Origin of the sequence: Acinetobacter sp. LUNF3 (assembly GCF_022699605.1) — a bacterium.
In the GTDB taxonomy this organism is placed as follows: Bacteria; Pseudomonadota; Gammaproteobacteria; order Pseudomonadales; family Moraxellaceae; genus Acinetobacter; species Acinetobacter johnsonii.
This window is the reverse complement of record NZ_CP093969.1, coordinates 57,672-101,829: the sequence shown is the minus strand read 5'-3', so window position 1 is coordinate 101,829 and position 44,158 is coordinate 57,672. Positions and strand designations below refer to the sequence as shown.

Annotated in this window: 41 protein-coding genes and 5 pseudogenes (1 of these 46 running past the window's edge); 16 read left to right on the top strand and 30 right to left on the bottom strand. The window is 37.6% G+C overall.

Going from position 1 to position 44,158, the window contains the following annotated elements:
- Positions 1-46: 46 nt before the first annotated feature.
- From brxC to MN200_RS16620, 5 genes and pseudogenes are all read right to left on the bottom strand, one after another.
- Positions 47-3,727, bottom strand: a complete 3,681-nt coding sequence (gene brxC, locus MN200_RS16640; RefSeq protein WP_152630429.1) for a BREX system P-loop protein BrxC — start codon at positions 3,725-3,727, stop codon at positions 47-49.
- Positions 3,728-3,768: 41 nt separating this feature from the next.
- The gene (locus MN200_RS16635; protein WP_005403808.1) at positions 3,769-4,344 is read right to left on the bottom strand and encodes a DUF1788 domain-containing protein; all 576 of its coding nucleotides are present in this window, start codon (positions 4,342-4,344) and stop codon (positions 3,769-3,771) included.
- A 16-nt stretch (positions 4,345-4,360) separates the two neighbouring features.
- Positions 4,361-4,972 (bottom strand): DUF1819 family protein, encoded by a 612-nt coding sequence (locus MN200_RS16630; RefSeq protein WP_004758931.1) that lies wholly within the window; start codon positions 4,970-4,972, stop codon positions 4,361-4,363.
- Positions 4,973-4,982: 10 nt separating this feature from the next.
- Entirely contained in the window at positions 4,983-5,849 is an 867-nt protein-coding gene (locus tag MN200_RS16625) for a WYL domain-containing protein (protein WP_039890893.1), read from the bottom strand.
- Between the two features lie 120 nt (positions 5,850-5,969).
- Positions 5,970-6,314, bottom strand: a pseudogene (locus tag MN200_RS16620) (HNH endonuclease signature motif containing protein); the annotation flags it as partial.
- On the opposite strand from MN200_RS16620, the pseudogene MN200_RS16615 reads away from it, so the two are divergent.
- Positions 6,309-6,494, top strand: a pseudogene (locus MN200_RS16615) (transposase); the annotation flags it as partial. The pseudogenes MN200_RS16620 and MN200_RS16615 sit on opposite strands and share 6 nt — an antisense overlap.
- A gap of 50 nt (positions 6,495-6,544) precedes the next feature.
- Here MN200_RS16615 and MN200_RS16610 read toward each other — a convergent pair.
- The 13 genes from MN200_RS16610 to MN200_RS16550 all read right to left on the bottom strand — a co-directional run bounded on the left by MN200_RS16610 (position 6,545) and on the right by MN200_RS16550 (position 20,547).
- Positions 6,545-9,727, bottom strand: coding sequence for a site-specific integrase (locus tag MN200_RS16610; protein WP_151732003.1), 3,183 nt, complete (start codon positions 9,725-9,727; stop codon positions 6,545-6,547).
- Positions 9,728-9,755: 28 nt separating this feature from the next.
- The gene (locus tag MN200_RS16605) at positions 9,756-12,014 is read right to left on the bottom strand and encodes a hypothetical protein (protein ID WP_034616934.1); all 2,259 of its coding nucleotides are present in this window, start codon (positions 12,012-12,014) and stop codon (positions 9,756-9,758) included.
- 54 nt (positions 12,015-12,068) lie between these two features.
- The gene (locus MN200_RS16600) at positions 12,069-12,482 is read right to left on the bottom strand and encodes a hypothetical protein (protein ID WP_034616937.1); all 414 of its coding nucleotides are present in this window, start codon (positions 12,480-12,482) and stop codon (positions 12,069-12,071) included.
- Positions 12,483-12,730: 248 nt separating this feature from the next.
- Positions 12,731-13,045 carry a type II toxin-antitoxin system prevent-host-death family antitoxin gene (locus tag MN200_RS16595; protein WP_005331193.1) on the bottom strand — a complete coding sequence of 105 codons (315 nt, stop codon included), beginning with the start codon at positions 13,043-13,045 and terminating at the stop codon, positions 12,731-12,733.
- A gap of 177 nt (positions 13,046-13,222) precedes the next feature.
- Positions 13,223-13,798 carry a DUF6088 family protein gene (locus MN200_RS16590; RefSeq protein ID WP_151732039.1) on the bottom strand — a complete coding sequence of 192 codons (576 nt, stop codon included), beginning with the start codon at positions 13,796-13,798 and terminating at the stop codon, positions 13,223-13,225.
- A gap of 26 nt (positions 13,799-13,824) precedes the next feature.
- Complete coding sequence (locus MN200_RS16585) at positions 13,825-14,106, bottom strand: hypothetical protein (RefSeq protein ID WP_151732040.1); 282 nt, start codon at positions 14,104-14,106, stop codon at positions 13,825-13,827.
- Positions 14,107-14,139: 33 nt separating this feature from the next.
- Complete coding sequence (locus MN200_RS16580; RefSeq protein ID WP_151732041.1) at positions 14,140-14,385, bottom strand: type II toxin-antitoxin system HicB family antitoxin; 246 nt, start codon at positions 14,383-14,385, stop codon at positions 14,140-14,142.
- A 96-nt stretch (positions 14,386-14,481) separates the two neighbouring features.
- Positions 14,482-14,865: a hypothetical protein gene (locus tag MN200_RS16575; protein WP_151732042.1), complete on the bottom strand. Its 384-nt coding sequence runs from the start codon at positions 14,863-14,865 to the stop codon at positions 14,482-14,484.
- Positions 14,866-14,898: 33 nt separating this feature from the next.
- On the bottom strand, positions 14,899-15,645 hold the full coding sequence (locus MN200_RS16570) for a hypothetical protein (protein WP_151732043.1): 747 nt from the start codon (positions 15,643-15,645) through the stop codon (positions 14,899-14,901).
- A complete protein-coding gene (locus tag MN200_RS16565; protein ID WP_151732044.1) occupies positions 15,635-17,008 on the bottom strand; it encodes a CAP domain-containing protein in 1,374 nt (457 codons plus the stop codon). Before MN200_RS16565 ends, MN200_RS16570 begins: the two co-directional genes overlap by 11 nt.
- Before the next feature lie 27 nt (positions 17,009-17,035).
- Complete coding sequence (locus tag MN200_RS16560) at positions 17,036-17,644, bottom strand: hypothetical protein (protein WP_151732045.1); 609 nt, start codon at positions 17,642-17,644, stop codon at positions 17,036-17,038.
- Positions 17,645-18,847: 1,203 nt separating this feature from the next.
- Positions 18,848-19,759, bottom strand: coding sequence for a ParB/RepB/Spo0J family partition protein (locus MN200_RS16555; RefSeq protein ID WP_005331533.1), 912 nt, complete (start codon positions 19,757-19,759; stop codon positions 18,848-18,850).
- Between the two features lie 11 nt (positions 19,760-19,770).
- Positions 19,771-20,547 carry an AAA family ATPase gene (locus MN200_RS16550; protein ID WP_005401940.1) on the bottom strand — a complete coding sequence of 259 codons (777 nt, stop codon included), beginning with the start codon at positions 20,545-20,547 and terminating at the stop codon, positions 19,771-19,773.
- Between the two features lie 946 nt (positions 20,548-21,493).
- Between MN200_RS16550 and MN200_RS16545 the strand changes: the two genes are divergently transcribed.
- From MN200_RS16545 to MN200_RS16510, 8 genes and pseudogenes are all read left to right on the top strand, one after another.
- Positions 21,494-22,672, top strand: a complete 1,179-nt coding sequence (locus MN200_RS16545) for a replication initiation protein (RefSeq protein ID WP_005324312.1) — start codon at positions 21,494-21,496, stop codon at positions 22,670-22,672.
- Between the two features lie 469 nt (positions 22,673-23,141).
- A pseudogene (locus MN200_RS16540) lies at positions 23,142-24,011 on the top strand (IS982 family transposase).
- 591 nt (positions 24,012-24,602) lie between these two features.
- The gene (locus MN200_RS16535) at positions 24,603-25,052 is read left to right on the top strand and encodes a hypothetical protein (RefSeq protein WP_151732020.1); all 450 of its coding nucleotides are present in this window, start codon (positions 24,603-24,605) and stop codon (positions 25,050-25,052) included.
- Positions 25,053-25,205: 153 nt separating this feature from the next.
- Positions 25,206-25,478: a hypothetical protein gene (locus MN200_RS16530; protein WP_005324303.1), complete on the top strand. Its 273-nt coding sequence runs from the start codon at positions 25,206-25,208 to the stop codon at positions 25,476-25,478.
- Between the two features lie 17 nt (positions 25,479-25,495).
- Positions 25,496-25,621, top strand: a pseudogene (locus tag MN200_RS16525) (hypothetical protein).
- A 293-nt stretch (positions 25,622-25,914) separates the two neighbouring features.
- Positions 25,915-26,112 (top strand): hypothetical protein, encoded by a 198-nt coding sequence (locus tag MN200_RS16520; protein ID WP_005324302.1) that lies wholly within the window; start codon positions 25,915-25,917, stop codon positions 26,110-26,112.
- A gap of 130 nt (positions 26,113-26,242) precedes the next feature.
- Positions 26,243-27,175 carry an IS5 family transposase gene (locus tag MN200_RS16515; protein WP_152630446.1) on the top strand — a complete coding sequence of 311 codons (933 nt, stop codon included), beginning with the start codon at positions 26,243-26,245 and terminating at the stop codon, positions 27,173-27,175.
- A 54-nt stretch (positions 27,176-27,229) separates the two neighbouring features.
- Positions 27,230-27,382, top strand: a pseudogene (locus MN200_RS16510) (cysteine hydrolase); the annotation flags it as partial.
- A 103-nt stretch (positions 27,383-27,485) separates the two neighbouring features.
- On the opposite strand, the gene MN200_RS16505 reads toward MN200_RS16510, so the two are convergent.
- The 5 genes from MN200_RS16505 to MN200_RS16485 all read right to left on the bottom strand — a co-directional run bounded on the left by MN200_RS16505 (position 27,486) and on the right by MN200_RS16485 (position 30,688).
- Entirely contained in the window at positions 27,486-27,707 is a 222-nt protein-coding gene (locus tag MN200_RS16505) for a DUF6500 family protein (RefSeq protein WP_005324298.1), read from the bottom strand.
- A gap of 56 nt (positions 27,708-27,763) precedes the next feature.
- A complete protein-coding gene (locus tag MN200_RS16500; protein WP_005324296.1) occupies positions 27,764-27,982 on the bottom strand; it encodes a hypothetical protein in 219 nt (72 codons plus the stop codon).
- Positions 27,983-27,986: 4 nt separating this feature from the next.
- On the bottom strand, positions 27,987-29,282 hold the full coding sequence (locus MN200_RS16495; RefSeq protein WP_151732021.1) for a Y-family DNA polymerase: 1,296 nt from the start codon (positions 29,280-29,282) through the stop codon (positions 27,987-27,989).
- A gap of 12 nt (positions 29,283-29,294) precedes the next feature.
- Positions 29,295-29,930 (bottom strand): S24 family peptidase, encoded by a 636-nt coding sequence (locus MN200_RS16490; protein ID WP_005324292.1) that lies wholly within the window; start codon positions 29,928-29,930, stop codon positions 29,295-29,297.
- A gap of 107 nt (positions 29,931-30,037) precedes the next feature.
- Entirely contained in the window at positions 30,038-30,688 is a 651-nt protein-coding gene (locus tag MN200_RS16485) for an SOS response-associated peptidase family protein (RefSeq protein ID WP_005324289.1), read from the bottom strand.
- A gap of 321 nt (positions 30,689-31,009) precedes the next feature.
- Here MN200_RS16485 and MN200_RS16480 point away from each other — a divergent pair, with 321 nt between their 5' ends.
- The gene (locus MN200_RS16480) at positions 31,010-31,150 is read left to right on the top strand and encodes a hypothetical protein (protein ID WP_005324286.1); all 141 of its coding nucleotides are present in this window, start codon (positions 31,010-31,012) and stop codon (positions 31,148-31,150) included.
- A 67-nt stretch (positions 31,151-31,217) separates the two neighbouring features.
- Here MN200_RS16480 and MN200_RS16475 read toward each other — a convergent pair whose 3' ends face one another.
- From MN200_RS16475 to MN200_RS16460, 4 genes are all read right to left on the bottom strand, one after another.
- Positions 31,218-33,296 (bottom strand): catalase, encoded by a 2,079-nt coding sequence (locus MN200_RS16475; protein WP_152630445.1) that lies wholly within the window; start codon positions 33,294-33,296, stop codon positions 31,218-31,220.
- Positions 33,297-33,586: 290 nt separating this feature from the next.
- Positions 33,587-34,270, bottom strand: coding sequence for a DUF421 domain-containing protein (locus MN200_RS16470; protein WP_004986536.1), 684 nt, complete (start codon positions 34,268-34,270; stop codon positions 33,587-33,589).
- A 71-nt stretch (positions 34,271-34,341) separates the two neighbouring features.
- Entirely contained in the window at positions 34,342-34,638 is a 297-nt protein-coding gene (locus tag MN200_RS16465) for a hypothetical protein (protein WP_004981674.1), read from the bottom strand.
- A gap of 68 nt (positions 34,639-34,706) precedes the next feature.
- On the bottom strand, positions 34,707-34,868 hold the full coding sequence (locus tag MN200_RS16460; protein ID WP_171498546.1) for a hypothetical protein: 162 nt from the start codon (positions 34,866-34,868) through the stop codon (positions 34,707-34,709).
- Positions 34,869-35,559: 691 nt separating this feature from the next.
- Between MN200_RS16460 and MN200_RS16455 the strand changes: the two genes are divergently transcribed.
- Positions 35,560-36,966 carry an iron-containing redox enzyme family protein gene (locus MN200_RS16455; RefSeq protein WP_242760563.1) on the top strand — a complete coding sequence of 469 codons (1,407 nt, stop codon included), beginning with the start codon at positions 35,560-35,562 and terminating at the stop codon, positions 36,964-36,966.
- A 200-nt stretch (positions 36,967-37,166) separates the two neighbouring features.
- Here the strand turns inward: MN200_RS16455 and MN200_RS16450 are convergent, their stop codons facing one another.
- Entirely contained in the window at positions 37,167-37,400 is a 234-nt protein-coding gene (locus tag MN200_RS16450; RefSeq protein WP_004772208.1) for a DUF2171 domain-containing protein, read from the bottom strand.
- Positions 37,401-37,664: 264 nt separating this feature from the next.
- Here MN200_RS16450 and MN200_RS16445 point away from each other — a divergent pair, with 264 nt between their 5' ends.
- The 5 genes from MN200_RS16445 (at position 37,665) to MN200_RS16425 (ending at position 42,251) form a co-directional block, all read left to right on the top strand.
- The gene (locus tag MN200_RS16445; RefSeq protein ID WP_151732052.1) at positions 37,665-38,678 is read left to right on the top strand and encodes an acyl-CoA/acyl-ACP dehydrogenase; all 1,014 of its coding nucleotides are present in this window, start codon (positions 37,665-37,667) and stop codon (positions 38,676-38,678) included.
- Positions 38,666-39,442, top strand: coding sequence for a PIG-L family deacetylase (locus MN200_RS16440; RefSeq protein WP_151732053.1), 777 nt, complete (start codon positions 38,666-38,668; stop codon positions 39,440-39,442). The genes MN200_RS16445 and MN200_RS16440 overlap by 13 nt, the downstream gene beginning before the upstream one ends.
- A complete protein-coding gene (locus MN200_RS16435) occupies positions 39,435-40,034 on the top strand; it encodes a class I SAM-dependent methyltransferase (protein ID WP_087014570.1) in 600 nt (199 codons plus the stop codon). The genes MN200_RS16440 and MN200_RS16435 overlap by 8 nt, the downstream gene beginning before the upstream one ends.
- Positions 40,031-40,675: a glycosyltransferase gene (locus tag MN200_RS16430; RefSeq protein WP_087014568.1), complete on the top strand. Its 645-nt coding sequence runs from the start codon at positions 40,031-40,033 to the stop codon at positions 40,673-40,675. The genes MN200_RS16435 and MN200_RS16430 overlap by 4 nt, the downstream gene beginning before the upstream one ends.
- 385 nt (positions 40,676-41,060) lie before the next feature.
- Positions 41,061-42,251: an MFS transporter gene (locus tag MN200_RS16425; protein ID WP_151732051.1), complete on the top strand. Its 1,191-nt coding sequence runs from the start codon at positions 41,061-41,063 to the stop codon at positions 42,249-42,251.
- 63 nt (positions 42,252-42,314) lie between these two features.
- Here the strand turns inward: MN200_RS16425 and MN200_RS16420 are convergent, their stop codons facing one another.
- Positions 42,315-43,751, bottom strand: a complete 1,437-nt coding sequence (locus tag MN200_RS16420) for a trehalose-6-phosphate synthase (RefSeq protein ID WP_151732050.1) — start codon at positions 43,749-43,751, stop codon at positions 42,315-42,317.
- Positions 43,739-44,158, bottom strand: partial view of a trehalose-phosphatase gene (gene otsB / locus MN200_RS16415; protein ID WP_151837440.1) — the 3' portion only. Its footprint extends 435 nt past the window's final position; 420 of the gene's 855 nt are visible here — the last part of the coding sequence; its start codon lies off the right edge, out of view; its stop codon occupies positions 43,739-43,741. Before otsB ends, MN200_RS16420 begins: the two co-directional genes overlap by 13 nt.

The window sequence follows — 44,158 nt, the reverse complement described above, 5'->3', positions numbered from 1 at the left end:
TTAAAAACCTTCAATTGATTGCTGATGCCGATATCCCTAACCCAAGTTAGCGAATACGCACACGCTTTTTGTCACCCACAATTTTTTTCAATTCAGCTTTGAGTGCGTCTACAAACTGATCCACTGATTCTTCTGTTTCCAGGTAAACACTACTTGAACTTTTGCTGTAAATGCTGGCGACATCGACTTCGACAACAGGTTTCGGTGGCACTACGGCTGTCGCAGGCTGTACCGGACTCGCAGCAGGTGTTGATGTAACTGGGCTGGAGGTGGTTGCAGTGTTGGTTACACTCTCTGCTTTGCTCTGAGCCAGTTGTGCCGCTTTGGCCTGACGCTGGATTTCCGTCTGAACTTCGCTTTCCAACTCATACAAGGCTTCATCAAAACGCTCCACGGCGGTTTGAGTTTGCAACATATAGATGGTGGACAGGCTAGTTTCCACTTCAATATCCGTTTTCAGCAGTTGTAGTGGGCGTAATAGCTTGTTACTCAGCTCAGCGGTAGCGATGCCACTGTTTTTAATCTCGGCTTCTAACTGTTTGATCTTGTCATCAATGTGTTCTATCGCCTGATTGCGCTTCTCACTCAACAGTCGCTCATTGACGCTTTCCACAGTGCGAACCAAATCAGCGATTTTATTGAGTAAACCATATGGTGATTCAAGGGTCGAAATGCGATGTAATTCAGAGAGGGCTTTTTTTGCCACCTCATCACTGCCCAGCGCCTGTTTGTTTTTCTCAAAATGACGTAAGGCCTGTTGCAGTTGCTGCCAGCTCGGCATCTGGTTAGTGAAGAACTCATGAATATCACGATAATCTTCTTCCAGATCCAGATAGTCGTCCTTGTTCTCAACCACGGCCTTAAAGAAATCGAAGCTGTCGCTATTCGCCAGCAAGCGCTCCAAAGTCAGAATCGACTTTTCAATCACTTTCTTGCCCGGGAACTGCCCAACATCAGTTTTACTCTTATACGATTTAAAGTTGGCTAACCAAGTCTTAAAATGCTGCAAATAGAATTCAAACAGCTCTTTCTCAGTCGCTGGTCCCATGGCCGAGAATAGGTCTTGGGTCAGTTGGCGTGCCTGTTTCAACACCTGATCATCAGTCTGGCGCTTTTTAATAATGGAAACATCACGGCGACGGCGGCTGTTTTGTAAAGGCTCAAAGGCATCTTTTAACTGTAAGCTGCCGCCATTTAACTGCAGAGAAATCCGCCCCATCGCAGCCAGCTGACCCACCAATAGTAAAATCTCGGCATCCGGCCAGCCATAAGGACGTTTGGCAAAACGATCTACCACATCTGAGACTAGAATACGCTCTGTACCGGTGGCCCGTAGTGCAATGTACTGCTCCACTTCCTGTAGGGCTTTGGGATTGCTCTGACCGCCATCCAGAGACAATCCGAGTTGCGCCATATCATCCACAGTCAAGACGGCGTTCAGTTCACGCCAAGCATCCTGCTGATAGACCTGCAGATAGCTCAGTTTGGTATAAGTGTTTTCCAGCAAATAACGACAAGCCTCATCCAGCTTGGTGGTTGGACTTGAAGATGAAAGTTGTAGATGTTGACCCAAGGCATAACTTTCCGCGTCCAGCAACATTTCTTCGACCCGGACACGCAGGCGTTTTTTACGTTCTTGGTTCTCACGGCCACGGTCTGCCAGAATACGGGAAATATCGGACTGAGTGCCATCATCATTTAAGCGGATGAATTTATTGGTTTTCAGCCAGGTGCGCAGTTCATTAAAGAACTGTTTATCGTCTGCCAGTTTAAACAGTATCTGCCCTTCGGCCTGAGTACTTTTACCAATACAGTAAGCTTCAGTGTAGAGGTTATATTCCGTATCTAGTGGAGAAATGATTTCAACTTTCAAATCGCTCTCATACTTGCCATCCAGGCTATGACCATCCAGAAAACGTCCAATCTGATAGTCCATCTTGTTGGCTTGATGGCGGTATTTGTTCTGATCGCGCAGTAAATCTTTAAAGATCAGATTGGCTAACTCTTTATTTTCTTCTGAAGCTGCTAAGTCAGTGGCTTTAATTTTGCGAGTGATATCACGTTCTTCATTGGTCAGGAACAGGAACTCATCGCCATTCCTCGTAATCAGGCTCTCTTTTTCCAGACGCTGCAGGCTCTCTTCAATCCGCTTGCGCAATGCCAGCTTATCTTCATCAATTTTCTCAATCGACAAAGTCACCAGGTTATCCAGCGTACCTTTGATGATATCGACATAGCGGATCATGAACAGGGTACGCAGCATCTGCACATCAAAACCATCCAGGGTCTTATTCTGCCCTGCCTGGTCGATGGTACGCTTCACTGCTGTATCCAGAAATCCTTCCACTGAAGTATAGAAGCGGTGGAAAGGAACCAGGGCACCGACTTCATCTGTGGCAATCGCATTCGCGGCCATCTGGAACGCATCCAACATGGACCGTTCACCATAGGCCAGGTGTGCACCGGTCGCACCGACCTTACGGATTTCTTCAAATACTTTTTGCACCAGCTGGAAATGGTACGGCGCAAAAGGATAGTTATTGATAAAGCTGTCTGGACCCTCATAGTTCTTGAGTGTTGGGCCTGAACGGTCAAAGGTGATCTGGTTTTTTAAGATATCGCCCTTTTGCTCAAACACCGATCTGAGCAATGCTTCTGCTTCTGGGGTTTTACGTAATAAACGTTTCTGGATGACTTCATCGGTATTGGAACTGGACAGTGATAACCGGGTTTTAAAACGACCAGCAATCTTGGAGAAGTCATTGGCTTTGGAAGAAGACATCTCACCTAAAACAGCATCGATGTCTGCCTGTGAGGTGACAATAATCCAAGCGCGGCCTTTACAGATCGTACCTAGGTTTTCAGTAATGGTTTGCAATGTCAGCATCAAGCGAGTATCGCTGCCAATAAACTGCCCCACTTCATCGACCAAGAACAACATGCGTTGCTGGGGTCCTTTGCTGTCCAGGTATTCTTTCACCCACTGACAGAAGTTTTCCACCGAAACACTAAAGGTCTGCTCAGAATCCTCAAACCATTTATGCGCTGCTTCTGCTGATAGATTCAGTGCCTGAGAAATCGCAGTTTCGACATCATCCTGATAGAACTGGTAGCCATCACGCTCCCCTAGCCAGGACATGCCGCTGGATTCCTCAAACGCCTGTTTAAAGCGCTCATAGACCCCTTTCTGGCTCAGATGACGTTCCATATGGGCAATATGTGGATGGTCAGCACTAAAACCCTGATACTCGTTAAACACGCGTAAAAACACATTCAGAATCGGATTGCCATCATCATTGGAGCTGGCTTTACTGTCGATGTTAAATAGGATGACATCGGCATGATGACTAACGGCCTTGCCAATATCAGCACGGATAAACGCATCACGGATTTTGCTTTCATCAAAGAATTCTGCAGCACTGCGTTCGTTACCTTCCGCGTCACGTGCCACTTTATTGGCCAGAATATACGACAAGGTTTTCAGGAAATGTGATTTACCTGAACCAAAGAAGCCAGAAATCCACACGCCGACACGATTGGCAATCGAAGGGTCGCTCAGGTCTGTACCATAGGACTGGAAAAAGTCACGAAAATGCTTTTCCAGCTCATTGGTGACCACGTACTCATCCAGCTCCTGGTAAACCGTGGCATTATCATCCTGGTCTGCTTTTACGACCCCGTTAATCGCACGATCTAATGGCTTGTAAAAAAGTTCTTTAATGTTCATCTCAATCCATTCCCCCGAATTCTTATTTCTATTTGCCCTGTTTAAGGCACTAATCTGAATGCTCTGTAGTAATTGTTGCTTGGAATTTTTCCAAATAAACTCATCGCTTGACCGTCGTAATAGCCTGGGTAAAACAGCACCACTGGCTTATGCCCCAGTAACGAATGCAAACTGTTCAATAAGTGATGGGCACGTAACAGTGGCCAAACCGACCCAACCCCAGTCATCAACACAATATCTTGCGCATTGGTGGCATATTTACTCACCAGATACGGCGCGAACTTATCCATATGCAGTGGGCCCTTTAAGGCTTTGAGCAGCGCTTCATCGCCTTTGGCTTTTTGCATTTGAATGGCTTTATCGATGAAGTTACGCTCAGCCAGATAATCCACCACGGCTTGCAGCAGGTTGATATTCACCACCTTCAGCTGACTGTGTTTTTTCTCCAGCATCCCTTCGAGAAAATGCAAATATTCGCGCACTTTCAACTCATCTTCAGGCGCATAATCAAAAATCCAGAAGCCAATTTCATTGCCCAATCCTTGTCCAGTGAGAAACTCAGTGGAAAGAATTCGCTCTGGAATCTGGTTCAGACGCTCATGTATTGTTTGACTCATTGCTGCCCCTCTACAACTACCGCGTCCATAGCGACACTTCCATAGATCTTTTAATGCGTTGTTTATAATGTTCTTCCAACAGGCTACGCAGCTCTGCTCTGACGATCACGCGCTGCAACTCCAGCTTACGGGTACTTTTTAAGTAACCGGCTTCTGCCAGCATGCGAAACACCACCTGCCCCATTTTTTTCTTGCTGGACTCTTTCCATTCGCAGATATCCGGATCGCGTTGTGAGCGCTCATCCAGAAAGTCTGACCAGATATAACTGTCCAAGTATTGCGCCTGGGAGATATAGGCATCCCTCATCACCGTTTCCATAAACTCAAGCAGCAACAGGTTGCGTTCCAGTGCCCCACAAAAAGCCACCTGGGTCGCCAGCTCATCATCCCCATCACGCAAAGCTTTCCAGAAATCAGGCTCTAAGCGCTCAAGACGCTTACGAATGGCAGTGGCGTTACGTTGGGCTGAAGCAGGCGTTCTTTTTTGCAGAATATTGTCAATCTGAATGGCCTGATGCCATTGTTCTGGAGTCGCTTCTCGTAATAACAGATCCGCGATCAGCCGGCTTTCACGCACCATCAGTGAACCACCAATCAGGTCACTGTCATAATGAAATTGTTCTAACATGGCCAATCTCCTATGAGGCCTGATCAAACAGGTAAGACGACAGCTTTTCGATATCTGAGCGTTGTAGTACCAAGGGATATTTCAAGGCATCATCCGCCTCAGCCAGCGTGATCGCGGCCTGATATCGCTGCAAAGTATAGTGAGCCAGGGCTTTTTTCACCGGAATCTGTAATCTGCCATCAGGCATGCCGAAGTCTTTTTCGACCAGCGCTTGTTGTGATGAGTTCAATTTTGGATTAGGGATCAGCGTCAGTACAATTTCTTCATGCCATTGCTGATCCTGAGCAGGGTCTACTGACTCAATCGCCACCACAACAGGTGTGCGATCAATCCTGGAGAGTAAAAAGTCCTTAAACTGCTTGCTCTGATGGCAATAGGCACGAACATGCCAGCGAAAACCGGTATACACCAGGGTGTGTGGGGAAATGATGCGCTCATGCCACTGCGGATTCTGCATCGAGGCATAAATCATTTTTAAAGTGTTTTGGTTTCGGCAGGCACGCAAAACTTCCCGAATCACTTCAGGACGTACACTGCGATCAGGTAATTGAACTGCTGCAAGATTCGGTTCTGGTGTCGCAATCAGGGCATGTGATTCACTGACCAAGCCCGAAAGCATGTTGAGATACTCATTGATATGCGCTGTAGTCAGTACCGGTTGAAAACTGGCTTTAGGCACATAGCCTTTTACTGATGGATCATGAATCAAGGCATCGGGGTTATACAGCGTATTATAGCGTTTGATATCAGTAGAAGCCTGCTGTCGACTGAGCCCAAACCAGCTCATTAAACGATTGGTGACCAAACGACCTTCCCAGTAAGCAAGCAGCTCGATCGCTCGCATTCGTAGCAGGACTTCATGCTTATCTGTCGTCATATACCAATCAGTCAATAAATAGCAGCTTTAAGATTACCCTACAGCAAATATACAGTAAACATTTTTGACGGTATTTTTAAAGCAATTGGATTTTTAGTCTAATCTCAGGGGAGCCATAATTTATTTGCTATTTGCACCCATCCACATCAAATAATTATTTTCTTTCCCTTGAGCATATGACCACTCCGCCACTTTATGTGACCGCTCTTTATCTGTTAAAAAACCGAGCACTGATATCTGATCTACAATAATCAAATCCTGCTCTTCATTCCGCTCGTACCACTTATGCAAAAATTCATCAGATGCCAGTAAATTACTTTTCTTAGAATTACAGCTTGAATCTGCCAATACGAAGTTATGAGCTGTATCTGATGGATACATAGACCATGAAATGAAATGATCAACGGCGTAATTGCCATTACACATCGGTTTATTGCAGTAGAAGCATTTACAGTCCCAAATATTCCAAAGAAATCCAACACATTTTCGAACAATCATTATATGGATTGGCACTTATATAAATTCAGACACTTTGTTGAGAATATATTCGCAAGACTCAAGCAATTTAGAAGAATTTCAACACGCTATGACAAGCTAAAGCAGAACTATGAAAATTCAGTTGCTTTAGCTTGTATATTTATTTGATTACCATTATGAAATGTCAACAGACCTAATTTTAAATAAAAATATATAGCTTAGGCTATTTCCCATAAATAATCGTTTTTTATAGCCTCTAACATCAAACCAAACACAACACATAGCGTAATATTTTTCTCATTTCCGTCACGAAAACTCACCTTAATTTCACGGCTTTTCTGCTTAATATTCACTGGATAATTATCCGTTTTCAACTTGACGTTATCTGGTAAAAGTTGCTGAATGCCGATGATAAAATCCCCCATAATCCATTTCATTTTTGGTTTGTTATTCTCATCAAAACGATATTGAAAATGAATATAGTTTTTTCTTAGCTTGGTATGTTGAATTAAGATTGCTAAAGCAGACAAGGCTTTAGCTTTTAAAGGTTGCTCTAGTTCTGTGAATAGAACCAGTGTTTTTGGATCAAAATTTCTTTTAAGAGCATCATCGTAAAATTCAAGTAAATATTGCTCATCCATCGATTCTGTACTGTTTTGCTCCCACTTAAGTTTACTAAGTTTGGGTGACTTCCATTTCGCAGCTAACCAGATACAACGCTGAAGCCAAATATGCTCTTTATATTCTGAACGTTCAATGTAACAACGTATAATTTCATATGATGATGCCGTCATATCTGACTGGGTTTTAATTATAGGGAATGGTTGTAACTTCTTTAATGCTAAAGACTGGTGATAGAAGTCAAAGCCCTTATTATTTTGAATATACTGACGCAGATCTATCTCATCTTTAGTCTGTTGCTCCCCTAGTAATGTATTTACTAAAGAGTGATGGACTAGACACGGCGTATTGTAAATCCGATCAATCGCTAGCAGATCAAGCGTATGTAAATAGTGAGATGCTGTTTGTTCAATTGAGCTATGCCCCATCCAATCTGCTAACAGACGCCACTTATGTTGAATCACACCCTCATGTTCTATTGCACATTCTCCAAATAAATATTTACGCATCAATTTGGCATGATTCCAAGTATAGTCCGTATAAGTCATAACCATTTCCTTTGAACCACACCATGCGATAGCTAAATGATTTGCAGCACTATGGCGGAAACTATGAAAGCTATAATTGTGATCTTTACCTATAATTTCATTAAAGAGTATTTGTGTCATTTGAGTTATATATAACTCGCTAAGAATTTCTCCTTTACTCGAAAAAACGAGCCGCTTATCAATCGGCTGAATTAGATTGATATGCGAAAAATAAGTATTTAGATATTGTTTAATAAATTCCATTTCGTCTTTGAGTAAGACCGCATTGAGGTCCAATTGACGATTTGCATTTTGGCTTTTTAGTCTTCGATATACATTATTTTTTAAGGTGATCCGAATTTGTATATCTTGATTATGCTGTGAATTTTTCCAGATGAGCTCAGGGCAGATAATTTCTGCGAATGTAAGTCCTCGAATTTCATTGAGACGAAGTCCCAGTCTGTAAGCCAATAAATACATCAGTTGCAGCTGCTGCATATACTCTTGCTCTTGTAACGTTGAACAGGCGTTGATTTTCAACATCAATTTTTGTTTCAATTGATTAAAAATTTGTGGACTGACTAACTTTGCGTGACACAACTGTACTCGCTGAAAAGTATTGTATTTAAAGTTACTCACTTGTGGAGTTCCATATTTTTGTATACAGAATGTATGAAATGACTTGAGCCGTCCAAATGCATACTGAGCGCGACCTTGACGCATGTTCGGTTTCGATGTGCGTTGAATTTCATCACGATCGTCGATACCATTTAGGATGGATTCATACAGCTCTTCATAGTCTTGAGTATTCATTGTTTCAATCGCGTCTTCATACATATATATATGAAATAAATAATCTTTCGCCATGCTACTGAGATAACGCTCGATTGAACTCACTTTATTATTTTTCTCTTTTAAATCAAAAATCCAACCTAACAATCTCAGCTGGGCCTCAATAAGATTTTGTTCTTTGCTATGCACTGCTGTTTTTTTCTTTTGTAAACTTTTTTGGATATGCTTCCAACGCATCAATTTAATACTTTCGCTTTTACGTTGTCGCTTCTTGTTCTGTTTTGATTTTTCTTCATCACGTTCAAATAACATTAGTTCAAACGGAATTTCCTTAAGTTGTTGATGTGCCGTGATCATTTCTAACTGAGCCACTTCAGTTTGTAATGAGGGTCTTTGAGATGATGAAGTAAACGCATCATCTTTTGTTAAGGCCTGTTCCTTAAACCAAGCGGCCTTTTGATCTTGCGGTGTTAGTGACACGGTCTTAAGACGATTTTGCAAGACCTCACTTAAACACATATCCAAGCTTAAATCTGGATGAATTTCTAAACCTAGATTTACATGTTTGAATGTTTTTAAAGCTCCCATATCTATAAGTGCTTGATCGGAACATCGTAATATTTTTTTTAATTCTTGTATTTGTTCAGATACATCGACTTGTACACTGATCACATCAAATACAGCAATAATGGCTTCAATGACACAACGCGGATTTTGTGCTAGTACTCCCTGCCGTTTAATTCCCTCCATAAACATTTGTGCATAAGGATTGAACCACACGTGACGCCACTGATAAATGTTCTTTTCTTCAATTTGGTTGCCGTAATACCGATGTTGGGTGCGGTAATGTAGAACAAGAGGATTAGTAATCTTTTTATAGTCTGCGCGGTATAATTTCGAGCACAATGACGTTCTCGACTGCTGCATCTCATCAATCAAAGTATTACCAATTGCCGTCAGCTGACTCAAATCATTACAACCAGAGCAGTAGATTAAGCTTAGATAAAAATTCCCCCATAACTGTTGCGGTGTTTTCGTATCTACAGTTCTGCTCCGCCAATAAGTTTTAAGCTCTGCATTAATGTGAAAATGCAGTCGTCCCAATTTAATTCGCTCCTCTGTGGTTAATATCTGACGCTGTGGCGGGTCAATAAATTGAGTTTTCGGGCGAAGTTTGATTAGGTACGCATTTTCGGTGTTCCTTTCGTAATTCTCACGGTGTTTTAAGAAACATTTTTCACTATGTTGGATATATGGTTTTCTAAGTACATTTCTATTCAATTTCTTTTGATCTAAGAAGCAAATTAATCCATCATAAAAATCTGTCCAAATTTCTTTAATCTTTGCATCTACTACCCTCGGCTCTTGTCTAGATTGGTTAATAAGATTCAATATTTCATCAAAGATAAATCCTACTTGTTGCGTAATTTCATCGTAAATAGCATCACTCTTTTTCATCATTATCTATCCTTTATTGAATGGTGCTCTATCACGATAAATGTTCGATATTAAGGGCTTTGATCATGTCATCAATACCATGAGTCACCTGAACCATGTACTGATGTACAGAAGCTGAGGAATAACGATAAAATAACTCTTGATCACGTTGATCATGGCCATACAGTGCTTGAATAACATTAAATGTAACGCCTTTTTCCACTAACATATTCATATCAAAATGACGATGCCAATTGTTATAAAAACAATGAGAGAGATAACGGTTAACCCAACTGCGATCAAGTGAACATATTTTTATTTTCTTGCTTGCCCATTCTTGAGCCGTCACTGGCAATTCTTTAGGATAAACAATTACCTGGCCAAAGAGATCCTCAAGCAAGATACTTTTACTGAATACAAATTTTAATAAATCCGCATAGTTGTCGACAACACTTTGTAAAAAATTGATATAACGGTTGAATGCTTGAATAAAAAACTTTGGTAAAGGAATAAAGCGACCATCCTTTCGAGAATTACTATTTTTCTTATCGTTTACATACAATAATTTCAATTTGAGATCATAGTCACTCAATTGACCAAGTAAGTTAGCTATCGGGCGTCGTGTTAAGCATAGTAAACTGACATGCCACATCCAAGCACTATATGCATTGACTCGCTCTATCACATGCTGATGTAATTGTATTTTCTCATCACAAAATTGTTTTAACTGAACAAAGAAATCGGTAACGAAACGAGGGTTAAGTGCCAATTGACTACCAAAACGTGCATCTTCAGATAGAGCATATGTTTTGAATTGTTGTTGTACGTCTTGCATCTCTGCAGCAATATCTGGCGTGGTGAGTGTTTTTAAATAAATTAAATAATGCTCATTGATAAGATGCTGTGCGACACCATTATAAAAACTGCTTGGCAAGTCATGATGACTATCTTTTCCCGACAGCACGTGTGCAATATACTCATTAAATGTGCGATGAAAAACATGAAAATACAACTGTGCTTGTAATTTTTCAACTGTGATTGAACCTATCTGCTGTTTTGAACTCCACTTTTTCAAGTATCTATTCACGTGATGGACAGTAATTACCTCACGGTTAACACGTAAGTTTAAATAGTCAAACCAGCTGCTAGAAAGATGAAGATCGTGTGAGACCGTATGATTAAGCTGATGTTGTTTTAAAATTTCAATCTTCTGTTTGGTGATATCTAAGTGTAGCCTGAGACGATACTCTGGCTTCTTAGAATTCTTATTTTTAATAAGCACACCCTCTTCAATCAATTGTGAATAATCAAGTAGTGCAACTGGCGAAAGACCTGTGGTGAGGCTTAGTAAACACGCTGCAGCAATTGCTGCTTCATTCGAATGGCCATTATTCAACTCAAGATTTAAAATATAAACCAAATGCCGAATCACATCTTCGCTCATATAATGAGCATTGGTCACAAACGGTTGTAGTCGACGCTGGCGGTGTCGCAGTAAATGCTCTACATGTTGATCAAGTACTTGATTAAACCGCGCAGTACTTAGATCTGTTGTATGTATTGTAATGCTGGAGTCTAATACATCCAGATCTCCTTCTTCATCTAATACAGTTTCTTGTGTAGCTATAATTTCAGCTGGATAATCGACTAAAACTTGTTGCCCTTTCTTCTTTCGGCGATAGCTGATGAGTTGTTTTTTAGACGGCCAGTCTTTCGTATGCTTTTTCTTTTTACGTTGTCTATGCACAATTTTTTTCTGTGTGAGTCTTTTCAAAATGATCGACAGTGCACGTAAATGTTTTAAAACTTTTTTCTCTTTAAAATTTCTACTCTCAATGTACTTGCCCCAGGCACGATAAACATCTTTATCAAAATCTGCTTGATTGAGCATAAAACTTAAATACAACTGTAATAATAATTCACTTTCTTCTACTAATTGCTGATCTTGATCTTGCTCGAGAATGGGTTTGGCAATATACCGCAATAAATCACAAATCTCTTTTTGCTTTGCGTGAGAACCAGACAACTGAGCCATGGCTTTATAATGTGCGTAAAAGAAATAACTTACTTTTAATACAAGATATTGTGTTTCGCGAAGCTCTGAAGATAAGTAAACACTGAAGTATGTGAATGCAGCATATAGATAATCGGCTCCAATTTGGCGTGATTCAACAATATTTTGATAGATCTTAGCTGCGCCACTTTTAAGCAAATTAATTTGCTTTAAATCATCCTCACTTAATCCAGCAAATTCTTTCAACATAGCAGTTTGCTGGAATTTCAAATAATCTTCTAAAAAGTTTTCTTTCATGTTTTATTAATCTCAGCTCAAATTTTCTGCTTCATCAAAGTGTTGAAGAAAAGATTATGATCGATATTTGAAAATTTCTAAGACTTGTTTTTTGATATCTTCATTACGAAAATCAAAGAAAATTATAAAAAAATGAGCATTTAATATTTTGTCGTCACCAAAAATTTCTTGATGGAATAGTGGATCGATAAATGTATCAAGTCTTAGGATTAACTGTAGCTGTGGGACATAATTCACACTTGCACGTACTTCTCGCTCATTTTTTAAAATAACTAAAATTTGCTTCCAGATCTTTATGTAGAGTTTTTTGAAACTGGACTGCTTACTTTTACTATTTCGCGGTTGAAGATTTTTTAAGCGCTTAAGCTGCGCTTTCACAGTAGTCAACTTGTCAATTTTAGCAGCGAATGGAAACATAAATTGATAAAGAAACACAGTTGTATTTGTTGCAAGCTGATCAAAAATCATACTCAAATAAATCTAAAATCATATACAAACTTTTATACCATTTTTTTTATTTAATTTTCTAAAACTTTAAATAAATTGAAAAATAAATCTCAAATTATTAATATTAAACATATTATTTTTTTTATTAATTAAAAATTCTTCCAAAAAAGTGGTGTTTATCGTTATTCCAACTGTATAACGCCCTTTCCCTTCAAGGGCATCTGAATGGAATCTTACGAAAATCCCATAAATATCACCAATAGCTATGCTTATTGCCCTTCTGCTTCTTCAAACACATCTTTTTTGTTTAAAAGCATATGTTTGATCGGCCGACCAGTTAACTGAGCAATATCCAACAGATCACAAACCATCTGTTGTCCTAGCTGTTCACGTCGAGCAGCTTCAACGATTTCCTGCATGTTTTTAAATTCTTCAAAGCTTAGAACAACAGCTTCGGGCGTATTGTTCGTACAAACAAAAACAGGTTTATGGCTATCTTTGACAACTTGAACAATTTTACTCCAAGATTTGCGAACATCCGTCGTAGAAACAGTCGCACCATCAATAAAAGTTAATCCCTTCATATCTAAGACCTCATACTATATGGTAAGAATTGCATCATATTTGCCCTATAATTTGACCATATTTCAAGCATGCAATATCAATTTAACTATGTAATTTAATTCTTGATCGGCTACTTGGAACAAGAATGACAGGTAGGGTGCAAATAGGAATAGTTCGTAGGCTTACACAGGAATAGGCTATTTCGGCAAATCCGCTGAAAGTAACTTTTCATACTCCTCAAGTGACAACTGATCTTTGATCGCTTTGATGATCTTATCATCCACAACATTTGGTCCTAAATAATACAGCGCTGAGATCGCCATACCGACCTTTTGCAAAGGGTATTGAAGCAGTCGTTGATCATCTGTGTGATTCAGCACCACATCTACACCCGCCAGTTTGAATCGTCTTGAACGGCCATTTGTATGCAAGACATGATATAGCGGGACTTGAGTACTTAGCCCTAAACGATTGGCACAATAGCCACCATCATATTGAAATATCTCGCCTGTTAATCGGGTCATCGCAGCCAATACTTCAAAGATATCAGGCGGCAATGCTCTCGGCGGATTAAAAAGATTTGAGAATTTAACTTTATAGTAAATATTAGGGATAACCTGACTGACCTCCCCTTGATCCAGATTGGGAGATAAAAAGCTTAAAAGCTGCTTCTTAGAAAGAGCAACACTAAACTCTTGAATAGAAAACACGGAACCCGCTGCTAAGTTTTTCAATTCAGCTTCTACTAAAAGTCTTTTAATATTGTCATCCATAGGCGCAATCCATCATCGTGATATCTTTATTTCCGACCAAATCGTTCCAATTCAGCTTCGTTAAAATCCTCATTAAACATCTGCTTCACCCGATGCTTTCTTTTTAACGTTGCGACAGTAGCGAAAAAACATGCCTCACATAAATACAGTTGATACTGTTCTCCATCATGTTTGGATTCCTTACCCCAATTGGTAGACAGGACAGCATGGTTCAGTTTCGTGGATTCCATACAAACATCACATAAAATATCTGCGAGTTGTTCTAGGTCTTTATCTTGTTCTAAATCTTTGTGTTCTTTGCTTTTCACATTGGTCTCCTCACTTTTTGATGCTTGTGAGATTTATGTCAGTGCCAGATCCAAAGCAATCAGGATCTCACCCTCTTGGCATTCACTGGGTGAAGGTAAAGTCCGACCCTCTTCACGATAAAAGTCCACACTGGTGAACAGCGCATCTTTGGCCATTTGTAAGGCATCGTCCCAGTCATCACCACAAGTGATTGCCTCGGGAATATCCCGAAAAGAGACGTTGTACGCTTGCCCTTCTTGTTCAAATTTTGCTGGATAAAATACTGGACGACATAACATGATCGAATTCCTATAAATACTGATTGAATCATTCATTTCTTGTTTTAAAGGCCCCTGCCTCAGCAAGGGCTCGTCTTGATCACTATTGCAATCTGGTTATCTAAAATAATAACCCAGCGTATCGTCTTTTGAGTCTCCCCACCCTGTCCAGATCTCTGTCAGCTGTACATAATCCTGATTGACGCTTTTGACTTTATATAAAAAGCTACGGGGTGGAGAGGTCTCATTGAGGCGTACTTTTTCAATTAAGATAAAGGTCTTGTCATCCAACCATCTGACCCTAAGATGTAGGGGATCCTGACACTGCCCCAGTTCTGCATACATCGCCGCATCTTTGCCATTTTTGGAGAAGGACAAGCCGGCACATTGAACCTCAGGGATGTCCATCACCAAACGTTTTCCGATCAGGCTTTCTTTGGCGCCCGCACAGGCTAAGGTTGAAAGGCTGAGACATAAGCCCGCTAAAAATATTTTTTTCATGATGCTACTCTTTATTTATTCAGTTGAAGCGGTTTAAAACATATTGTCAATAAAGCCACACTGTAATATGTGCTGTGATGGATCTATTGGATGGTCATACAGACTGATATAGGCAATCATGTCGGTCAGATCAGAAACATCCCGTTTATAGTGCTGGGTATAGATGTAAATCTGTTTAGGGCTGTAACGCTTTCCATTTTGAAAGACCTCCCCGTTAAACACCTTTAAATGCGGATACTGTTGAAAGACCTGATGGGTCTTAGTACGTTTCTCATTGTCATGTGCTGAGGCTTGATCCCACTGCTGTTTAAAGCGTTTAAATTGCTGCCCGCTATAGTGACTGAACTGAATCTTTAAACCCGCTTCAATTTTTTCTTTGGTTTGGGCCATGTCATCATTGCGATAAATCGAGGTACTTGCCCCAGCTACACTGACCTGCATCAAAGCCTCGATGCGTTGAATCGGATTGCGTTTATCTTTGGGCAAATAGACTTCTATTTCAGGACAATCCTCACAGTAGTTTTCATCGTCTGGATCATCTACCACGCTTGATTTTTGCTGGGTGTATTGCTGCTTAAATTGTTGTTGCAGCGTTGTTCGCTTAGAGGCTGCGGTATGCGTCCATTCTCCTGTGGCCAATTGATTGCTAAACGACTGTTCTTGCTTGGCCCAATCCAAACAGTTTAAGCCTTGCTCTAAAGTCACTGGCTGTGCCACTGCAGTCTGTAAAACCAACAGTGAAGCATTAGCAAGTAAAAATGGTCTCAGCTTAAATGCCATTGGAGGATTCTCCTGCTGAGCGTTTTTCTCCTGATAAGTGCTGTTCATCAGACTGATCATCGACTTTAAACCAGTAGGCATAATCCTCAGCTTTTCCATCCACCAATACGTTTTGCACCTGAACGTCATAGATCACGTTGTATTGCATTGCGTTAAAATGAAATTGCAGGTTATTGGCCACTAAACCATAGCTGATATTGTCATACTGGATGTTGCTGATCGTTTGGATGTGCTGATTGTCTCGTCTAGTCACTATGAGCTTCGCCTGTGAAAAATCCACCGTATTGTTGGCATAGGCATTTTGAGTATTGACTAAAATCGACAAGGATAAAGGTTCAGTTTTTGCAAAGAATTTCTTCGGATACACATGATACGGATAGGCAATCACCCCTTTCGGCATCGTAGTGCCTAGGGTTTGTGATGCATAGGGATAGACCACCTTCATGGCAGCCCCTAAGATGGTCGCTACGCTTTTAGCCTCGGTATTGGAGACTTCACCATAGGCGGTTTTAGTCAGGAAGGGACTCAAGATATGACGTCGATGTCCAATGCTGGCCGAGTTTTTTTCAATCAACCAATTGATCACATGGGTATCAGCACCGTAGCTGGCTAAAGGTTGATAGGCTTGAACAAAGTTCAAGTTCGATGTTGAAGCCCCTTGATAGCCAATATCACTAAAACAACGCCATGTTCCATCTGGATAATGTGAGGTCTTTTCATTCACCGCCAGTAACATAGAGGCTTGCATCATTTGGTCTTCATAAGCCTGGTCATAGCGAACTTTCGGCAGATTATGTAAGGCACGAATCTCATTCAATGTATTGATAAACAGCTGACGCTCCGCCTCACTGGGTCTTCCTGCATGACAGGCATTCAGATCTTTATGCTCCTCTGCTTGCGCCTCAATGACATCCACCATCATTGTGCTATTCACAGGCAGAAGCTGTGATATTCCTGCCTGTGTCAGTGTTAAAGTACATTTGCCCACACCAAGGGCTTTGAGCTCGCCTAGTTCGAAGTCACAAATATTGGGACTCTCACTGCTAAAACTGAGGGTCAGATCTTGATCCGTCTTCAGGTTTAACTGATAGGCCTGACCTTTGAGAAAGCGCTGGAGCTGTAAAGGTTCAAAGCTTTGTGCTGTCTTGTTTTTACAGATCCCTTCTTGGAGATATTGCGTTTCAGAACACGTGACAGGCTGAGGTGAAGTACCGCCATTATTTGAGTCCTCTGCTCCACTAGCACTTCCACTAGAACTTGAACCGCCACCACCACCGCCACATCCGGCCATCGCCATACTGATGGCCAGCATTAAGGTGCTGGTTCTAATGGATTGCATCCCCGATTTTGAATGTTTCATCATTTTATTACCCTCTCTTATTCTTGGTTATTATTGGTAATGATCAGCTGATAGTAGTTGGCGGATTTCACTGGCCATTTTGGGGCTACGCCAAGGAAACAACACTTTGAGGCGGTAATGCGGTTTGAATTGATCGCGTGTTCCAATATTGACTTGGTATTCTCTTTTGACTGGGCTGCGATGTTCGTGATAGCGGATATGCGTTCCCGTCATCGGATTGCTAGTAATTGTGCTTGTATAAGACACTTTGTCTTCAACTAAGTTGAAGTGACCGACCGAAGTAATATAATCAAATGGGTATTTCACTAAACGCTGTTCGGGTTCATCAAACAGGATGATGGTTTTATGCTGACTGTTAATCCAGACCCCACGATTGTGATAATTAAACTGTTCACCTTGACGGGTCAGTTGCTCCGTCATACCTGCAAAGTAGGTATTGCCATATGTATAGAAGTAATAGGTGATCACAAACCATAACAGCCAGATGCCAAAGAATAGGTAGCCAAACCAGCCAAAGGAAAAGACTTTAGCAATAATTAAAAAAATGACGATCGGCACCACGATGCACTTTACAAAGACCTTGGATTTTTGTGGGCGATTTTCGATTGAAATGATTTTTGGTTGAGTGAATTCAGACATCATTGTTCCCCGCATGTTCAATGCAATTGACAATCACAAGGGGATATAAAAATAAGTATTTTTTATAGGCGTGATTGAGCCATCCACCTTAGAGATTGTTCGTGTAAAAATGTTTTATTAATACAGCTTAAAAATTAAAATCAGTGCTGTATGCCCTGTTGAAGGACACAACAAGGTTGAACGAGTGCGGAGGTACAGGGAAGAATAAATAGAAATGACATAAGAAATTCCTTTGTTTAGAACAAGAAATTCTGCCAGTTACTGCTAAATAATGGTGGCAGAACGAAAGAGGGTTAGCAGACTGGTAAACAAAGAAACCAGCACGTACAAAGACGTCCCCCTTCCGCCCTACCATAGAGAAAAGGGGGACGAGTGGGTACAGCAGAATATAAAGTCAAACTTTATATTCCTTCTTTGTTTACAGGGTCTGCTAAAACCCACTGGCAATGTAGGCCAGCGAGCTCATATTAGATTTATCCAGCGCTTTAGTCAATTTCGAAATACGATAAAATTCACATTATTCGATTAAATGAATTTAGTTGAGTTGCTGACTTCAGCGATAAACCCAAAATTAATACAATCCATTAAATGCTTTTGATATTCATATATTTTTTTCATTTCTTCTTGGGTAGTTATAAATATTACCGAAATCATGATCCATTCTTATAGATTAATTGTACCACACTCGACACACTATAACTTGATGATGGAGAAAACATACTAATCTTCGAATTCTCACCTAGAAAATGGTGATAGCCTTCGCCTACTAATGAATATAAAGCACTAGTACTCAATGTTTAAGGTGTCTTAATAAATGCAAATTATAACTAAAAAGTACCAATCTAAATATCATCTCCAAGTTATAGGGGATTTGAAACAACACTCTTTAATCATAATAATGTGAAATTAAAAGCTTTCAAAATCAAAAGAAATGAATCACATGAAATTCATAAAAAATTCTTGGGAAGATCTATTTATAAAATATTCACTCTATCACCATCTCAAGAGGATTAAAGCTAAGTGTCATAGAATTAAATCATTTGTGATAAAGTTAAAACAAAGAACATTTGGAATCGAGTCAATCAAGTGCATACTCATATATCCCTTCTTAATAAACTTACAGAATGAACCAGTCCTTCCACTCAAGTTTATTTAGATAGAGTAACCCGAATTATCGTATTGATGAAAAAGTGTAGCAAATTGCTACACTTTTTCATTTCTCTCTACCAGCTCTTTCAATAAAATTTCAAGTTTATCTAGACTAGCATTGTCAATACTCGAAATATTTAGAGAAACCTTTAACTGCTTATCATTGAACTTGATATTACCAGCGACTTTTCCAGCGTACTCAATTTTTTTTACCACCGATGTTGATGCTGTTTCTTGATTACCCTGTGTAAGTATTTTTTCTGCATGAGATACGGCTTTCGTTTGTTCAAGCTTCCCAAGCTTAACTTTATTCCAAGCATTAATTAAAGCTTCTTCTGCCAATTCTTTTAAGTCTGCATGATCAGATAAAAATTTTTTAAACGCTGTAGCTGCAGTTCGACCAAGCAGTTGCGGATCTTGAGCTAAATCCCCCAGAACTACCTCAGGCAATTTTTCAAATGCCAAATATTTATACATATCTTCACGATTTAGGCCTAAAGATTTGGCTAAACGTTGCTTATTCTTTTTTAAACTCTCATCCAAGCCATTCAGTCCGATATAAATTTCAAAATCGGTTAAATCTTGGCGTTTTAAATTTTCTGCTAATGTTAGCAAAGATGCTTCTTCGTCATTAGCATCTATGATAATCGCTTCAATTGTCGATTTTTTCAAAAGTTCATGAGCGCGTAATCGACGTTCACCAGCAATCAGTTCAAATTTTAAATTTTCAAGCTTTCTGACTGTAATAGGCTGGAGTAATCCAACTTCATCAATAGACTCAGATAGTTCTTTAATCTCCTGCGGATCAAATTTTTTTCGTGGCTGGTACGGACTCCGTGAAATGTCTTCTATAGGGACATTTCTTCTGAATTCCTTCAACTCTTTAATATTATCTTTTTGAGCTAGCTGATGTTTTTGAGTATTTTGTTTTAGCTTTTGAGCTAAAAGTTCTTTTGCAGTGGCCATAAATATCCCAATCAGTTAACTTTTTTTAATATTTCTTCTGCTAAACGTTCGAAAGCTTTGCGAACTTTCCCGCTTTTATCTAGTTTTAGAAGTGATTGTTGCATAATAGCTGCTTGATTCACTTTTGTGCTTTGTGGAATTGTTGTTTCCAGTATATGACCTACTTGTTTATATGCTTCATCACGGATCAACTTACAAACATTTTGGCGTTCATCATGTTTAATTAGTAAAGCTCCTAAAAGTTTAAGTTCAGGATTAATGCGTTTGATTTTTTCCAAATGATTTAACAGGTCGGTAACACCGTATAATCCATACTGTGATCCAGATTCAATTGGAATAACTACATGAGTAGATGATGCCAAAGCATTACTAGTCAAAAGTTTTAAACTTGGAGGACAATCAATTAAGATAAAATCATAAAGATCTTTTAAAAACTCAAGTTTAGTTGCTAATTCTTCTGAAGGTCTTGGCGCATCTTCTTTAAGTTGATCTTCCGTTTTACCTAAATTAAGTGAACCATAAATAAGTGATACATTTTCAAAATTTGTATCTTCTTCAAGGGCATCGGTAAGTAATGAAACATCACCTATTAATAGTTCCGCAGTTGTAACACCAACTTCACTTGGATGACGTAATCCTATATGCAAACTAGCATTAGCTTGAGGATCTAGATCTATAACTAATACTTTTTTACCAAAGTTTGCCAGTTCAGAAGCTAAATGAACAACTGTTGTTGTTTTACCACAGCCGCCTTTGTGATTTGCAACAGCAATAATTTTTGCAGACATACTTGTCAAGTCATTCTATATTTCAATAACTAACTAATATAAATAACTTTGCCCTAAGTTACTATACCTTTTGAATTTATAAAATTTGATTGTATGTATGCAATACAATTTTTAAATTTAAAATTTTACATAGCTAGCTTATTAATAATTAAAGTTAATTTATAATTAAGTTAATTTATAATTAGAGTATTTTTTATTATTATATTTCAATTGGTTATATCTGTAAAGGTGGAGGTTTTGTCATTGATAAGTGGAATACATGTCACTAATAAGTGGAGTATTAGTCATTGATAAGTGGAATACTTGTCACTAATAAGTGGAAACAAAATCACCTAAAAGTGCGGTGTATGTCACCACAGTGGAATACTTGTCACATATTTTTATTAATTTGCATAATTTTCATATTAACTTACAGTAATTCAATATTTTATTTTATGGATATTTTTTAAAATTCAGTCTTTATAGTGGAATATTTGTCACTTTGTAATATTTATCTGTGGGTAAAAAGAAGTGTTATTTAATTGTAAGATTCAGTTTTATTGGCTATTAGGGAAAAACGTGGAAAACTTATCATCTATGCTTATAACCTTGTCTAAAATTTAAGCTAAACAATTAAGTTTATTATCAATACTAAATTTCTAACATATTTAAAGGTGGAAAACTTGTCATACTATCGAACTTTAAGTGAATAATAAAAAATCATCTAGCAATCCTAGTGATTAAACTTTACCTAATTTGAAATCCTAAATCTATTAAAAGTGGAATGTTTGTCACTATCAGTATAATAAAATGACATTATGGTGGAATGGTATATATATTTTCCACTTTATGGTGACGATTATTCCACTTTAAAGTTTTAAGGTGAAAGTGTTGAAAATTTTTCCACTTTTGTATATAAAATTACCCATACACATTAAAACCGCTATTTTGATAGCGAATATGCTCTATGACTGAAGTACATCAAATCAATGAACAATTGGATTCAATCCCATATTGCATAGGCAATATTCGTCAAAACGGTGTTGTAAGCACAAGTAATCGCTTGATAAGGCCTATTGAGCTTTCAGCAAATGAATACAAAGCATTGCTTTATGCAATGGCTGTTGCAAATTATGGGGAAAAAAATAATGCGGATAAAGAAATCACTGAACAAACATATATCTATTTATATAAAGATGATTTAGCAGATCTATTAGGTTTGAGTAAGCGGAATTCTATAAATGTCGCAATTGACCGTATTTATAAAGAATTATCCTCAAGAGTAGCGCACTTCGTTATTGAGGAGCCCGTTGATGATGGGCGAAAAAAAACAAAAAAAGTGCATTCCGTTGTTCCAATAATACGCGAACTTCGATGGGAGGATGATTCTAAGAATGCACTTCAGATTCGATTCACAAGTGAGGTGCTTCCATACTTTACCCAACTGGCTGGAGGAAACTTTACAACATATCAGTTGAAGCATTTGTTTGCACTTGATTCTGTTGCTAGCATGAGTCTTTATACTTACTTTATTAAAAACGAATTTAAATTTAATACTCAGGAAACATACGAAGTGCCACTCCTCTTAGAAAATCTTAAGGCACTTATTGATATTAATGAAACTAAGTATGATCGCTGGGTAGACTTCAGAAGATATGTATTAGATAAAATTGTTGCAGAAATTAATGAAAATACTGACCTACAGTTGGAATATGAAACAGTAAAAAAAGGACGACCAATTGTAGGTGTTAAATTTAAACTGCATCATAGAGGTTTTGATAAGAGTGAAATTGAAGATAAGAAGACAGAAAAGCTTAAAATTTATTTAGATGTACCTTTCGAAGATAATGCAGAAGTTAAAGAATTAGGTGCTAAGTTTGATACTACGGTTCGTTCCTGGTATATCTCAAATGATGATGCTAACTGTATGCAATTAAAAAAATGGTTCAAAGCTATAGGCTGTTTAACGGACTCTCAAGCAAATGTTGTAATAAATGATTCATTATTTCAAATGGATTTTGCGGAAGTTGGTATGAGCTTGGCTGATTTCAAGCGAAAGATGAAACATAAGCTTAAAACAGATCGTATATTTGTTGAAAGTATCAAAGAACGTTTAAATGAAATCTTTGGTAAAAATGTTATTTGAAAGTGTAGCAAGTTGCTACACTTCTTTATGTTCAGGTTTATTGCAATATTTGGTGTAATGTGAAAAAAGGGGTTCCATTTATACTAGATTCACTGCACTATCGTATGAAATATTTATAATTGAGCATAAAGAAGTATATATTTTATTGAAAACTGAATAAGTACACTAACAGATAAAATGAATAGTTCTTTAAGATATGAACGGTCTAAGTTTTTTAATTTACTAAATCAAGGTAAGTTCAAGCACTTATCGCTAAATTTTAATTTGCATTTTCGAAGGTACAATATATGAGCGTATTATCTTTTTTACAGTCCAATTTTTTGTAAAGGTAGGGTACTACACCTAAAGATGGATAAAAATTTTTAAGAACTCTAATTAACCCGAATAGTGGATAAGAAATGGACTTGAAAAACAGAAGGACTAGAGCCATCAGTTGAGTTACCACACAAAACTCACAACTCTAGTTCTGATGTTCAATAGTACCGAATTATTCTGTGTAATTGATGATTTCTTTCTTAAATTTGAAGCAACTTATTGGAAATTTCTCAAGCAAAACAATCACTGCTTAAGAATCCGAAAAGTGCAATTGAGTATCTCTGAAATCCTCTTTATCGCCATTTGGTATAAGTGTTCTCACTTCAATAATTTCAAAGCATTTTTTTCATGGCTGAAACAGCATAAAAGTCATTTATTTAAGAGCTTACCTTGTTATCAACGCATGATTCACCTGATTAATATGCATCAATTAGCACTACATGCTTTACATGTAGTTGTAATGAAAGCTCAACATAGCCAATATTTATGGATTGATTCAACGACTCTACCTGCCTGTAAAAATCAGCATATTCAGCGTCATAAATCATTAGCCAAGATCGCATCTCGAGGTAAAAGTTCAATGGGGTGGTTTTATGGCTTTAAAGTACATATCGTGATGAATCAATTCGGAGAGATCGTTAGCTCAGGCTTATCCAATGGGCATGTTGCTGACATTAAAATGGTTGAACAATTAGCTGAATGTTTACAGGCGAAACTCTATGCCGGCCGTGGCTACATCAGTCAATAATTAAAAAGAAGATTAAAAGAACAAGGTATTGATTTAATTACCTATCATGGAAAGAACATGACGTCTATTAAATTATCTGTATCAGATGAATATCACTTAAAGCAGGGCAATAAAATAGAAACGTTATTCAGCTTATTGAAAGGACACTACAATTTAGTGACGAGTAGAGCACGTAGTGCTTGTGGATTTCTAGGAGGGATTTATGCTTCATTGTGCGCATATCAATTGAGCCACCGAAATAAGCCAACCATTCGAGTAATCGAATCATTGGCTTAAACAGGATTCGGGTTAATTTATATACCCAATACCTCTATGTTGGGCAGTTTTTCGTTTAATGAAAAATGAATAACAGGTATAAAATTAATATTCAGCTTGTAACTAGATAATTCATTGTAAGTAAAATAAATAACTGGAAGTCTTATCGCATAAGGGCTACATTTAATTAATAAGGATAAGATTCTTACAATAATTAACATATAATTACTGAAAAATATACGTTATTTCTCCATATTGAATTTACTGATAGCAATTTAGATTTTAATGATTGTGTCCTTCAAACTAATCATTAATCAAGTATTCTAAATTGGTGTTGGATTATAATAATAAATGTTACATGAACCGCTACTTTTCTCACGAAAAGCTCCACCTCCTTAGGGAGGTTTTTTTTGAATAATTTCATAATTTTAATTATAGTATGGAATTTAACACGTATTTAACTAATTTTGAGGATTACGTAGCATTTTGTGTAATTTTCTACTTACAATCTTTACTTGATTGTTCTTCTATATAACGCATACCCTCTATGGTTTACTTTGTGTAAGTATACAATTGATTACATTAGGAGCATATGAAGTAAGGAAGTACATTATGCCACAATATCTTACATTGGCTGAAAACGTCATCGAGAGTATTAAAAAAGAGGGTGAGGGTGAGTGTGATCGAAAGATTTTTTTTACATTAATTATTTTACATGTTAGAAAACAATTAAAGACGTCTCACCTAAAATTTAATCAAGAAGTATGTAATTCAATTTTTGATGATGAAAATCATATTGCTGACGTGTCAACAGTAGATTTGAGCTTGATCCCTCGGATCGATAATGGTGGTGAATTTTTATTATGGTTGGCTGGTTTTATTCAGCAAATAACTATTGATGAGAATAAAGAAGAGCAATTACCTTTATCTACTATTATGATACAAAGTGTGAAATCCAGATCAGTTATATCTGCTGGAAATCTAGCTACCGATGTGGATTATGGACAGGAAATTAAAAACTACTTTTTAGAATCCACAAAAAACATAGAACGAGGAGATTGAATAATATTTTGAGTGTTTTGTAAGAATATATGTGAGTTATAATAAAAATCACTTAATTGTTTTTATTTGAGTGAACCTGTTTTTATTAGTTTTTCAAAACAATATTAATTTAAATTATATTAAACGTTAAAGTAAATATGAGAATATGGGTCTATGAATAATAAATTTGAATTACATGTGCTTAGCCAGATTTATGATTTTTTGATCGAAAGAGTAGGATTTAACAAGCAGTCTCTTCACCTCAAAGTATTGTATTTATTTCGAGAAATACATGTTGGTGAAAAAATTGACTTTAATGTTTTATCTTCAAATAAGATATCTGGAAATTTTGGTGATGTATCATTGATAAATTTATTGAATGTCCCTCATTTTAATGAAAAAGACAAATTTATTAATTGGGTTTACAAATCTATTAATTTGTCGTAATTAATTTGGTGAAATTTATGAAAATTTTTGCAACAGTTAGTCTAGTATTTATACTCGGTTTATCTGCCTGTCAGTAGAGAGATACTGACACTTATGATCAGGATAAAACAACAACTCCACACTCTAAGGATAGAGACCAATAAAGACAAGGTCTTTTAATCGTGCGCTTTTATTTTGTGTTAATTTATTGGTATTATTAAATTTAGATGATATCAATTGAGAGGTGTTGAGTGATCAAATTATTGAAGTGCTTATTTGGTCTACATAGTAAGACGGAAGTCCAATATTTTAAAGATGGTGAGCTTGAAGTGTGTCAAATCTGCCTTAAAGTTAAATATATCAAATAGATAAATTTGCGTAACTAAGTCTATAAAAACCTGCTAAAGAATATTTTTGGTGGGTTGAGCTTACTTGTGAAACGTATAAAATACCTATCATGAAAAGACCTCCTAAATGTAAAGTAGTTCAAAAGTCCACCTGGACTACAGAACAAGATATTTACCTGATTGAAAATAGTTTGCAAAGTATAGATGAGTTATTAAAACATCTACCCTATTCTGAAGATGAAATTCTTGATCGAAAGAAAACTCTAGGCTTAATTAAACGTGAATGGCAGTTGAGAAAATTTATATAAATTTTTACTTAATCTTTTTCTCTTTATTTTAAAGATCATTTATTTTAATTAATATCAATTTTTTATAGATATTAACGGCTTTGTTGCACAAACCTATCTCTATAGGCTTATTCCACAATATAATTCTCAAATTAATAAGCCCACCCCTAAAATCTATCGTACAACCAATTGGTCTTCTTATAACAGTGCATTAATAAATCGAGGAAATCTCTCAATTTGGTTTGATCCCAAGACTCAATGGTACGCTCAACCCAAAGGTAAACATGGTCGAAATCAAACTTATTCAAATACAGCCATCCAATGCTGTTTAATGATCAAATCCTTATTTCATCTTTCTTTACGCATGGTCACTGGCTTTGTGCAAAGTCTCATTCATCTTTGTAGATTAGATTGGACAGCACCAGACTATTCCACCATCTGCAGAAGACAAAAGCATATTGATATTGCAATTAACTATCAAAAAAGCAGTAATGGTCTCCAGCTACTCGTCGATTCTACTGGCTTAAAGTTTCTAGGCGAAGGTGAATGGAAACGTAAGAAACACCAACCTGAATATCGTCGCCAATGGCGTAAACTTCATATTGGTATAGATGCTGAAACCCTTCAAATACGCTCTATTCAACTCACTACAAATAATGTGAGTGATTTACAAGTGCTTGGTGATTTACTCGATCAGATTCCACAAGATGAGCAGATTGACTCTGTCTATACTGATGGGGCTTATGACACCAAGCAATGCCATCAAGTAATTGCAGATCGGCAAGCACATGCGGTGATTCCGCCAAGAAAAAATGCGAAACCTTGGAAAGATACAAAGACCAGCTCGCTAGAGCGAAATGAATTACTTCGAACAGTTAAACGTTTAGGAAGAACAATATGGAAAAATTGGTCAGGCTATCATCGCAGAAGTCTGATAGAAAACAAGATGCATTACATCAAATTATTAGGCGATAAACTCCGTGCGAGAAACTTTCAAAGCCAAGTCAATGAGATTCATGCACGTGTGGCCGTATTAAATAAATTTACAGATTTAGACCGACCTCACACCCAAGTTGCCACTTAAATTTAGATAACTTGGAAGAAGTTTAGCTTTTGAATATTTGTGCAACAAAGCCGTTACAAGGTAAAAGTTATTCATGATGCTTGTGCAACGCTAGACCAAGAATTTAATGGCATCAAAGTATCTGCTGGTCATGTCCATGCAACATTAATGGCTGCTTTTGAATTTGCATATGCTCAAGTTATATCAACTGAAGATTATGTTAGCTAAAGATTAAGATTTTAATATTGTACTTTATTTATAACTTTTATTATAATAATCAATATCATAAATCAAATCATGATAGAGTTAAGCGCTCTATCATGGTTTTTTGTTACTTTGACTCACCTAAAACAAGTTGCCTAACTTTAACTGCTTTCTCGAAGTGATCTAATTTGTGTTTCATAATCCACCACTGAGCAGCCTCCATCAATAGTTCTGGGTTATCGTTTTTGTTCTTGAAGAAAGCGTAAAATGATAGACCAACATTTTCCCCTTTCTTCTCAATTTTCTCGTTGCATCCACGAATAAAAATTTCTTTTAATTCATCTCTCATTCCCGATGTATCCTAATTTTTCAATATCTTTAAAAACCGCTTAACGCCAGATCGATTTAGTTCACCGTTCCCAACACTGGAATCATTCTAGGTCCAGCCTGTCTCGCCTTACCAATAATTTCCACCAGTTCATCATAAGTCAGCTCAAACTTATCCTCACTGTCAAAAACATAGACCATATTCTTGTCTTTGAATTCTTCAGGTGTAGGCGGTACAAAACGCTTTGGAATTAAAATCTGCGCCAATTGTTCATTTGAAAGTTTATAAATATGCATTGTCTTATCTCACTCTAACGAGTTCATTCCATTCGGTTAAGTAGTTCGGGGATTTGCGTTCTTGATTCATTTGCCAGTGCTCATCTTTGCGCCCGCATAAACCCAAGGACAGCGTGTTCTTGCCATACTTGTGGGTGATGTGATTTAAGGCGTCGGAGAGCTTGGCTCGCTTAATCTGTAGCGAATAATCGGTAAATAGGTCAGGGGAGAATTTTGCTTTCGGGACAATCTCCATCAGGATGATTCCCGCCTTTTTATACTTAAAGCCGGGTTTGAATATTTCATCAATGGCCCGCATGGCTATACGGGTAATCTCTAAAACATCGTCGGAGTGCTCGGGCAGCTGCATAATCACGTAAGGTGTGTATTTTGCACATTTATCAAAGCGACCTGTCTGAATAAACACCCCAATCATCTTGCATAAGGACATATCATCACGAAGTCTTGAGACAGCTCTCTGCACGTATAAGCGCACTGAAGATTTGATGTTTTCAATGTCGTAAATGGGTTGGCCATAAGATTGGCTGCTGATGATTTGCTTTTTAGCAGGTGAATCGCTCTCTATATCGATGCATGAGATCCCATTCAATTCGCGTACGGTCTTTTCCATGATAATGCTGAACTGCATTTTAATTTCTGCCGGGTGCGCTTGAACTAAATCCAAAACTGTACGGATATTCATTGCATTAAGCTTTTTACAGTTCTGACGCCCAACACCCCAAACCTCGCCAACGTCGATCTGTGCAAGCATGGCCTCAGTAGAGCAAGGATCCATATCGACTAGATTGCATACCCCATTAAAAAACTTATTCTTCTTGGCTAGATGGTTGGCAATTTTTGCTTCAGTTTTTGAGCGTCCAATGCCCACACAGCAGGGTAAAGTGAGCCACTGCCAAGCAGTTTTACGAATGTCTTGGGCATAGTCGGTTAAATCAAATAAATGCTCATAGCTGGTGAGATCCAAGAAGCATTCATCAACTGAATAAATCTCTTGTTCTCCTGGTGCAACATACATCCCCAGTAAAGTCATAAAACGACGAGACATGGCTCCATAAAGGGCAAAGTTGCTGGAGAACACCTGAACATCATGCTTCTTGATGATGTCTTGAATTTGGAATACTGGCACACCCATTTTAATGCCAATATCTTTGGCTTCTTGGGAGCGTGCCACGGCACAACCATCATTACTCGAGAGAACAATGACCGGACGATTATTAAGGGACGGATTAAAAATACGCTCACAACTGACGTAGCAGTTATTCACGTCAACTAACGCGAATATACGATTTTCAGCTTTCATTTTTTATACTTCTTATTTGCTGGTAGAGCGTCTATAAAATTGCTTGAGGTTGAAGGTCACAACCCCTTGGATGGAGATAGACTGACTGTCTTTCGGAATTATATGCTCGTAAGCTGGGTTTTCAGCTCTTAGCCAAATAGGGGGAAGTTCATAGTCTTCATCCCCAAACATTTCTTTGATTTCTTGTTTTGACATCTTAGCGGTCATCATTAACCGCTTAAGTGTTATTTCACGCTCATCGATGAGGGCTAAAACGATATCTCTATGCTGTGCTGTAATGCTCTTATCGACCAAGAAAGGGTCATCAATTTCAAAGCCAGCGTAAAGCATAGACTCACTATCGACCCGCCCCATGAACGTCGATATTGGGTTAAAAATAAGGAAGTCATTTAAGTCGATCGACTTATCGATATGGTCTTTGGTACCAAAAGCAGGACCAGCAGAAAAACGTTCAAGTGCAGACGGAATTTCGAGGCGGGTTTTGACTGAAATTTCTTTAAGATCAAACTTAGAACCTAGCTCATGCTCTTTTTGTATTTTTTCAAATACAGTATTGACTGTAGGACTTGGAGCGCCATCTGGGCCCATAAGTGTTTGAAGGAATGACCAGACGTCATCCGAGAAATAGATCGGTAGTTTCTTTGACATGTTTGACTCCTACGCTACGAGGCGTGTTTGGAACTGAACTCTTTTTTTAGGATAGTCGGTGGCAAATTAAATTTCAAATTTAAAAGCTGTGGATAATCAATGCACCTTCAAATTAAATTAGGTTGAGCACCATTTTCGGATAAGCGGGATTTAGGGAAGGAGATGTACTCATCCTGCATTTCAAAGAAGAATTCATGCGCCTCTTTAAAGCTGCAATTCAGCCATTCTTTGCGGTATTCATCAGGGATTACGATGATCGAACGCTTCTCATCTTTAGGCTTATGGAATTGCTTCATGAAAGGGTGTTTATCAGCATTGATAGTGAGCATACTCATCGATCGGATTTGCTCTCCATTGATGACAGCATTCTCGTATATGGCCGCCACTGTAAAGGGCATGCCATCTTCACGAGCAATCCCATACCAGTGAGATTTCCCGTCAATATATTTAGGTTCAAAGATGGTTTCGACTGGAATCAAGCCAAACTGAGACTTATGCCAAGCTTCCCTAAAACTGGGTTTCTCAGCGACCGTCTCAGTCCGGGCATTGTATGTGTACTTGCCGAAATTCTTTTCCTTGGCCCATTTGGGAATCATTCCAAAATTAACTGATCTCCATTCGATCTTGCCGTCATTGGAAAAGATCAAAGGTGAAGGATAGTTCGGGAAAATGTCTTCAGGGAACTCCAACTGATCAGGCTCAGGGAGATCTAGGAGAAATGCACGATTCTTTCTGATCGCTTCGAAATTTGCGCACATAGACTTATCCCTGTTTATTCTTTATGATCGTCGATCAAATAATAGCCCAAATAGAAATAAAAATTACTTTTAAAAAAAATCGTTAAAACAATATAGTAGCGGAAGTTTCAAAATTATTTTCTTATTGAAAAATACAGAGGAAAATGAAGAAGTTTTTAGAGGTATCTATTTGATGTGGTCACTGAAGAACAGCTTAATTAATTCATAATAAACTTAAAGTGCTAATTACTATAAAGGTAGGATTGCGTAACATATCTATTATTGATAGATAGAGCCTGATGTCATATCTATTATTATAGTATTTCACGTGATGGAACCGACATGCTTAATAAGCAAAATCCAGAATCAAAACCTCAAAAAGAATCAAACGATGACAAGGGTGATCAGAAAACCTATCAGAATCCAGATCCTCAGAAAAAACCAAATGAAGAGCCTGAGAATCCACTTAAAGAGCAAAAGTAGATCAAAAAGCCCTCGTCCAGGGCTTTTTGAAATCAAATGCTTACACTACTTTTAATCTCAAATAAATTCATGCTGGAATAGCTGCGACAACTTTTTCTCTATCCCACAAACGGTGATTTTGAATAGCTTGTTTGAATTGATCTTGGATCTCTTTAAAATTTTGAGTAGAGAATAGAGCTGCATCCTTAGTGAGCTGAAACTCATCTATTAAAGCGCATTTATCACCCAGGAAAACAATGGGCTTGAGATGTTTATATGTCTCTAATACATAATGTTTAGAAACTCCATCAGCCTTAAATACTTCTAAATTATTCCCATCAATCACGATTACGGCATCATAAGTCACTGAAGGCTCGCCATTTTGTCTTCCATCTACTGGTATTTCATTGCCATCACTAGATTTAACAGGGGCTGCGTTCGGTGCTAAAGTTTCCACAATAGCTTTTTCTGCTTCAGCCCATATTTTAATATCATCTATTGATGACGCATTTACACCGTTATGAACGAGCAAGGCAATTTTTCGCTGTTTAATATCAGATGCAGGAAAAGATGAGGTACTTAATCTTTTCGAAGATGCAATTACGGGTTGGTGCAGACTATCTTGCTGTTTAGGGGGAGTTTTAATACCTAACTCTTTCGCAACATATTCAGCTAAGTCCAAGTCAATATTAGCTAAGACAGCGTAAACTACACGTCTGCGGATATCTTCCGATTTAACCTTAGATAATTCAAAAGAATATGCATCCTTAATATGCTGTTGTTCATGTTTTTCCAAACTATGGTAGTGCATTGTGGCTTGCGAGAAATGATCAGCGAAACTTTCTGGTCGAACTCTTAGTTTGCTGCCTTGTACTTCTTCAGTATGTGTCTTGAAGGCACCACTGTCATTCGGTGATTCTCTTGGCCAATTTTCATCAACAGAATTAGGTTCATAATTTGCCTTTCCTTTATAAACTTCGTGATTAGCATAACCACCTCGTCTATTCGTATGAAAAGGACAAACGGGTTTGTTAATTGGAATTTGATTAAAATTTACCGTACCTAGTCTGTGTAAGTGAGTATCCGTATAGCTAAACAGCCGTCCTTGTAAAAGGGGATCGTTACTAAAATCTATACCTGAGACAATATTTGCAGGACTAAAAGCAACTTGTTCTGTTTCTGCGAAAAAATCATCTGTATTTTTGTTTAAAACAAATTTACCTAGTGGAGTGACTGGTACAAGTTCTTCTGGGATTAATTTTGTAGCATCTAAGACATCAAAGTCCCATTGTTTTGCATCTTCTTCAGAGAAAATTTGTGCGCCTAATTCCCATTCCGGGTAATTGCCACGCTCAATAGCATCCCACAGATCACGTCTGTGAAAATCGGGATCTTTGCCATTAATTTTTAAGGCTTCATCCCAGACGACTTGAGCTACCCCTTGCTTTGGAGTCCAATGGAATTTCACTAAGAATGCTTCATTATTCTTATTAATCAATCTAAATGTATGAACACCAAAACCTTGTATAGAGCGTAGATTTCTTGGAATTGCTCTATCAGACATTATCCAAGTAGTCATATGTGATGCTTCGGTGTTTAAAGAAATAAAATCCCAGAAAGTATCATGGGCAGATTGACCAGTTGGAACTTCATTGGCATCTTCTGGTTTTACTGCATGAACAAAGTCCGGAAATTTAATAGCATCCTGAATGAAGAAGACAGGGATATTATTCCCCACCAAATCATAATTTCCTTCTTCAGTATAAAATTTTATAGAAAAACCTCGTACATCTCGAACGACATCAGCCGAACCTCGCCCACCTTGAACTGTAGAAATACGGACAAAGATAGGAGTCCGATTATTTGTGTCCGTTAGGAACTTAGCTTTAGTCCATTTTTCATTACCGGTATAAGCTTGAAAGTAACCATGAGCACCGACCCCTCGAGCATGTACAACACGTTCTGGAATACGCTCACGATCAAAATGAATAAGTTTATCCCTTAGAAGAAAGTCCTCGAGAAGAGTAGGGCCTTTCTCATTAATTTTTAGACTATTTTGATTATCAGCTACGGGAACACCTAAAGAAGAGGTAAGGGTTTTACCTATAGGATCCACGTATGCTTCCTCAGAAAGTTGGTCAATTTTTGGTGTATTTGATTCTTTCATATCACATTCTCTTATACATTTGCTTTATAACGTTTTATGAAAATAAGTATTTATTTTCACGTAAGTTAATGGCTTATTTGTTGACGGATATTTTGTGCTTATACAATTTAATAGGTTATCTACAATCGAATATGAGTTACTTGCAAGAAAACTCTTTTTTGGATCAAAGATACCCATATAAACTTTAAGTATTTACGCTTTGAGTAAGGTAAAGAAATGTGTATTTTTTGTTCGCTTAAACTATTCATTTTAAATAATATTGAATTAATCTAAGTCAAAACAAAAGCTTATTAATTTTGATATTCCTCACAATACAAACAGGATTTAGCCCATTTTGTATTTTGACAGCGAGGGCATTCTTCATTTAAATGATTTAAACGTTGGGTTTGACCACACAACATACAAGAATAAAAGTGATCTACATTGTGATGATCTGCGATTTGGTATTCATCGGGAAACAGAGGAAGGCCCCATTTTATATTTTCTTTAGAATATGGGATCACGCTTAGGCAGCCATCAGTCTCAAGCAGTGCTATTTTAACTTGTCCGAGATGCTCTATTTTCTTTTGGCGCATTTCAGCAAAGAACTCATCATATGAATACTTTTCTTGCTTAATATCCTCAACAATCAGTAAACCATTTTTGACGATGTATATAGGTCGACCTTCCAATACGGTCTCAATAGCATCGGATTTCATCATTAAATAAGTTGTTAAGCGATATAAAGCCATAATTACTGCAAAAACGATGACAGCATGAATGATAGGAACTTCTTCATAGAACATAGCATCGCCAGCAGCAGATCCTAAACTAAGAATAATTGCGATTTCAAAGATGGAAAGTTGCCTAACACCACGTTTACCAGAAAATCTTAAAACTAAGATAATCAGGAAGTACATCAAGACACTACGAAGTACAATTTCTGCTGCAAAAGTAAATGTAGTATCAGCTAATAGTATTTTTATAAAGTCCATTTTACACCTATTTAATTATTATTTAGATGTGCTGATAATGAGCCTAAAAGGCTCATTATCATTATATTGGCTTACATTTTGTCCCATGCATCTTTAATCGCATGTTTGGCTTGTTCCCACTTTAAGCGTGATTCAGCCTTTAGTTCTTCCCATTTTACTTTCAAATCACTTTCGGAATCTTCAAATCGTGCATCAGTACCACGCTCATTACGGGCATGCTGACCTAGTTCATAGGCTGAACGAAGATCACGGTCATAATCCACATCGGGAAGTTCTCTTTGGATATCGCCGTAATATGGGCGGTTTGAATAATCTGTACGCCAATCATGCTTGATTGGGTTTTCGTCTTGATGGTCATTGATAGTCATAATGAACTCCAACTCTATTAAACTAATGAAAGAATTCTAGTATTTTTGCTTTATTATTAACCTAACTACTATTTTCGCTGTTGGTTTTGCTTGTCATCTTGCTGGTTTTGCTGACGTTGCTTGTCGCCCTGCTGATTTTGCTGACTTTGCTTGTCGTCCTGCTGGTTTTGCTTGTCATCTTGCTGTTTTTCCTGACGTTGATTAGCATTCTGCTGATTTTGATTAGTCATTTTATTGAACCTCCTAAGATTAGAATTAATCTACATTAACTAATTGGTAGATGTATTATTAATATCATAATTGCATTGTTGTGGAACCTTAAAGGTGTTACATTTTATTTTTTTGTTAAGTTTTGTTTTATTTGGAGTGTTTGGTATTGATAATTAATAAATATATATATTTTATTTATTAAAAATAGTTAACATTAATATTTTTATTAATTTTTAAAGACATTAACACATAGATAAAAACTAATATTTAATTTTTTGATTCGTTAATCGTTTTATAAGGGGGGAATTTTTTATAGTATATTACATAGACAAATGTGCCAAAAAATGTTTTTCTTGGCTTTAGATCCAAGTTTATTAATCAAGCCTGCATTCCTTATATAAGAATTTGATTTAATAGGTTTTTATTTTTCACATTAGTGTTGAGGTTATTTTTTATTACTCTAGACAGTACTTTCTGATTGATTTATTTTGAATATTTATTAATTAAAATTTAGAAATGATGTTATGGGTATCACACATATTAAAATTTTACTTATTTTTAAAAATTATAAATATTTAATTAAGGTGTTGAATTGTGTTGTTAAATAAATTATTACGTTACATTTATTAACGTTTCTTTTCAATTTTGTTAATTAATTGATTGTAAGAGTCAATTATGTTGGTATAAGTTATTTACCGCGAGAGAATTATCATGCCTACTGCAGTAAAAGAGAGAGTTTTAAATTTAATAACAGATGCCCATCAGAAATATTTTGAAATAACACAATTTTTCTTAGATCAATCAGTGTCGCGTTCTGCAAAAGAGTTGAAAGCTTTTCATTTCCTAGAAAACGAAATACATCATTTGGATAGTGATTTCTCTGATTTTCCTACTAATGTTGATCAATTGGCAGTCTGGATGCAGCAACAAAATAAAACACAATGCTTGCATTACAAAGAGTACTTAGAAAGGCGCGAAAATGGGGGTGCTAGGGAGTATTTTGGAACTACAAGTAAAGCTTATGAATTTTTATACAAAGTAGCACCGACCAAACGTGTAGACGGGGCTTGGCTTTATAGCTTTACACAGTACTGGAATGATCCAGCTTTTAGAGACTTTATACAGATATATGTTGAGGAGTTGGGGTTAGGTTCCAGTCAAAGTAACCATGTAAAACTTTTCAATAAATTACTTCTATCACTTGGTCTTCATCAATTTTCAATGAATTTGCCTGATGAATATTATCACCAGTCAGCAATACAATTGGCTTTAGCTTATGCTCCATCAGATTTTATACCCGAGATTGCAGGTTTTAATTTTGGATACGAACAACTACCACTTCATTTACTGATTACAAATTATGAACTTAAAGAGTTAGGTATTGATTCCAAATATTTTAACCTACACATTACAATTGATAACTTTGATAATGGACATGCTCAATTAGCTACAAATGCGATTAAATGTTTAGCCAAACGCTACCCAAATCAATCCGAATTTATTCGTAAATTAAAGATAGGCTTTTTATTGAATAATCGGGGAGTTAGCTCAGTTCAAATAATAAAGAACCTAAATACTGAGCGAGTGGTTCTGGACATTTTCAAGAGCAAAGCTTTGGTTGGAAAGCACATGCATAATGAGAAATGCAAGTTTAATAATAAGTCTGTAAATTCATGGCTATCAGAAGAAGATCAGGTTGAGGAATTCATTATTGAGCTAATAAAAATAGGATGGATTAAGCTTAACGAAGATCCGGAACATAGCCGATTTTGGAAGCTGATCAATGAAGAAGATGGGAAAATGTTTGGAGTTTTCTCTGCTGCAGAAAAAACTTTTATTTATGATTGGATTGCTGGTGCTAATTTAAGTAGACGCATTAATCCAGTAAATTCAGAATATATAAAAAACTTTATAGAACTAAATGATTTTAGTTATTTGTCAGAAAAAGAATTATCGCTGTTACAGCAGCAAATTCAGATATCTACAAATACTGGGCATAAACTTAGTAAGTTGATGCCATATTTAGCTCCACATCAACATCACCAAGAGATTGGTTTATGGGCTACGCAAAAAGTGGTCGAGTATATTTTCCCATTTTTAGGCAGTAATTTTAAATAAGAGTAGGCTAACTTGTTAATTTATAGAGAATAGATGTAGTCTATGACAAATAGATTGCATCTCGCTATTTTTTACATGTATGAAATGAAACACCTATGATTCAAACAGGCATTGCGAAGGATTAGGGCTTTTTTGAAATTACTTACAAAGAAATAAAGAGTACGATCAAAGTCTAGCCGTACTCTTTATTTTACGATAATTTAAATAGCTTGCCATTGTTGCTTAACTTCTTCTGAATTTTTAATCAGAACTACTTTGTCATCTTTGACCTCACCAATCCATGCCGTTGGGATCAGATGATGCTGATCATTTTCATCACGCGTCAGTTTGAGTTGGCTATCACCTTCGAGATGATCAACTGTTCCGACTTTGGTACCACAAGAAGCAATTACATCTGAATGTTTTTTAATATCTTGAATATTTAAAGTACTCATTTCTTAAACCTCTTTTATAAACATTACAACACAGAAGCCTTTAAGCTACTGCTTATTTCCTCATAATTGTTGGATTTTAAATAATCCTTACATGATGATTTTATAGATTCACTTAAACATACTATTTAGTTAACAATGAAACAAAACGAAATAAATAGTTAAATAAGTATGAATAATTATCTTTTCATTACAATTTATCTATTTAACTAAACGGATTGTTTCAATTATTATTTAAATAAACTCATTTGAATTAACATTTTAAGAATGAATAGCAAAATATTTATAAAAGGCTCAACTTTAGACATATTAAATCGCTTTGAGCAGTACTCAGCTGAAGAAAAATTAAGTCAACGTCCAATTGTGTTGAAACAGTTGATTCATTCTGTTGGACGATTGCCTGAACCTGCTTCGGGACAAACCTATCAACGCTGGCAAATTTTTGCTCAGATAGCTGGCTTTGACCTAAGTTTAGCCAAGCTTTTTGAGTCCCATTTTGATGCTTTAAGTATTTTGCATGAACTCGGTTATCAACATGAAATCGATGAGGAGACATGGGCTGTTTGGGCTGCCGATGGTGGACCCGTGCCGTTACAGGTCGAAAATGGGCTTTGTCATGGAATTAAGCCGTGGTGTTCAGGCGCTGAATTTATTCATAAAGCATTAATCAGTTTTAAAGATCAACAGGGGCAATCTCAGCTCTGCATTATTGACCTCAACCAATCCTTGATCACCATTGATCTGGCTCACTGGCAAGCTATAGGCATGCAGGGAACACAGACCGCAAGAGTCAATTTTCAGGAGATAGCAGTCAAACTCATTGGTCATCCCAATGATTACCTTGATCGGGTTGGTTTTTGGCATGGTGCTGCGGGTGTTGCAGCTTGCTGGTACGGTGCCGCGGTGCGGTTAGTGGATGAGCTACAACAAAGTTGCCTTAAAACCCCTAATCCTTTTAAGAAAATGTATTTAGGTCAGTTGGCAACTCGACTTGCTGTAACCCGACAATATTTCCAATATATCGCGCAACTGATTGATAGCCAACCCAAGCTTAGCCATGAACGGGATGTACGGATCTTGCGTGCGCAGGCAGAACAAAGCTGTTTGGAGGTTATTGAAGGGGTAGGAAAAGCGCTTGGAGCAAGGCCTTTTTGTGAACAAGCAACTTTTGCCAGCCTAATGGCTGATTTACCTGTATTTATTCGGCAAAGTCATGCGGCATTCGATGATGAGCAAATTGCTGAACGATGTTTACAGGAGCAAATATCATGGCAGCTCTAAAACATCCTTTAGTCGAAGATCGTATTATTGAAGGGCAAGGGACCTCCCGAGAACAATGGCTGCATGCATTTGAGCAGCAGCCGCTTTCTCTACTCAATTTTAAAAAATTTCAATCTAAAAGAATCTTGATTGTCGCACCCCATCCAGATGATGAGATACTGGGGTGTGGCGGCTTGATGCAACAATTAATTATGTTGAATTGTCAGTTAGTGATCGTTGCCGTCAGTAATGGGACACAAAGCCATCCACATTCAACCAAATACAGCCCAGATCAATTAGATCAAATTCGCCCACAAGAAAGCTTGGCGGCTTTACAGTGTCTAGATATTTCTGAATATGTTCAACGTATTGCATTAAATTTACTAGACGGGCAGATTCATTTGCACAGGGAACATCTGTGGCAAGAATTAGACAAGTTGGTTAAAGCGGAAGATATTTTAATTTGTAGCTATGCACAGGATGGGCATCCAGATCATGAAGCGGTAGGAAAAACTGTACAGGCATTTGCTCTAGCTCATGACATGTCATATTTACACGTGCTGATCTGGGCTTGGCATTGGGCGCGACCACTAGATCCGCGTATCAACTGGCAAAAGGCTAGAGCTTATAACTTAACTCAGGCCCAATTAATCAAAAAACGTCAGGCCATCATGCAGTTTAAGAGTCAGATTGAAACTGATGAAAGTACAGGCAATGCTGCGATTTTATCTCCAGCAATCATCGAACGTTTGTTAATGCCTTGGGAGGTTTATCTTTGTGAATGATTCTAGTCAATATTTCGAAGCCTTATATCATCACAATAATGACCCTTGGGGCTATGATTTACATTGGTATGAAGCTCGTAAAAGGCAGATTTGTTTGGCATTGCTTACTCAACAGCGTTATTCATCAGTGTTGGAAATCGGCTGTTCCAATGGCCATTTAAGTGTACATTTAGCCAAACGCGCTGATCAGCTTTTATGTCTAGATTTTTCTGAACATGCTGTTCATTGGGCCGCTAAACGTTTACAGAATTTGAAGCATGTGAGCGTTCAACACCACAAAATTCCTGAATATTTTCCTGAACAGAAATTTGATCTGATTGTCATCAGTGAAGTGGCCTATTACTTATCACGCACTGAACTGCATGAACTGATCGATCAGCTCAAAAACAGTTTAACGCCACAAGGTGAAATCCTGTGTTGTCACTGGCGTTACGCCATTCAGGATTTTGAACTAGATGCTTCTCAAGTCCATCATCATTTAAAACAATCTTTGTTGTTCACTCATTATTTAAGTCTGAATGATCCAGATTTCATCATTGATATCTGGACGGTAAATCCTTCATCTTTGGCAAAACAACAGGGCTTAATATGAAAATAGGTATTGTTATCCCAGCCCATAATGAAGAACAGAATTTATCCGCTTGTTTGCAGTCAATTGAACTAGCTATACAGTATATAGGTCACGGTCAGGTCAAGATTTTAGTGGTTTTAGACAGTTGTACTGACCAGTCCCTCATGATTGTAAAGTCACATCAGATGAACTGGATTGAATGTAATTTTGCTTGTGTGGGCAAGGCCAGAGACCTTGGCATTAGGCAGCTAATCGATCAAGGTGTTACATGGGTTGCTTGCACGGATGCTGATACAATTGTAGATCCAGATTGGTTACTATGCCAAATGCGACATCAGCCAACAGATGCCATTTGTGGAATCGTTATACTGGATGATCTTAGCCACTTATCAATACAACAACAGCAAAAATATCTGACGCATTATCAGGACATGATGGATCATCAACATATACATGGGGCGAATTTAAGCTTTAGTGCCGAAGCCTATATTCAGGCAGGAGGCTTTGAACCTATTCCTTGTCATGAGGATGTCTCATTAATTGAAAAATTTATTAAGCAATGTTGCAAAATCACTTGGAGTAATTTGGTTCGGGTCACCACTAGCAGTCGATTAAATGGACGTGCACCTGAAGGTTTATCGTACTTTTTAAAACATTTATAAAATTGACCTAATCCGAGAGAGAAAGTTAATCCACAGCTTTAGCGGGTGACATATATTATTCAGCTTTATAAATGAGCTATTTAATTCTGTCATCCTTACAAAATTTAAGTAAATTCATATCTTTGCCTAATAAAATTGAAAAGCTAAGAGGAAAAAGTGTTAAAAATAAATGCTTTAATTTTATTTGAATAAAAAATAATAAGTTGTTGATATATATATAGATTTAATTTTTGTAAAAAATACTGTTTCTAGCTTGGTTTTGTGTATAATTTCGTCATAAAAGCCTCTGTGGATTTATAGAACTTCTCTATAGATTAGCAGGGGTTTTTCTATGGTGATTTATCCGAGATGGACGCTCTGAGTTAATTTGTGTGGATGGTATTAAATGATCCTTTTTTCCAGAACTGCTCTTATTGATCCTGAAATTCAATTAAGTGCTCAACGTCTTTCAACTCGTTTTAGCTTTTTCGGTCTGGGTTTCGCCACGGCTGCATGGGCGCCGCTGATTCCTTTTGCCCAGCAACGTTTGCATTTTAATCATGCCGATTTTGGTTTGTTGCTATTATGCGGCGGCTTAGGTGCAATGCTAGCTATGCCTGCAACAGGTAAAATTGTTCAGCGTATTGGTTGTCGTGTGCCGATCGGTTTCGCTTTACTTTTGCTTGCCGTTTTATTGCCAAGCCTAAGCTTATTGAACACGCCGTTAATGATGGCGATCACCTTATTCTTATTTGGTACAGCAGCAGGAAGTCTGGGCGTTGCTCTCAATATTCAGGCCGTAGTGGTTGAGAAAAATAGCTTAAAATCATTGATGTCTGGCTTTCATGGTATGGCGAGTCTAGGCGGATTAGCTGGGGTACTGACGATTACTGCATTGCTTGCTTTAAGTATTTCGTCTGTTATGAGCGCATTTGCTGTGAGTTTACTGTTGGTAATTATTATTTTTCTTTCAGTGCCATACAGCATAAAATCTGTAGAAAACACCAGTCTTGAAGCATCCTCGAAAGTGAAAAACTCGATACGCCAGCGCCTGCCACAACCTTTGATTATATTAATTGGTATTGCCTGCTTCATCATTTTCATGACGGAAGGCGCTGCGATGGACTGGAGTGGTATTTATTTAACGCAACAATATGGAGTTAATACCGCTTTTGCGGGATTGGCGTATACCTTCTTCGCGATTGCCATGACCACAGGACGTTTTACGGGCCATTATCTGATCCGTTATTTTGGTGAAAAAAAGCTTTTAACCTATAGCGCGATTTGTGCAACTTTAGGTTTAGCTTTGGTCAGTATCGCGCCTCATTGGTGGCTGGTTTTAGTGGGTTATACACTGGTTGGGACAGGTTGTTCTAACATCGTCCCGATCATGTTTTCCCGTGCTGGACGTCAGACGGTGATGCCGAGCGCAGTTGCACTGTCCTGTGTTTCGACTTTGGCTTATACAGGTATTCTGGTTGGACCTGCTTTCATTGGAATGATTGGTGAGCTGATTGGTCTAAAGACAGTATTTATGGCGTTATCTGGTCTATTATTATTGATTGTGGCTTTAAATCGGTTTACTTATGTGAAATAAGCATCATAGTAAATTGAACTGGCAATACTGGATATTATTGCCAGTTCCTTACAAATCGAAGTACTATAAATTTTGATAAATAGGGTTAACGTTACGCATTCCCAGGAATCTGAAATCCTGCATAGCGGTTTTGTTCTGTAAGTCGTTAAGAAATGCATTGCGCCAGTCATTAATATCAAAATTTTTTAAACCTTTCATTAGTTGTTTGTAGCGTGAAATACGTTCATGTCGTGGCATTTCCAGTGCTTTTTTTAAGGCATTGACCATCGCCATTTTGTCGGTGGGATCAACCAGAAGTGCTTCTGACATATGCTCTGCAGCACCTGCATATTTGGATAGAATAAGTACACCAGGATTGGATGGATTTTGCGCGGCAATATATTCTTTCGCGACCAGATTCATCCCGTCTCGTATTGAACTGATCCAGCACACATCGGCTTGACGATAGATTTGCATCAAATGATGATGTTTTATTGCATCATAAATACATTCCACGGGTTGCCACTCTTCCTGTGCAAATTCCTGATTAATCATCTCGATCTTAATCTTGAAACGCTCAAATAAACGTTGATAAGCTGGAACTTCCAAACGACATGGGCAAGCAATTTGTAAATGTTGAATATGCTGCTGATACTCAGGATATTTCTCTAAGAACTCTGCATAGGACAAAAAGCGTTCCAGTAAACCTTTTGAATAATCAATCCGATCTACGCCGATAATAGTTTTTGCAGCATTCAGCTCTACTGGACGGGTAAGGAAGTCTTGTACATCAATAAACTTATGGGCCGCTTTTTGAATCGCTGTTGGATTTACACCAATTGGGTAGCATTTAATTATGGTTAAACGTTGATGGTAGCTTAACAAAGTTTGTTGAATTTTCTGTGCGTTCAATAAAGATGTGCATACTTGCATACACACTTTTTGATCTTTATCTGTTTGTAGCCCCACCACATCGTATTGGCATAGATCCTCAATCAATTGTTGAGCACATGGAATTTTTTGCCAGATAAATAAAGGTGCAAAAGGAATGTGCAGGAAAAATCCAATTTTATTCTGCATACCGAGTTCACGGCAATATTTCGCCACACTTAAAAAATGATAATCATGAACCCAAATGGTATCGTCTGGATCTGCAATTTCGGCAAGTTTTTGAGCGAATAAAGAATTTACTTTTTGATATCCTTCGTATTCTGATGTTTTAAACTCAATCAGGTCTGAACGATAATGCATGGCAGGCCAAAGTGAATTATTGGCAAACCCTGCATAATAATCTGAATATTGAGAATTTGTTAAAGGGCAGGTGACGTATTCAACTTTATCCTTCCGAAGAATATTAAAATGTACTTCCTCTTGCTTATGAACTCGTTCGCCATTCCATCCGAGCCATATACCACCAATATCATCTAATGCATCTTGTATAGCGACTGCAAGCCCACCTGCTGTAGTTTTTTGCCCATTGGGAATACTGACTCGATTCGATAAAATAATTAATTTAGACATGTTTTCTCTCCATCTAAGTTGTTGTTACCCTTAACATTATGGTCATAGTTTCGAATGTGTTCTAAAAATAATTCCAAAAAATTATGTACTTGCTTTGTGTCTTTAAGCTGGTATTTGGCATAGGTAAGCCCTTGACCGACTTTGATTGAGATGCCATCTTCCACCTGATTCACAAAATAAAAACCATCTTCGTCCGTGACGTCATCGCCAATGAAAATTGGTGTGTAAACCTCATACTGGTTTAAATGAGCTAAAACTTCCTTGATTGCTAAGCCTTTATTGGCTTGAGCGGGTATTAATTCATAAACGAATTTCCCTTGAATTAATCTTAGGTTGGGGAATACCTTTTGACCTTCTAATATTATTTTTTTTGCTATATCTTCTAGCTCTGGAGCTTTCCTATAATG

What these genes read in the sequence shown, in the direction of transcription:
- brxC (WP_152630429.1), bottom strand. Translation starts at nt 3,727, where the DNA reads ATGAACATTAAAGAACTTTTTTACAAGCCATTAGATCGTGCGATTAAC.
- MN200_RS16635 (WP_005403808.1), bottom strand. Translation starts at nt 4,344, where the DNA reads ATGAGTCAAACAATACATGAGCGTCTGAACCAGATTCCAGAGCGAATT.
- MN200_RS16630 (WP_004758931.1), bottom strand. Translation starts at nt 4,972, where the DNA reads ATGTTAGAACAATTTCATTATGACAGTGACCTGATTGGTGGTTCACTG.
- MN200_RS16625 (WP_039890893.1), bottom strand. Translation starts at nt 5,849, where the DNA reads ATGACGACAGATAAGCATGAAGTCCTGCTACGAATGCGAGCGATCGAG.
- MN200_RS16610 (WP_151732003.1), bottom strand. Translation starts at nt 9,727, where the DNA reads ATGATGAAAAAGAGTGATGCTATTTACGATGAAATTACGCAACAAGTA.
- MN200_RS16605 (WP_034616934.1), bottom strand. Translation starts at nt 12,014, where the DNA reads ATGAAAGAAAACTTTTTAGAAGATTATTTGAAATTCCAGCAAACTGCT.
- MN200_RS16600 (WP_034616937.1), bottom strand. Translation starts at nt 12,482, where the DNA reads ATGATTTTTGATCAGCTTGCAACAAATACAACTGTGTTTCTTTATCAA.
- MN200_RS16595 (WP_005331193.1), bottom strand. Translation starts at nt 13,045, where the DNA reads ATGAAGGGATTAACTTTTATTGATGGTGCGACTGTTTCTACGACGGAT.
- MN200_RS16590 (WP_151732039.1), bottom strand. Translation starts at nt 13,798, where the DNA reads ATGGATGACAATATTAAAAGACTTTTAGTAGAAGCTGAATTGAAAAAC.
- MN200_RS16580 (WP_151732041.1), bottom strand. Translation starts at nt 14,385, where the DNA reads ATGTTATGTCGTCCAGTATTTTATCCAGCAAAATTTGAACAAGAAGGG.
- MN200_RS16575 (WP_151732042.1), bottom strand. Translation starts at nt 14,865, where the DNA reads ATGAAAAAAATATTTTTAGCGGGCTTATGTCTCAGCCTTTCAACCTTA.
- MN200_RS16570 (WP_151732043.1), bottom strand. Translation starts at nt 15,645, where the DNA reads ATGGCATTTAAGCTGAGACCATTTTTACTTGCTAATGCTTCACTGTTG.
- MN200_RS16565 (WP_151732044.1), bottom strand. Translation starts at nt 17,008, where the DNA reads ATGATGAAACATTCAAAATCGGGGATGCAATCCATTAGAACCAGCACC.
- MN200_RS16560 (WP_151732045.1), bottom strand. Translation starts at nt 17,644, where the DNA reads ATGTCTGAATTCACTCAACCAAAAATCATTTCAATCGAAAATCGCCCA.
- MN200_RS16555 (WP_005331533.1), bottom strand. Translation starts at nt 19,759, where the DNA reads ATGGCCACTGCAAAAGAACTTTTAGCTCAAAAGCTAAAACAAAATACT.
- MN200_RS16550 (WP_005401940.1), bottom strand. Translation starts at nt 20,547, where the DNA reads ATGTCTGCAAAAATTATTGCTGTTGCAAATCACAAAGGCGGCTGTGGT.
- MN200_RS16545 (WP_005324312.1), top strand. Translation starts at nt 21,494, where the DNA reads ATGACTGAAGTACATCAAATCAATGAACAATTGGATTCAATCCCATAT.
- MN200_RS16535 (WP_151732020.1), top strand. Translation starts at nt 24,603, where the DNA reads ATGCCACAATATCTTACATTGGCTGAAAACGTCATCGAGAGTATTAAA.
- MN200_RS16530 (WP_005324303.1), top strand. Translation starts at nt 25,206, where the DNA reads ATGAATAATAAATTTGAATTACATGTGCTTAGCCAGATTTATGATTTT.
- MN200_RS16520 (WP_005324302.1), top strand. Translation starts at nt 25,915, where the DNA reads ATGAAAAGACCTCCTAAATGTAAAGTAGTTCAAAAGTCCACCTGGACT.
- MN200_RS16505 (WP_005324298.1), bottom strand. Translation starts at nt 27,707, where the DNA reads ATGAGAGATGAATTAAAAGAAATTTTTATTCGTGGATGCAACGAGAAA.
- MN200_RS16500 (WP_005324296.1), bottom strand. Translation starts at nt 27,982, where the DNA reads ATGCATATTTATAAACTTTCAAATGAACAATTGGCGCAGATTTTAATT.
- MN200_RS16495 (WP_151732021.1), bottom strand. Translation starts at nt 29,282, where the DNA reads ATGAAAGCTGAAAATCGTATATTCGCGTTAGTTGACGTGAATAACTGC.
- MN200_RS16490 (WP_005324292.1), bottom strand. Translation starts at nt 29,930, where the DNA reads ATGTCAAAGAAACTACCGATCTATTTCTCGGATGACGTCTGGTCATTC.
- MN200_RS16485 (WP_005324289.1), bottom strand. Translation starts at nt 30,688, where the DNA reads ATGTGCGCAAATTTCGAAGCGATCAGAAAGAATCGTGCATTTCTCCTA.
- MN200_RS16480 (WP_005324286.1), top strand. Translation starts at nt 31,010, where the DNA reads ATGCTTAATAAGCAAAATCCAGAATCAAAACCTCAAAAAGAATCAAAC.
- MN200_RS16475 (WP_152630445.1), bottom strand. Translation starts at nt 33,296, where the DNA reads ATGAAAGAATCAAATACACCAAAAATTGACCAACTTTCTGAGGAAGCA.
- MN200_RS16470 (WP_004986536.1), bottom strand. Translation starts at nt 34,270, where the DNA reads ATGGACTTTATAAAAATACTATTAGCTGATACTACATTTACTTTTGCA.
- MN200_RS16465 (WP_004981674.1), bottom strand. Translation starts at nt 34,638, where the DNA reads ATGACTATCAATGACCATCAAGACGAAAACCCAATCAAGCATGATTGG.
- MN200_RS16460 (WP_171498546.1), bottom strand. Translation starts at nt 34,868, where the DNA reads ATGACTAATCAAAATCAGCAGAATGCTAATCAACGTCAGGAAAAACAG.
- MN200_RS16455 (WP_242760563.1), top strand. Translation starts at nt 35,560, where the DNA reads ATGCCTACTGCAGTAAAAGAGAGAGTTTTAAATTTAATAACAGATGCC.
- MN200_RS16450 (WP_004772208.1), bottom strand. Translation starts at nt 37,400, where the DNA reads ATGAGTACTTTAAATATTCAAGATATTAAAAAACATTCAGATGTAATT.
- MN200_RS16445 (WP_151732052.1), top strand. Translation starts at nt 37,665, where the DNA reads ATGAATAGCAAAATATTTATAAAAGGCTCAACTTTAGACATATTAAAT.
- MN200_RS16440 (WP_151732053.1), top strand. Translation starts at nt 38,666, where the DNA reads ATGGCAGCTCTAAAACATCCTTTAGTCGAAGATCGTATTATTGAAGGG.
- MN200_RS16430 (WP_087014568.1), top strand. Translation starts at nt 40,031, where the DNA reads ATGAAAATAGGTATTGTTATCCCAGCCCATAATGAAGAACAGAATTTA.
- MN200_RS16425 (WP_151732051.1), top strand. Translation starts at nt 41,061, where the DNA reads ATGATCCTTTTTTCCAGAACTGCTCTTATTGATCCTGAAATTCAATTA.
- MN200_RS16420 (WP_151732050.1), bottom strand. Translation starts at nt 43,751, where the DNA reads ATGTCTAAATTAATTATTTTATCGAATCGAGTCAGTATTCCCAATGGG.